The organism is Paraburkholderia fungorum (assembly GCF_003610895.1).
Lineage (GTDB): Bacteria > Pseudomonadota > Gammaproteobacteria > Burkholderiales > Burkholderiaceae > Paraburkholderia > Paraburkholderia fungorum_B.
In genome coordinates, this window is record NZ_MCAS01000045.1 from 1 (window position 1) to 57,671 (window position 57,671).

The 57,671-nt window shown below is 59.6% G+C and carries 48 protein-coding genes, 4 pseudogenes and 1 riboswitch (1 of these 53 running past the window's edge); of the genes and pseudogenes, 35 read left to right on the forward strand and 17 right to left on the reverse strand.

Annotated features, from left to right (window positions below; all coding sequences use genetic code 11):
• Nucleotides 1–54 precede the first annotated feature (54 nt).
• From tnpA to BCY88_RS31135, 4 genes are all read left to right on the forward strand, one after another.
• The gene (gene tnpA, locus BCY88_RS31120) at nucleotides 55–489 is read left to right on the forward strand and encodes an IS66-like element accessory protein TnpA (protein WP_183081312.1); all 435 of its coding nucleotides are present in this window, start codon (nucleotides 55–57) and stop codon (nucleotides 487–489) included.
• A complete protein-coding gene (gene tnpB / locus BCY88_RS31125; RefSeq protein ID WP_120343768.1) occupies nucleotides 486–830 on the forward strand; it encodes an IS66 family insertion sequence element accessory protein TnpB in 345 nt (114 codons plus the stop codon). Before tnpA ends, tnpB begins: the two co-directional genes overlap by 4 nt.
• 30 nt (nucleotides 831–860) lie before the next feature.
• The gene (gene tnpC / locus BCY88_RS31130; RefSeq protein WP_120343769.1) at nucleotides 861–2,429 is read left to right on the forward strand and encodes an IS66 family transposase; all 1,569 of its coding nucleotides are present in this window, start codon (nucleotides 861–863) and stop codon (nucleotides 2,427–2,429) included.
• Nucleotides 2,430–2,892: 463 nt separating this feature from the next.
• A complete protein-coding gene (locus BCY88_RS31135; protein ID WP_120348231.1) occupies nucleotides 2,893–3,210 on the forward strand; it encodes a P-II family nitrogen regulator in 318 nt (105 codons plus the stop codon).
• Nucleotides 3,211–3,283: 73 nt separating this feature from the next.
• Here BCY88_RS31135 and BCY88_RS31140 read toward each other — a convergent pair whose 3' ends face one another.
• The 3 genes from BCY88_RS31140 to pstS form a co-directional block, all read right to left on the reverse strand.
• Entirely contained in the window at nucleotides 3,284–3,493 is a 210-nt protein-coding gene (locus BCY88_RS31140) for a hypothetical protein (RefSeq protein ID WP_120347991.1), read from the reverse strand.
• An 894-nt stretch (nucleotides 3,494–4,387) separates the two neighbouring features.
• Nucleotides 4,388–4,570 (reverse strand): hypothetical protein, encoded by a 183-nt coding sequence (locus BCY88_RS31145; RefSeq protein WP_120347992.1) that lies wholly within the window; start codon nucleotides 4,568–4,570, stop codon nucleotides 4,388–4,390.
• A 597-nt stretch (nucleotides 4,571–5,167) separates the two neighbouring features.
• On the reverse strand, nucleotides 5,168–6,199 hold the full coding sequence (gene pstS / locus BCY88_RS31150; RefSeq protein WP_120347993.1) for a phosphate ABC transporter substrate-binding protein PstS: 1,032 nt from the start codon (nucleotides 6,197–6,199) through the stop codon (nucleotides 5,168–5,170).
• A 308-nt stretch (nucleotides 6,200–6,507) separates the two neighbouring features.
• On the opposite strand from pstS, the gene BCY88_RS39665 reads away from it, so the two are divergent.
• The 16 genes from BCY88_RS39665 (at nucleotide 6,508) to BCY88_RS40740 (ending at nucleotide 26,659) form a co-directional block, all read left to right on the forward strand.
• Nucleotides 6,508–6,828, forward strand: a complete 321-nt coding sequence (locus BCY88_RS39665) for a hypothetical protein (protein ID WP_147408581.1) — start codon at nucleotides 6,508–6,510, stop codon at nucleotides 6,826–6,828.
• Nucleotides 6,829–7,580: 752 nt separating this feature from the next.
• Nucleotides 7,581–9,101, forward strand: coding sequence for a sensor domain-containing diguanylate cyclase (locus BCY88_RS31155; RefSeq protein ID WP_120347994.1), 1,521 nt, complete (start codon nucleotides 7,581–7,583; stop codon nucleotides 9,099–9,101).
• An 822-nt stretch (nucleotides 9,102–9,923) separates the two neighbouring features.
• On the forward strand, nucleotides 9,924–11,378 hold the full coding sequence (locus BCY88_RS31165; RefSeq protein WP_120347996.1) for a trypsin-like peptidase domain-containing protein: 1,455 nt from the start codon (nucleotides 9,924–9,926) through the stop codon (nucleotides 11,376–11,378).
• 52 nt (nucleotides 11,379–11,430) lie between these two features.
• Complete coding sequence (locus BCY88_RS31170; RefSeq protein WP_120347997.1) at nucleotides 11,431–11,862, forward strand: carboxypeptidase regulatory-like domain-containing protein; 432 nt, start codon at nucleotides 11,431–11,433, stop codon at nucleotides 11,860–11,862.
• Between the two features lie 1,058 nt (nucleotides 11,863–12,920).
• On the forward strand, nucleotides 12,921–13,439 hold the full coding sequence (pal, locus tag BCY88_RS31175) for a peptidoglycan-associated lipoprotein Pal (protein ID WP_120347998.1): 519 nt from the start codon (nucleotides 12,921–12,923) through the stop codon (nucleotides 13,437–13,439).
• 445 nt (nucleotides 13,440–13,884) lie between these two features.
• Nucleotides 13,885–15,411, forward strand: coding sequence for a sensor domain-containing diguanylate cyclase (locus BCY88_RS31180; protein ID WP_120347999.1), 1,527 nt, complete (start codon nucleotides 13,885–13,887; stop codon nucleotides 15,409–15,411).
• 1,240 nt (nucleotides 15,412–16,651) lie between these two features.
• The gene (locus tag BCY88_RS31185) at nucleotides 16,652–17,665 is read left to right on the forward strand and encodes an ABC transporter substrate-binding protein (RefSeq protein WP_120348000.1); all 1,014 of its coding nucleotides are present in this window, start codon (nucleotides 16,652–16,654) and stop codon (nucleotides 17,663–17,665) included.
• Nucleotides 17,666–17,765: 100 nt separating this feature from the next.
• Nucleotides 17,766–18,563 carry an ABC transporter ATP-binding protein gene (locus tag BCY88_RS31190; RefSeq protein ID WP_120348001.1) on the forward strand — a complete coding sequence of 266 codons (798 nt, stop codon included), beginning with the start codon at nucleotides 17,766–17,768 and terminating at the stop codon, nucleotides 18,561–18,563.
• Between the two features lie 40 nt (nucleotides 18,564–18,603).
• Nucleotides 18,604–19,464, forward strand: a complete 861-nt coding sequence (locus BCY88_RS31195; RefSeq protein ID WP_120348002.1) for an ABC transporter permease — start codon at nucleotides 18,604–18,606, stop codon at nucleotides 19,462–19,464.
• Nucleotides 19,465–19,874: 410 nt separating this feature from the next.
• A complete protein-coding gene (locus BCY88_RS31200; protein ID WP_120348003.1) occupies nucleotides 19,875–20,549 on the forward strand; it encodes a response regulator in 675 nt (224 codons plus the stop codon).
• Between the two features lie 187 nt (nucleotides 20,550–20,736).
• Nucleotides 20,737–21,873, forward strand: coding sequence for a porin (locus BCY88_RS31205; RefSeq protein WP_120348004.1), 1,137 nt, complete (start codon nucleotides 20,737–20,739; stop codon nucleotides 21,871–21,873).
• 116 nt (nucleotides 21,874–21,989) lie between these two features.
• Complete coding sequence (locus tag BCY88_RS31210; RefSeq protein ID WP_120348005.1) at nucleotides 21,990–23,615, forward strand: methyl-accepting chemotaxis protein; 1,626 nt, start codon at nucleotides 21,990–21,992, stop codon at nucleotides 23,613–23,615.
• Nucleotides 23,612–23,950, forward strand: a complete 339-nt coding sequence (locus BCY88_RS31215; RefSeq protein ID WP_120348006.1) for a DUF3579 domain-containing protein — start codon at nucleotides 23,612–23,614, stop codon at nucleotides 23,948–23,950. The genes BCY88_RS31210 and BCY88_RS31215 overlap by 4 nt, the downstream gene beginning before the upstream one ends.
• Nucleotides 23,951–24,471: 521 nt before the next feature.
• Nucleotides 24,472–24,774, forward strand: coding sequence for a hypothetical protein (locus BCY88_RS31220; protein ID WP_120348007.1), 303 nt, complete (start codon nucleotides 24,472–24,474; stop codon nucleotides 24,772–24,774).
• A gap of 944 nt (nucleotides 24,775–25,718) precedes the next feature.
• Entirely contained in the window at nucleotides 25,719–26,021 is a 303-nt protein-coding gene (locus tag BCY88_RS40520) for a hypothetical protein (RefSeq protein ID WP_259461564.1), read from the forward strand.
• 419 nt (nucleotides 26,022–26,440) lie between these two features.
• The gene (locus tag BCY88_RS40740) at nucleotides 26,441–26,659 is read left to right on the forward strand and encodes a hypothetical protein (protein WP_310796139.1); all 219 of its coding nucleotides are present in this window, start codon (nucleotides 26,441–26,443) and stop codon (nucleotides 26,657–26,659) included.
• A gap of 472 nt (nucleotides 26,660–27,131) precedes the next feature.
• Here BCY88_RS40740 and BCY88_RS40745 read toward each other — a convergent pair.
• From BCY88_RS40745 to BCY88_RS31275, 8 genes and pseudogenes are all read right to left on the reverse strand, one after another.
• A pseudogene (locus BCY88_RS40745) lies at nucleotides 27,132–28,368 on the reverse strand (methyl-accepting chemotaxis protein).
• A gap of 20 nt (nucleotides 28,369–28,388) precedes the next feature.
• A complete protein-coding gene (locus BCY88_RS31245) occupies nucleotides 28,389–28,589 on the reverse strand; it encodes a hypothetical protein (RefSeq protein ID WP_120348008.1) in 201 nt (66 codons plus the stop codon).
• A gap of 216 nt (nucleotides 28,590–28,805) precedes the next feature.
• Complete coding sequence (locus BCY88_RS31250; protein ID WP_259461565.1) at nucleotides 28,806–29,513, reverse strand: substrate-binding domain-containing protein; 708 nt, start codon at nucleotides 29,511–29,513, stop codon at nucleotides 28,806–28,808.
• Nucleotides 29,514–29,526: 13 nt separating this feature from the next.
• Nucleotides 29,527–30,210 (reverse strand): 4-carboxy-4-hydroxy-2-oxoadipate aldolase/oxaloacetate decarboxylase, encoded by a 684-nt coding sequence (gene ligK, locus BCY88_RS31255; protein ID WP_120348009.1) that lies wholly within the window; start codon nucleotides 30,208–30,210, stop codon nucleotides 29,527–29,529.
• A gap of 2 nt (nucleotides 30,211–30,212) precedes the next feature.
• On the reverse strand, nucleotides 30,213–31,238 hold the full coding sequence (locus BCY88_RS31260; protein ID WP_120348010.1) for an amidohydrolase family protein: 1,026 nt from the start codon (nucleotides 31,236–31,238) through the stop codon (nucleotides 30,213–30,215).
• A 102-nt stretch (nucleotides 31,239–31,340) separates the two neighbouring features.
• Nucleotides 31,341–32,435 (reverse strand): porin, encoded by a 1,095-nt coding sequence (locus tag BCY88_RS31265; RefSeq protein ID WP_120348234.1) that lies wholly within the window; start codon nucleotides 32,433–32,435, stop codon nucleotides 31,341–31,343.
• Between the two features lie 115 nt (nucleotides 32,436–32,550).
• Nucleotides 32,551–33,813, reverse strand: a complete 1,263-nt coding sequence (locus BCY88_RS31270; protein ID WP_183081504.1) for a dicarboxylate/amino acid:cation symporter — start codon at nucleotides 33,811–33,813, stop codon at nucleotides 32,551–32,553.
• A gap of 210 nt (nucleotides 33,814–34,023) precedes the next feature.
• Nucleotides 34,024–34,887 (reverse strand): amidohydrolase family protein, encoded by an 864-nt coding sequence (locus BCY88_RS31275; protein WP_120348012.1) that lies wholly within the window; start codon nucleotides 34,885–34,887, stop codon nucleotides 34,024–34,026.
• A 131-nt stretch (nucleotides 34,888–35,018) separates the two neighbouring features.
• Between BCY88_RS31275 and BCY88_RS31280 the strand changes: the two genes are divergently transcribed.
• The 3 genes and pseudogenes from BCY88_RS31280 to BCY88_RS31290 all read left to right on the forward strand — a co-directional run bounded on the left by BCY88_RS31280 (nucleotide 35,019) and on the right by BCY88_RS31290 (nucleotide 38,506).
• The gene (locus BCY88_RS31280; protein WP_120348013.1) at nucleotides 35,019–35,942 is read left to right on the forward strand and encodes a LysR family transcriptional regulator; all 924 of its coding nucleotides are present in this window, start codon (nucleotides 35,019–35,021) and stop codon (nucleotides 35,940–35,942) included.
• Nucleotides 35,939–37,206, forward strand: a pseudogene (locus BCY88_RS31285) (LysR family transcriptional regulator). Before BCY88_RS31280 ends, BCY88_RS31285 begins: the two are co-directional and overlap by 4 nt.
• A 142-nt stretch (nucleotides 37,207–37,348) precedes the next feature.
• Nucleotides 37,349–38,506 (forward strand): PDDEXK nuclease domain-containing protein, encoded by a 1,158-nt coding sequence (locus tag BCY88_RS31290; RefSeq protein WP_120348014.1) that lies wholly within the window; start codon nucleotides 37,349–37,351, stop codon nucleotides 38,504–38,506.
• Nucleotides 38,507–38,658: 152 nt separating this feature from the next.
• On the opposite strand, the gene BCY88_RS31295 is transcribed toward BCY88_RS31290, so the two are convergent.
• Entirely contained in the window at nucleotides 38,659–39,894 is a 1,236-nt protein-coding gene (locus tag BCY88_RS31295) for a sensor histidine kinase (RefSeq protein ID WP_120348015.1), read from the reverse strand.
• A gap of 252 nt (nucleotides 39,895–40,146) precedes the next feature.
• Between BCY88_RS31295 and BCY88_RS31300 the strand changes: the two genes are divergently transcribed.
• From BCY88_RS31300 to BCY88_RS31315, 3 genes are all read left to right on the forward strand, one after another.
• Nucleotides 40,147–40,506 carry a response regulator gene (locus tag BCY88_RS31300; RefSeq protein ID WP_120348016.1) on the forward strand — a complete coding sequence of 120 codons (360 nt, stop codon included), beginning with the start codon at nucleotides 40,147–40,149 and terminating at the stop codon, nucleotides 40,504–40,506.
• Nucleotides 40,507–40,618: 112 nt separating this feature from the next.
• A complete protein-coding gene (locus BCY88_RS31305) occupies nucleotides 40,619–41,209 on the forward strand; it encodes a BPSL1445 family SYLF domain-containing lipoprotein (protein ID WP_120348017.1) in 591 nt (196 codons plus the stop codon).
• 833 nt (nucleotides 41,210–42,042) lie between these two features.
• Nucleotides 42,043–42,105: riboswitch (Fluoride riboswitch) on the forward strand.
• A 257-nt stretch (nucleotides 42,106–42,362) separates the two neighbouring features.
• Complete coding sequence (locus BCY88_RS31315; RefSeq protein WP_120348019.1) at nucleotides 42,363–43,538, forward strand: P-loop NTPase family protein; 1,176 nt, start codon at nucleotides 42,363–42,365, stop codon at nucleotides 43,536–43,538.
• A gap of 363 nt (nucleotides 43,539–43,901) precedes the next feature.
• Here the strand turns inward: BCY88_RS31315 and BCY88_RS31325 are convergent, their stop codons facing one another.
• Nucleotides 43,902–44,405 carry a Y-family DNA polymerase gene (locus BCY88_RS31325; protein WP_259461566.1) on the reverse strand — a complete coding sequence of 168 codons (504 nt, stop codon included), beginning with the start codon at nucleotides 44,403–44,405 and terminating at the stop codon, nucleotides 43,902–43,904.
• 19 nt (nucleotides 44,406–44,424) lie between these two features.
• Nucleotides 44,425–44,970, reverse strand: coding sequence for a translesion DNA synthesis-associated protein ImuA (gene imuA / locus BCY88_RS31330; RefSeq protein WP_259461567.1), 546 nt, complete (start codon nucleotides 44,968–44,970; stop codon nucleotides 44,425–44,427).
• On the opposite strand from imuA, the gene BCY88_RS31335 reads away from it, so the two are divergent.
• From BCY88_RS31335 to BCY88_RS31355, 5 genes are all read left to right on the forward strand, one after another.
• A complete protein-coding gene (locus BCY88_RS31335) occupies nucleotides 44,878–45,402 on the forward strand; it encodes a superoxide dismutase (protein ID WP_259461568.1) in 525 nt (174 codons plus the stop codon). The two genes, imuA and BCY88_RS31335, sit on opposite strands and share 93 nt — an antisense overlap.
• Before the next feature lie 60 nt (nucleotides 45,403–45,462).
• On the forward strand, nucleotides 45,463–45,963 hold the full coding sequence (locus tag BCY88_RS31340) for a hypothetical protein (protein ID WP_120348022.1): 501 nt from the start codon (nucleotides 45,463–45,465) through the stop codon (nucleotides 45,961–45,963).
• A gap of 36 nt (nucleotides 45,964–45,999) precedes the next feature.
• Nucleotides 46,000–46,590 (forward strand): superoxide dismutase, encoded by a 591-nt coding sequence (locus BCY88_RS31345; RefSeq protein WP_259461569.1) that lies wholly within the window; start codon nucleotides 46,000–46,002, stop codon nucleotides 46,588–46,590.
• A 41-nt stretch (nucleotides 46,591–46,631) separates the two neighbouring features.
• Nucleotides 46,632–46,946 carry a hypothetical protein gene (locus tag BCY88_RS31350; RefSeq protein WP_120348023.1) on the forward strand — a complete coding sequence of 105 codons (315 nt, stop codon included), beginning with the start codon at nucleotides 46,632–46,634 and terminating at the stop codon, nucleotides 46,944–46,946.
• Nucleotides 46,947–47,499: 553 nt separating this feature from the next.
• A complete protein-coding gene (locus BCY88_RS31355; RefSeq protein WP_120348024.1) occupies nucleotides 47,500–48,270 on the forward strand; it encodes a DUF3047 domain-containing protein in 771 nt (256 codons plus the stop codon).
• A gap of 398 nt (nucleotides 48,271–48,668) precedes the next feature.
• Here the strand turns inward: BCY88_RS31355 and BCY88_RS31360 are convergent, their stop codons facing one another.
• Together BCY88_RS31360 and BCY88_RS31365 are read right to left on the reverse strand one after the other, a co-directional pair.
• Nucleotides 48,669–50,348: a methyl-accepting chemotaxis protein gene (locus tag BCY88_RS31360; protein WP_120348237.1), complete on the reverse strand. Its 1,680-nt coding sequence runs from the start codon at nucleotides 50,346–50,348 to the stop codon at nucleotides 48,669–48,671.
• Nucleotides 50,349–50,884: 536 nt separating this feature from the next.
• Nucleotides 50,885–51,118, reverse strand: a pseudogene (locus BCY88_RS31365) (transposase domain-containing protein); the annotation flags it as partial.
• A 496-nt stretch (nucleotides 51,119–51,614) separates the two neighbouring features.
• Here BCY88_RS31365 and BCY88_RS31375 point away from each other — a divergent pair.
• From BCY88_RS31375 to BCY88_RS31390, 4 genes and pseudogenes are all read left to right on the forward strand, one after another.
• Nucleotides 51,615–53,696, forward strand: a complete 2,082-nt coding sequence (locus tag BCY88_RS31375) for a recombinase family protein (protein WP_120348026.1) — start codon at nucleotides 51,615–51,617, stop codon at nucleotides 53,694–53,696.
• 13 nt (nucleotides 53,697–53,709) lie between these two features.
• Nucleotides 53,710–53,940, forward strand: a pseudogene (locus BCY88_RS31380) (recombinase family protein); the annotation flags it as partial.
• A gap of 121 nt (nucleotides 53,941–54,061) precedes the next feature.
• Nucleotides 54,062–54,952, forward strand: coding sequence for an IS3 family transposase (locus tag BCY88_RS31385; RefSeq protein WP_120348027.1), 891 nt, complete (start codon nucleotides 54,062–54,064; stop codon nucleotides 54,950–54,952).
• 309 nt (nucleotides 54,953–55,261) lie between these two features.
• Nucleotides 55,262–56,275, forward strand: a complete 1,014-nt coding sequence (locus tag BCY88_RS31390) for an IS110 family RNA-guided transposase (protein ID WP_120348028.1) — start codon at nucleotides 55,262–55,264, stop codon at nucleotides 56,273–56,275.
• 414 nt (nucleotides 56,276–56,689) lie between these two features.
• Here the strand turns inward: BCY88_RS31390 and BCY88_RS31395 are convergent, their stop codons facing one another.
• A protein-coding gene (locus BCY88_RS31395; protein WP_120348029.1) for an MFS transporter crosses the window boundary here: on the reverse strand, nucleotides 56,690–57,671 show its 3' portion. Its footprint extends 389 nt past the window's final position; 982 of the gene's 1,371 nt are visible here — the last part of the coding sequence; the start codon falls outside the window, past its right edge; its stop codon occupies nucleotides 56,690–56,692.

The following is a 57,671-nucleotide window of genomic DNA, read 5'->3' on the forward strand; positions in this document are numbered from 1 at the left end:
GTAAGGGGCTCGTCCCGGCCGTCCTAGGCGGTTACTGCGATACACAGCAAAGTGATGTCCATCATTTTCGATTTGATGGACACCACTTTGTCAGAGTCTCCAGAGAAGAAGCCGGGTAGTCGAGCAGGCCGTCCGAATTACCCACGAGAGCTTCGGGACCGGCTGGCGGCGGCAGCGTGCGAGCCGGGCGTCTCGGTCGCGAGACTGGCCCGCGAGAATGGCATCAACGCGAACATGCTGTACACCTGGCGGCGGCGATATCTTGCCGAGCAGCAAGCTCCGTCTACCAGCCTCCTCCCGGTCGTACTGCTGAGTGACGCGCCGACGCAGGTCGTTGCGTCATCTTCGGGCGTTCCGCAAGCGCCAGAGATGAAGCCGGCGTCTCCTGGGGGTACGATCGAGATCCGCATCGGCCGTGCGGTGGTTAAGGTAGACGGCCTGGTCGACGCTGACATGCTGCGTACCGTGCTGGGCAGTCTGCGATCATGATCTCTCTGCCGGTTGGTACGCGCATCTGGATCGCTGCGGGCGTGACCGACATGCGGTGTGGGTTCCAGGGGCTGGCCGCAAAGGTACAAACGGCGCTTGAAGAGAATCCACTGGGCGGCAACGTCTTCATCTTCCGGGGCCGCCGAGGCGACCTCGTAAAAATCCTCTGGGCAACGGAGGACGGAATCTGGCTTCTCGCGAAGCGGCTTGAGCGGGGCCGTTTTATCTGGCCCCAGGCCGACGGCGGGAAGGTCCATCTGAGTTCAGCACAACTGTCGATGCTTCTCGAGGGCATCGATTGGCGACAACCCCGTCGCACCGCCGCGTTATCGATGTTGTAAACCGCGCGGCAGACCCGTAAACTACGGCGTATGTCGAACGGCGCCGATCTTCCAGACGATGTCGAATTGTTGAAGGCCTTGCTGGTCGAGGCCCGTAGTCTGCTTGCTGAACGCGATGTCGAGATCGAGCAGCTTAAGGCGCAGATCGACAAACTTCGGCGCATGCAGTTCGGCCGCAAGTCCGAACAGTTGCAGCGGCAGATCGAGACCCTCGAGACCCAACTCGAGGATCTGGCCGCCGGCCGGGGCGTTGCAGACGTGGAGCGTGCGCAAGCTCGAGGCGCAAACGCTTCCTCCTCCAATGCAACGACGGACGAAGCGGCTTCGAGACAAGCGCTACCTGCGCACCTCTCGCGCGAGGATCATGTGCTTGAGCCCGAATCGAGTTGCCCGCACTGCGGTCAACAGATGCAGGTGCTCGGCGAGGACGTGTCCGAGCAACTCGCCCGGGTCGCAGCGGCGTTCAAAGTCGTTCGCACGATCCGGCGCAAATTCGTTTGCTCATGCTGCAGCACCATCAGGCAGCCGCCGATGCCCGGCCTTCCGATCGAGCGGAGCATCGCCCATCCAAGCTTGCTGGCGGACATCCTCGTTTCGAAATACGCAGACCATCAGCCGTTATATCGGCAATCGGCGATCGCGGCGCGCGACGGCGTGACACTCGACCGGGCCAGCATGGGTCGCTGGGTCGGCCAATGCGAAGCGTTGTGCGCGCCGCTGATTGAGGCGCTGCGCCGCTATACGGTGTCGGCCGCCAAGCTGCATGCGGACGACACGCCAATCCCGGTGCTCTCGCCGGGCAACAGGAAGACCCGCACCGGTCGGCTATGGGTCTATGTGCGCGACGATCGTCGCTCGGGGTCGACGCAACCCGCTGCGGTATGGTTCGCATACTCGCCGAACAGGCAAGGCATCCACCCTCAGACTCATCTCGCCGGCTTCAGGGGGACCCTGCAGGCGGACGCTTACGCGGGCTTCGATGAGCTGTTCCTGGGTGGCTCCGTACTTGAAGCGGCATGTCATGCTCACGCGAGGAGAAAGTTCTACGACATCCACGTGCGCACGCCGTCCGACACGACGCAAAAGGCACTTGAATACATTGGCGCGCTATACGACATCGAGGCCTCCATTCGCGGCAAGCCTGCGGCCGAACGGCTACGAATACGGCAGGAGAAAGCCAGGCCACTGCTTCAAATCTATGAAGCGTGGCTCAAGGCCAAGCTCGAAACGTTGTCGTCGAAGTCCGACACTGCCAAGGCGATCAACTACTCGCTTAACCAGTGGCGCGCCCTGACGCTATATTGCGAAGACGGTACGCTCGAGATCGACAATAACATCGCGGAAAACGCGTTGCGTTGTGTAAGCCTGGGCCGGAAAAACTTTTTATTCGCCGGCTCCGACAGCGGTGGTGAACGGGCAGCCGCGATGTACGCGCTAATCGGCACCTGCGCACTGAACGACATCGATCCGCGCGCCTATCTGGACCACGTGCTAACTCACATCGCAGATCACAAAATCAATCGCATCGACGAGCTTCTACCGTGGCACGTGGCCGACAAGCTGCAGCCGCCAGCCAGTCCGCCGACACCCGCTATCTGACAGTGCAAGTCCGGATCACCATCATGCCTCACGTGCACGCGCGTGGACGAACGGCATGCGTGAGCCGCTTACGGTCTTTGTGGGAGTCTGTTATCCGGAGGTGCACCCCGACCGCTGGTCGCGGCGTGGGTGGCCATGTGGCTTCGCCGTCGGAGAGAGTTTCCCGTGTTTGCTTCGCGACGGCTTGCAGCAGCAGGACCGCAACCGCCATTGTTTCACCACGGACGCGTCTGCACACCAAAGTGCCGGAGGCCAGAAGCGCGGCGTGCGCCGTTCCATTCTTTACTTTGTAGACCGGATGGCGGTGACATGCACGGTTGCCAGGGTATTGGAGAGATGCCCTACCAAATGAGACAGGGCAGAGTTAAGGATGCCGGCAAGATTCAGGCTGCAGTGGATGCAAAATGGGCACCAAAGGGGTAGGAGACGGCTTCGCTAACAATCGACGTTGCGGGAGGAAGACATGGAACTGAAATGCGTCGTGGCCATTGTCAGGCCTGGTGTAGTGGAAGTGCTGGAAAGGAAACTTGGTGTTATCGACATCCATGGTGTGACCGTTACGCGAGTCAGGGGATTCGGCGCGCACCCGAATCTCTTCGCCGATGACTGGACAAGGGAGCACATCAAAATCGAAATTTTCGTGCAGGCGGAAAGCGTCGATGCGCTAATCAGGACAATCATGGATATTGCTCACTGCGGCACAGCTGGAAACGGGGTCGTTGCAGTCATGCCGGTGGAGAAATTCTTCCGCGTTCGCAGTCAGTCCGAGGCAGTGCCCTGATTCGACGTGCGCAACATAGGTCGGACGAGCAGTGCCAATGTGCCTGCTCGTCCTGGTCCCGGCGACCAGTCTGTCAAGTCCTCGCCAGCCCCAGGCGTCGTAATAGCTCGGTACCCTCCGATGTCACACGGAATTCGGGTTTCTTGGATGTTGTGGGCACGACTTCGACCAATTGTTCCTGTTGAAGGGTCACGGCATCGGGGTCTGCGAGCGCCACCTGTCCCGGCGCGCTAAACAGCACAAACAACATCGCAATCTCATGGTGGCTAAGGAGCTTCTTCATGATGTGCCTCAATAACTGTTACGCACATGGAGTTCGGTCAACACGCGATTTGACGAACGAGGAAGGTGGTTATGCTCCTTGTACGCTATGACGGAATATAGCGAGGCCGCGTGACAACGATTTGATAACGACACCGGCTGGCTGCGACATGTCGGTGGTAGCGGAAAGTAGGTTTTCCATCATGAATGAGTGGATGAGCGGATTATCGCCGTCGCAGACAGCGCCTGGTAGTGGGGAAAAAACGGACCCGGCGGAGCTCCGGGTCCCAAAGTCGACCCTGCAGGACCCGCAGAGGGACGACGAGCCATACCTGACAAAGATGTCTTCGGCCAACTGCGGTGCAGCCAGACCAGTTAGGTTTCAGCATAAATGCAAACGCGGCAATCGCCTTTGCATCGACGAAGCGTTCCATGCTATGTGCTCAGGTCCGCAGCGACATGTGCGGCGATGACACTGGCGCAAGACGTAGCGTCGTTGACCATCGCAGTGCCGACTGAGCGGTAATGCAATCTACGCGATGGCACTTAAGACAAACTTAAATTCGGCGGGAGATGCAATCGCTGGCGATTTGACGCAAAGGAGAGTTCGCAGCCTGGGAAAATATCCCATGGAGGCAGCGCGCGTGACCGCGAACTGACGATAGACGAAGGCCGCACCGGGTAGCTGTCAAGGAGGATTTATACCGACATAGTTATACCGACATAGTAACGGGCCGAGTTCGCCTGGACAAACTCGCGTGCTGTGCTTTGCCGCTCGATTCGGATTACGCTGGCTTGCACATGTTCAGCAGGGGAGCGTTCAACGCGGCGCCATTGCAAGAGCGGCATGCCATCGTTGCGTGTCTGTCCGCCGGTGTATCACGCACTTAGTCGAATTTGTCCGTGAACTTGTCGCCTACGCCTTAAGTGACCACGTACTGGTGAAGAGCGCTCCGGTAATTACTCCGACCGCCGTGAGCGCCAGATAGGCGATATGCAAATGCTGATGCGATGCAAGTCCACGCGTGCCGTACGTCAAGACACCCAGGCTGACAAGGCATGCGAAGGCCCTGACGGAAAACGCAGATGTCGAACGCATTCTTTTGCTCCTCCAGTGACACGGCCGCTCCGCAGGGTCAGTGGAACCAAGGCCATTCATCAATGTTGTTGTACACACGGACCGTCTAGCGTCGCTACGCACTACTGTCTGTGTTCGCACGTGCACGGAAGTACGTCAAGCAAGCGTACACGGAGCGCGATGTCATGCGGGCGCTGCGTAGAATACTAAAGCAGCGGTAGCTCGAATAGTTGCTGAAATCCCTCGGTGGCACAGAGACCAGTGCCTCGTGCGACCTAGAACTCCGCGGCCGGACCTGCTGCGGCGCACCAGTTTCTGGACTAACTGCTATGCCGCGCGGCTTCTACAATCGGAGAATGGGTTTGCGCTGCGATGCAGTGAAGGGTGACAGTGGAGGTTACCGTGGACTTGAGGTTTTCGTGGGGGTGGTACTTTCTGGCGCTGCTTGCAATGATGGCGCTCAGTCTAGGGTTGACGGCACTTCGAGCCGGGGATACGGACAAGGAAAAGCGCGGCGAACACGATGACGAGTGACGCGCGGTTCGTTTGCGAAAATGCACCGCTCGGGAGGCTAGTATCGCGCGCTCCGCAAGGGAGCGCGCTTGATGCCTAGAAGTCTTATTCAGCGATTGGCTTGCCAGCGGCGTCTTTCACCTTCGCGCTCCATTGCGTGCGAATTTCGGTAACCACGGATTTCGGCAGGGAAATGTAATCCAGGTCCTGTGCAGCCTGGTCTCCGTTCTTGAACGCCCAGTCGAAGAACTTCAACGTTTCCTTACCTTCGTCGGGCTTGTCCTGCGCGGTGTGCAGCAGGACAAAGGTTGCGCCGACGACCGGCCACGCATCCTTGCCCGGTTCATTCGTCAGGATTTGGTAGAACGATTTCGACCAGTTGGCGCCGGCAGCGGCGGCCTTGAACGTTTCCGTCTCTGGCTGAACCACGGCACCCGATGCGTTTTTCATTGCCGTGTAGACCATGTGGTTCTGCTTCACGTATGCCCACTCGACATAGCCAAGGGCGCCCGGGATGCGCTGGACGAAAGCGGCCACACCGTCGTTACCCTTACCACCCGTACCCGTCGGCCAACTGACGGTCGTGCCTTCGCCAACCTTGCTCTTCCACTCCGGATTGACTTGCGACAGATAGTGCGTCCAGATGAAGCTTGTGCCTGAGCCGTCGGCACGACGGACAACAGCGATATCTGTGTCGGGGAGCTTAACTTTTGGGTTCAAAGCGGCGATGGCCGGGTCATTCCACTTTTTGATTTTGCCCAGGTACATGTCGCCGAGCACTTCGCCAGATAGAGTCAACTCGCCCGGCTTGATGCCGGGAAGGTTGACGACCGGCACCACGCCACCGACAACGGTCGGAAACTGGAACAGACCATCTTTCGCCAGTTCGTCGTCCTTCAAGGGTGCGTCTGACCCGGCGAAGTCGACCGTCTTGGCGATGATTTGTTTGATGCCGCCCGAGGAGCCGATGCCCTGATAGTTGACCTTGCCGCCGTTTGCCTTCTGAAAGGCGTCGGCCCACTTGGCGTAGATAGGTGCGGCGAACGTGCTGCCTGCACCGGTAATGTCGGTAGCGTGAGCCGCGACGACGAAGAGTGCGCCAGTCAGGCCGGCAATCGCGGTTTGCATGAGTCTCATATGTGCTCCACAGCGTGTGGTTGTTGGAAAAGGTCGCCCGAAAATAGACCTGTTTGATGTCAATACTGTGACGGGGTACCTCCGCTCAAATGCATGGAGCTGCGATACTCTGGTGAACACAGCGCCGGGCCGGTGTCGGACTCTTGTCTTTTAATAAGGGTAACTTCTTGGCGTAGTGCCGGATTCGAACTATTCTGAGGAATCGCTTTGCGTTGCTGCAAATTGCCGGCCTGTACGCAAGGCGATACCGCGAGAGCCTTCGAGCTTTTTTGTCTTTCATTTCGATGACAATGCGCTAGAGGTGTGTGATGGTTACGAGAAAACCCGCTCCCGAAAAGATAAAAATCCCCAGCAGCCATGGAAAGACGAGGATTGGGTCCGTTTATGTCGGAAGCTTTGGTGATGGCGACCTGTGGATTATTTCGCCAACAAAAGGTGGGGGAGTGGTAGTCACGCACGTTCCTCCCCGGGAACCTGTGACCGGGGCGCTAGTAAGCGTTGAAAGCATCATGGTTCAGGCGAAGCAGGTCAGCGCGGCGCAGATTAGTGAGCACTTCAAGACGTCGGCGGCCAGTGGGCAGGATGTGCTGGAGGGAATCGCGATGCTCGGTGGAGAACAGGGCGCTTGAGGCGTGCTCCGCTATGGATAAACACGCCGTTCAGTTGGTCATGCTTCAGTTTGCCGGCGACGCTCAGGCGGCAAGTCGCATGAAATCGACACAGGTTGATGAGGTGGTCCAATGGTGGAAGTCACAGGAACGTTTATGGGCATAGCAGTGCTGGCAATTGCCGCTTTGCTGGTCGCAGGACACTATCGACGTGAGCATGTCCGCAAGCGACTTCTCGGTCGGATGGCCCGTAGCGAATGCTGGGACGCATTTCGTCACAGGCGATAAGGTTTGACCTGCGAGCAATCCTCGGTTCAACACCATCCTGCCATATGTGCGTGTTGATTCAACGGCATCGTGGGTCCTTTTCTGTGGAGGCAGAGCCGAAAGGCTTACGGATGCCGTCTGTCCGGTGGACACATCCGTTAAAGCTCCCGAAAGCCGGTGTACAGCCGTTGCAACAGGAGCCGCGTCTGTCACAACGTGTCGAATTCTGGTGTAAATCGGCGGCGTTCGGTGTAAGCGCTTCCTGTAGCATTTTGCGGAACCACATAATCCATGTCTGTGGTTAAGCCGGGAAAGAAGCACTTGAACTTACTTCTTTTCAATGAATTGTCTCGTGCCCGCAGCGGTTATGCTTCCGTGATTATTGGGGCATCACGGGCGTACCCAGCATGCTCCCGCCATTGACCTGATGTTGGATGGCAACGGCTAAAACGCAGGGAGTGCAGTGCTGACCCCGAAATACCTAGAACCTGTCGAAGAGTGAAAAAATGACGCCCCGGCGGCCGAACCTCCTGATTGGCGTTAGCCTGTTTGTTTCGCTTGCCATATTCCTGATTTCGGCTCTGGTTCTGGTGGAGATGCGCCAGGATGCGCTTCGCCGAGTTCAGGAGGCTGCTACCAACCTGTCGCTCATCGTCGAGCGGGACACATCTCGAAACCTTGAAATCTATGACCTGTCTCTCCAGGCGGTCATTGATGGGCTCCAGGAGCCTGGCGTCAACAAGCTTCCGCCGCTCATGAGACAAAAGGTGCTGTTCGACCGCGCAGCGTCCGCCAAGGATTTGGGCGCTCTCCTGGTTGTGGACGAATCCGGCAACGTTGTAATTGATTCAAGGGCCGTTCCGGCTCGTCGACTCAACGTTGCCGACCGCGACTACTTCAAGGTCCACCGCAAATCCCCAGATGTCGGACTCTACGTGAGCCACCCTTTCCTGCCTCGCCTGGGTGAAGGAGGTGATTCCATTGCGCTCAGCCGCAGACTTTCTCATCCCGATGGAAGCTTTGCCGGTATTGTGGTCGGCACACTTCAACTCAATTACTTCCGCTATTTGTTCGACGGCATGAATCTTGGTTCAGGCGGTTCGATGGCGTTAATGCTTGATGACGGCACGATGCTGATGAGGCGGCCATATGACCAGAAGGTTATCGGCCGGAGTTTGATGGGGACCGCGAACTACACTCGTTTTGCGCAAACTTCGAATGGCGCGTTCTTTGGTACGGCAGCTCTCGATGGAGTAAAGCGCTGGTACACATATCGGCACATCAATGGATTCCCGATAATTCTCGATGTTGCGCTTGCGACCGACGACATTTACGCCGAATGGCGCGGTCGCGCGTGGACGATAGGTTCACTGATGGCCGCACTCGACGTGATGATTATCGGATTTGCCCTTCTGTTTTCGCAGCAATGGAAACGTCGTCTTGCATTCGAAGAGGAGCTTCGGGTGCTCGCGCGAACCGATGGTCTTACGGGATTACACAACCGTCGTACCTTCGAGGAAATGGCGGACATCGAGTGGCGTCGTGCCCAGCGAACCGGGCAGCCACTGTCGATGCTTCTAATCGACGTTGACCACTTCAAGGGTTTCAACGATTTGTACGGGCACTCGGCAGGTGATGACGCGCTGATTGCGGTCGCATATTGCATCAGTCAAAGCATCAGACGCCCAGGAGACATCGCAGGGCGCTACGGTGGCGAGGAATTTACTGTGCTTCTCCCCAACACGGATAGCGGCGGTGCAGCGCATATGGCGGAAAAGATTCTTGCATCGGTAAGAGCGCTGGAACTCCGGCATGTCGCCAGCACGCACCAGTTTCTGAGTGTGAGCATCGGGGTTGCCTGTGCCGTGGACCAGCGGTTTCCGACTTTGAGGTCTCTTGTGAATGCGTCCGATGCGGCGATGTATGAAGCGAAGAACAGCGGCAGGAGTCGAGTTGCCTGTTATCCAGTCGCGACGCAGCAGGACAGCGCTTTAAGTGCTCAGTCATCCGAGGGCTGCGCGAATTGAGCACCGAGACCGCACTGTGCCTTGCCGACGCGTGCTCGTAAATCGAAAGACAAGTTGCCTTAGCCAGGCGGTCAGACTGGTCGCGCAAGCGAACGGCTCAGGAGTCGCCGGCTCCGTACGACGTGTGTCGGGAGCGGGGCGGTCAGCTTGCTGACCGTTCGCCGCCGTAAACCAGCCTGTCGAATGCCTCACGTGCGTCGCGCAACTCCTGCATGGCGGCTGCGAATCGCGCGAGTTGCAAGGTCGATGGTTTCCCACTTCCTTTTTCAGGGAAGCTTGCTTCGAGTGCTACTGACGCTGCGTGTACTTCGCGTGCGGCGTCAACGACACGTTCAAGCGCTATCGCTTCATTTGAACGGGGTTTTCCGTTTGCCATTCTTTCTCGACCCAGTGCGCGCGATTGGACAACGGCGCGCGGCTTAGGTTCGGGTACATTACGTAGACGACTATCCCTGTGCGTCGTCCCGACGAAATCTAAACCGCGTCGTCAAGGACGACCTCGCCACGATAGGTCCTATAGCGCTTCACCGCGCACTCTATCCGCACCAATCGGACGGCTCATCAAGTCGCGTCGGCGAGTTCGTGGCCACTTCTGCGGTCTGGTCGCCTCACATGGGCCGCCGAGCACGGTGGTCGTATGTTCAGGCCGTGCCGCCCCCGCCAATTCTGCACTATCAATCCAGCTTTCATCTCCGCTGGAATTTTAAGAATTCTTTAAGTTTGCCGGTCTACGCTGGAATTGTCGTGGTAGGGAATGGATACGGGGCTCTTGCGTAAACGCGGGGTCACGCGGGTCATTTCCACGTCGCCAGGAGCGATGCTATGCGAACCGGAAATCTGATGCGCGCGCAGGTTGCGGCGTGTCTGGTGGCGGTTTTGTCTGTCGGATGCACGTCCGGGCCGGCGTATTCGTCGGCAGTGCAGGGTTCGACGGTCCCCAGCGCGCTACCGACACCACCGCGCGTCCTCTCGACAGGCATTACGACGGATTTTGCAGACATCGTGCGGCAGAACGGGCCCGCTGTGGTCAATATCAGCGCGGCTCATGGGAGCCATGTCGCCAATCTGACTCAGCTTTGGCCGCCCGCATCGAACGAGCATAACCCGTTCGTCCAGTTCTTCAGACAATTCTCCTCCAGCCGGTCCAGTGAAGGCATATTGCCGTCGGGAAGCCTTGGCTCGGGCTTCATCATCAGCCCGTATGGATACATTCTCACTGACGCCAAAGTGGTCGCAGGTGCAACGCAGATTAGAGTCGAGCTAACCGACCGTCGCGAATTCAAGGCCTCCGTTGTTGGTATTGACGCGCCGAGTGACGTTGCGCTGCTGAAAATCGATGCGCGTGACCTTCCGACTGTGAAAATCGGGAAACCGTCCGAGGCGAGAGTCGGCCAATGGGTCGTCTCCATCAGCTCACCTTATGGGTTTGAGAATACGGCCACTGCCGGCATCATCAGCAGCAAGGGACGACTGATTCCGGACGAAACGTATGTCCCCCTGATTCAGACCGACCTAACTCTGAATGCCGGTGATTCCGGCGGGCCGCTGTTCGATTTGAACGGCGACGTCATCGGCATTGAGGCACCCGTTCACCCAACGTTCCAGGGACTTTCATTCGCGATTCCGATTGATGTCGCGATGAGAATCGAACGGCAATTGCAGCTTCACGGGAAAGTCGAACACGGCCGCCTGGGCTTGAGCGTTCAGGAAGTCACCGCGCCGCTCGCGCGGTCTTTCGGGATGCCAGAACCGGTCGGCGCGCTCATCAGTTCAGTCGACAGGAACGGACCGTCAGCCAAATCGGGCCTGCGTGCCGGAGATATCATCCTGAAACTGAATGGCGTAACAATCCGCGATTCGACGCAATTGCCGATGGCCGTGGCCGACCTGCGTCCCGGTTCCATGGTGCGTGTTCAATTCTGGCGAGACCATGAAACCCTTGAGGCACTGGTTGTGCTGGCTGCCGTGAAGGGCTACCTGCTAGCCTCCGATACGCCTGCCCGGACCGCAGTTGGTCAGATTGGTTTGACGGTGCGCAGTCTGACATCCGAAGAGAAGCGCAAGGTCGGGGTGACTGACGGTGTCCGTGTCGAGCAGAGTGAAGGTCCTGCAGCACTGGCTGGCATTCAACCGGGAGACATTGTCTCGCGGGTCAACAATACACCGGTGTCAAATGCGGCTCAGCTACGTGATGAGCTAAAGAATGCTGGCAACAGTGTCGCGCTGCTGGTTCAGCGTGATGGTCGTCCGATTTTCGTGGCAATCGACTTAGGATAGGAGTACCCGCGCCGGATGCTCCCGTATTTCAAGGCGTTCGACGGAGGTCAACATGAAGCATCATTCGATATTGCGATTAGGTGCCATGGCTCTCGTGCTCGCCGGCACCGCACAACTCGCGTTGGCCATGCCGGAGGGACTTCCACCAGTGCAGCACTCGGGGGGCATAAGCTATTTGTCCGGTGGCGTGGGTAGTGACGAGTCGACAGCAATCAAGGGGGAGATGGGGAACTATCCGCTTGTTCTCGAGTTCGCCGGAAAGACGAATGCAGGGAACGACTATCTCGCGGACATACCAGTCCAGATTTCCGACGCACACGGTACCGTTGTGCTGGATACAAGCTCGCGGGGTCCGTTCATGCTGATTTCGCTACCGAATGGCAGGTACACCGTGACCGCCATCTACAACGGAAAGCAGGTCCGTCGCGCGGTGAGTGTCGTAACTGGCGCACACGCGCATGAAGTGTTCATATGGCCTATGTAGACAACGGAATCGGCCATGCGCGGCGACTGAACTCCAACTATCCGTCTGGCGATAACACAAACCAGCTTGATTGCCATGTCGACACCGACCCAATCAGGCGCTGCCATGGTGAGTCTGCGACATTGGGGGCAACCGATGACGGCCGAGGGTTACGCGGTGACCGCGACGTTTCGTTTCCCGGCGCTGCAGGTACGAAGGGGACCGGAGGGTCGTTTCTGATTGACGGCGCTCGACAAAGCTTAGTCGAGCAGATTCGACAGTGAGGTGCGAGGCGCTAATGAGACATCAAGCCACGACACGGGAAGAACGTCGAAACGGAGACGTTCATGCACAATCAGCCGCCGCGCGGCGAGGTGCGAGAATCGCCCCAACGACAATTCCCGGACCATCGGGGCTTGCTCGTCCGACGAGTTGGGAGTCAGGAGTGTTGAAGAGCCTGTGGGTTATCGTTCTCGTGCTCCCCGTCGTGATTGTTGCACTGGTTGTAGCCATTGGCGTTCTCGGCGTTATGGCGAGACTATTTCCGCATTGAATGCCTGGGACGTACCGACACAGGGACGGCGCATGCGCTCTGTCCCAGAATCGGTGAAGGGAACGGGACTTGATGCGATGCCGGTCGGCACCATTAACGGGTCGGCAGGTTGGAGAAAAAGAAGCCATGAGACACGGTCCAGCCGCTTTGCTAATTGTCGTTTCGACTGCATGCGTGAGCCCAATAGCTAGCGCCCATTCGGAAGCGCGCATCGACATCGGAATGCTCAATCCGGTCGAGGTCAACACGACATCCATTGCGAGCGACATGTCCGTCGTCAAGAATGACTTTCCGCTGGTGGCATATCGACTCCCTCCCGTGGTCCATGGACCAGCGTATTACCCAGCGTGGCGAGGTGGTGAGTCGCATGGCAAAGGGTGGTTTGAGTATTTGCGCGGTGGCCGCTTTTTCCTTCATGAGAGTGACGATGACAGGTGATTGCCGGGGCTGGTGACCGTCGCGGGAGGTTGTCGCCATGATGATTCGTTGTTGCTGGCAGTGTTTAAACCACGTAAGGAGAGACCAAATGACATCAAGAATTCTCAAGTTGCTCGCAGTTCTGCTCGTCGGGACACTGACCGCATGTCACTCGGGCGTCAAGCTGAACGAGGGCGCCAACGCAACTGGTGCCAGTGGCGGTGTTGGCGCACAAACGAACCCGAACGCCGTTACCCAGATAGGGGTCGACCCGCTGAACGACCCGAACAGTCCGCTCGCTAAACGCAGTGTCTACTTCGACTTCGACGACTATACCGTCAAGCCGGAATATGAGCCGCTTCTGAAACTGCACGCGCAATATCTGAAAAGCCATCCACAACGCCACGTGCGCATTCAGGGCAACACTGATGAACGTGGCACGAGCGAATACAACCTGGCGCTCGGTCAAAAGCGTTCCGAGGCCGTCCGCCGTGAGCTGATTTTGTTTGGCGTTCCCGATTCGCAGCTCGAGGCGGTCAGTTTCGGAAAGGAAAAGCCGGTCGCAACCGGACACGATGAAGCATCGTGGGCGCAAAACCGTCGTGCGGATTTGGCCTATCAACAGTAGCCCGTGATGCATGGTGTGTCGGACCGATTCGCGATTTCTACACGATCACGGCGACCGTAGTTTCGCGAACGGCATTCGGACTGCAACTTACAGTGCAGCCCCGCCATCGCTCTAGTGCGTCGTGTCGTGAACGCATGTCGTGCTAGCGACACCAGCAAATATTTCCGCCTGACGCGGCTCGATGCCTGCAGGGCTGGGAACCGCCAATGGCGTGAGGAGCATCAAGAAAATAGATAAATTGCCGATAATGCATCAGCCATCCGGTAAAATGTTCTGCCCTTTTGGCAGGGCGAGTCGGGACGTGCACGGCTAAAAGACACCCGAATAGCGTGGCGGTTCGGTTGTGCGTTTATCGATCGCCCACAGCATCCACTGATCCCCGAGACGCGCGGTCCGCCCCGCAGGGCGCCCGTGCGGCGGATTTTCCTCAAGACAGGAAAGGCATATGCAGACCGACCAGAAAAAGAACAGCGCGCTTTTGTCGCTGGCCGGACGCCTATGGCGCAGCCGCCTGGTGCCCCATGCGATTATCCTGGGTGGAATCTTTACCGCGCTGGTCATGGTCTCCCTATGCGCAACGGTGCTGTATCAGGGGCGCATGGACGCGATGGACCGCGCCCGTGAGACGTCGCGCAACCTTGCACTGATCGCCGAGCGCGATATTGAACGGAATTTCGAGCTGTACGCGCTATCGCTGCAGGCGGTCGTCGACGGCATGCGCGACCCGGCGGTGTTGTCACTACCGCCCGGCCTGCGGCGACAGGTGCTGTTCGACCGGGCTGCGACCGCGAAATACCTGGGTTCGATGCTGGTGCTGAATGCATCCGGCAACATCGTTGTTGACTCGGCCGGCGATGTGCCGCGCCAGGGTAATTTCTCGGACCGGAAGTATTTCACGGTTCAGCGCGATAACCCGAACGTCGGTCTCTATATCAGCGATCCGTTTGCCTCGCGACTGCGCAACGGCACCCTCAGCATTGCGCTGAGCCGGCGCCTTTCGCATCCGGACGGCTCGTTTGCCGGCATTGTGCTGATTGCCATGAACCTCGAGTATTTCCACAACCTGTTCGCCGGGTTGTCACTCGGGCCGCATGGCGCCGTGTCCGTGATCGGCAGCGACGGCATCATGGTCATGCGTCAGCCGTACAACGTCCACACCATTGGGCGAGATATAAGCAAGGCGAGCACGTTCCGGCAGTTCAGGTCGGCGCCGGAAGGCAGCTTCTCCGAAACCGCGTCGATTGACGGCGTGCGCCGCCTGTATTACTTCAGGAATTTTCCGGACCTGCCGCTGATCATCATGGTGGCTGAGGCCGAGCGGGACATCTATACGGCCTGGCGACAGCGCGCGATTACGATCGGATCGCTGATGGCCGCATTCGCGCTGGGGTTCGTCGTGCTCGCGTTCCTGCTGGGCGCTCAGTTGCGGCGCCGCATGCGTGCGGAGTCGGAACTGGAACTGCTCGCGAAAACGGACGGCCTGACCGGCCTCAATAACCGACGCACCCTCGGCGAGATTCTCGACCAGGAGTGGCGCCGCGCCCGCCGCACGCGCAGCATGTTTTCGCTGCTGTTCGTCGATATCGACCGGTTCAAGGCCTACAACGACACATATGGCCATCAGGCAGGGGACGATGCGCTGGCCGCCGTCGCCCGATGCATCGGGGACAATATCCGGCGGCCCGCGGACAGCGCCGCACGCTACGGTGGGGAGGAGTTCGTCGTCGTGCTGCCCGATACGCTGCCTGCGGGCGCCGCGCTGATCGCCGAACAGATCCGCGCGGCAATCAGCGAGCTGGCGATTGAGCATGCCGGCAGCGAATACGGACGCGTGACCGCCAGCATCGGTGCGGCGAGCTGGGCGCCCGAACAGGACGGCGACGTGACCGCAGTGATCAAGGCCGCTGACGAGGCGCTGTACAACGCCAAGGCTACTGGCCGGAACAAGGTTTCGCCGTTCGACCCGGCGTGAACAGGCTCCAGCCAGCTTCCGGGAGCACCGGTCCAGAAAGCGCCGTCGTAAAGGGATAGAATCAGAACAGGCCTTCGGTGGACTGACGTCCCGCGACGGGGCAGTCTTCGGCAGACTGGAAAAACGATTCGCCGGGATGGTGCGCGCCGGTGGGGAAGCCGCCCCTCGCGCGCAAGCTGGAACCCGCCGTTCCGGAGGCCCCAATGGCGCGCGGGGTGGTGGCGCGCGCCAGGGCGCAAGCCATGGGGGATTGTCGTTCGCCTAGGTTCCCCGATCTGCCAATGTCAAGGGATCGCCCCGGACCGATCCGGGTGCCCGAAAGTGCGACCACAGAAACGGCAGCGGAAATCTCTCATATGTTACGCAACGCCCAGATCCTTGGCGTCTCGGCTCTGCTGCCCGGCGCTTCCACATCGCATGGATCGACTTACAGCGTGGTGCTCGCGCTTCGCAGGCCCGCCGAGGCGCTTTCCACCTTGCAATTCGCGAACCGCGCCAGGTGTGAACGGCGGTCGCATTCTGATCGTGAACACAGCTGGATGTCTCAAGCAAGGTCTTCCATCACGCGGGGATACTTATACGAATCAGGGTTTGTTCGCGGTTTTGTCGGCATGGTCTTCGGAGGAGGCTGGGCAAATCGACACGCGGCTCTCCCCAATGTTCGCCGTCCATGCCATTCCGGTTCACTCATCGCGTAACCGGATCTTTTGCGCCGGCTTCTGGCTGGCTTTTTCTTGACGTTTTTCAACCTGCCGACAGCGCATTGCGCCTGTGCAACGTGGTGTCTGCGCGGCGACGCGCTGACTGCAGGTAAGGAGGGGCGGGGCGCAGCACGTGCTCCGCCAACCGTGCATCAGGGTTCGCATTCGATGCGTTCGTCGATAACGCGAATTCATTTCGTAGAACAAAGAGTTAATGCCATTCCGGCGAAATTTCACGATCGCGCGCAACGACAGATCATGCGAAGCGACGACCGAGCCGCTTAAACGATGTCGAGTCAGCGGGCTTCAGGCCTGGTGCGGACAACCATTCCGGCGGAACGCTTCCTGATGCCGCCGCCCTGAACGGCTTTTAGAGCGGAACAGATCAATTGCCAACCCGTGATAACTGCGAATCATGGAAATCCCCTATGAAAAACCCGTCCCGGTGTAAGTCGGAAGAAGGATTTGTTCCCCTAGAATCGCCCCATCGATGCAGACGGGCGGCATTCCGCCGCACCGGACAATAACGGAGACTATCGATGACCCCTAGCTTTCGCACGCTGCGCCAGATCGCTCTTGCTTCCAGCCTGCTGTTCGGCCTCGCGTCGCAGCACGCGAGCGCCGCTGACAGCGGGAAGATCACGATCATGGTGGGCGGCATCACGAAGCTGATCTATCTGCCGGCACGCCTGACCGAGCAGCTCGGCTATTTCAAGGATGAAGGGCTCGACGTCGAACTGCTGTCGCAACCGGCCGGCGTTGACGCTGAAAACGAACTGCTGGCTGGCGCTGTTCAGGCAGTCGTTGGTTTCTACGACCACACCATTGATCTGCAGACCAAAGGAAAGGACGTCAAGGCGATTGTGGTGTTTGGACAGGTGCCTGGCGAGGTCGAAATGGTGTCGGCCAAGGCGGCCGACACGGTCAAATCGATGGCTGACGTCAAGGGCAAGACGCTCGGCGTGACGGGTCTTGGTTCTTCAACCAGCTTCCTGACGCAATACCTGGCCGGCCAGCACGGCATTCAGTCGACCGAATACACGATGCTGCCGGTGGGCGCTGACGCGAGCTTCATCGCGGCGATCAAGCAAGGCCGGATCGACGCGGGCATGACGACCGAGCCCACCGTGTCTGCATTGCAGAAGTCTGGTGACGCCAAGGTACTCGTCGATATGCGCTCGGTCGAGGGCACGAAGGCAGCGTTGGGCGGCACCTACCCGGCGTCGAGCCTCTATGTGCAGGCGGCATGGGCCGATTCGCACAAGGCTGAAGCAGCGAAGCTCGCGCACGCGTTCGTTCGCACTATGCAGTTCATCCACACGCACAGTGCGGAAGAAATCGCCGCGAAGATGCCCGACGACTATCAGAAGGACAAGCCGCTCTACGTGAGCGCGCTGAAGGCTTCGCTGCCGATGTACACGGCGGACGGCAAGATGCCGGCTGATGGACCGACGACGGTGCTCAAGGTGTTGTCGGCGTTCAATCCGTCGGTCAAGGGCAAGCATATCGAGCTGGCGAAAACCTACACCAACGAGTTCGTTAGCGCGAAGTAAGTCCGTGCCTGCCGGTTGCGCCTTTGTGCCTGATGCAACTGGTTTCGTTACGCGGCCGGTGCCGCCTTCGCGGTACCGGCCACTTTCCTGGATTTACCTGATGAACCACGTTGTTTCAAAAGACGCGCCGGTGATCGAGTTCGACTCGGTGTCATGCCGCTTTATTTCTCCGGACGGCAAGGCGACGATTGCGTTGCGTGATTTCAGCATGTCCGTCGCGAAAGGCGAATTCGTCGCGGTGGTCGGGCCGACCGGCTGTGGCAAGTCGACGACGCTCAGCATGATCACCGGGCTGCTGAAGCCGACTACCGGCGAAGTGCGTGTGATGGGCGCGCCTGTGGACGGCATCGATCCGCGCATCGGTTTCGTGTTTCAGGCCGACGCAGTGTTTCCGTGGCGCTCGGTGCTCGACAACGTGGCAGCTGGGCCGCTCTACCGCGGCCGCTCGAAATCGGCCGCGCACGACGAGGCCAATGAGTGGCTGCGCCGCGTCGGACTCGAGAAGTTCGGGAAGCATTATCCCCATCAGCTGTCAGGCGGAATGAGAAAACGCGTCGCGCTCGCGCAGACCTTCATCAACAAGCCGGAAATCCTGCTGATGGACGAGCCATTCTCGGCGCTCGACATGCAGACGCGCACGTTGATGCAGGACGAACTGCTGCAGCTGTGGTCGGCGAATTCGGGGTCGGTGGTGTTTGTCACGCACGATCTTGAAGAAGCAATCGCGCTGGCCGATCGCGTATTCGTGCTGACCGCACGGCCCGCGACACTGAAGAAGGTCTACGAGATCGATCTGCCGCGTCCGCGTGTCACCTCGGAGATCCGCTACGCGCCGCGCTTCATCGAAATCTCGCGCGATATCTGGCATGACCTGCGCGAGGAAGTGCAGATCGCCTGACATGGATCGACTGATACAACCTGACACCGGAACAACACAGATGGCAACTCCTGAATACGCATTGCAGACGGGCTTCGATAGCGCGTCGCTGGCCAATGTTGAAAAGATCGCACAGCGGCGGCTACGCCAGCGGCATACACTGATTATCGGCCTGCGGGTACTGGTGCTGGTGATCGTGCTGGGTGGGTGGGAAATGGGTGGACGATTCAAATGGATTGATCCCTTCTTCTTCTCGATGCCGTCTGCGATTTTCACGCAGATCGTCGACTGGTTTGTCAACGGCACGTCGCAGGGGCCGCTGCTGCAGCAGGTCTGGGTCACGCTCGAAGAAACCTTCCTGGGTTTTCTGATTGGCTCAGTCGGCGGCATCGTGTGCGGTGTGGTGCTGGGTCGCAACAAGCTGCTCTCCGACGTGTTCAGCATTTACATCCAGATCGCCAACTCGATCCCGCGCGTGGTGCTGGGGTCAGTGTTCGTGATCGCGCTTGGTTTGGGCATGGCATCGAAAGTCGCGTTGGCCGTCGTGATGGTGTTCTTCGTCGTGTTCGGCAATGCGTTCCAAGGCGTGCGTGAAGCCGACCGCTACATGATTGCGAATGCTCAGATCCTCGGTGCCTCAAAGCGTCAGTTGACCACGTCAGTGGTGATTCCATCAGCGCTGTCGTGGATTCTGGCCAGCCTGCACGTGAGCTTCGGTTTCGCGCTGGTCGGTGCGGTAGTCGGCGAGTTCCTCGGTTCAAAGCAGGGCATCGGCCTGCTGATCTCGACGGCGCAAGGCGCATTCAATGCGAGCGGCGTGTTCGCCGCGATGATCGTGCTCGCGGTGGTCGCGCTCACGGCCGACTATCTGCTTACCGCGCTGGAGAAGCGACTGCTGAAGTGGCGGCCTGCGGCATTCTGAGCTTCAGGGGGAAGGATGATTGTCGCTGGAGCGAAGGGACAGAGCGGCACGACGTGGCGGACGGATGCTCTGGTGCAACACATCGCCTTGTTGTCGTTGGCGGAACGTCGAGTGACGATGCCGACGCAGAAGAAGATCCGCTGTCCGTGACGAGTTCGCTGCTGTGCTGAAGGCACTCGGGTCGCCGTCGGGCGACCGGGTCGTGAGGTGGGTTGAGCGGTTCGGGTATTTCCGCGGAGGCGCGTATGGGTTCGATCGCTTTCATCGCGGCATAGCCGACGTCGGGCTCACCGGACTCGGGTTGTCAAATGTCCACGGGTTTCCCTGGTCTCAGGCTGGCACGGTGGGCCGGCACAGGAGGTTGAGCATATTGGCCGCCGCTGGGCGCGTCGCGCGATTGAGGAAAAGCAATGAAGCTGCTGCTCGTGGAAGACAACGCGGAACTCGCGCACTGGATTGTCAACCTGCTGCGCAGTGAAAACTTCGCGATCGATTGCGTCGGCGACGGCGAAAGCGCGGATAGGGCGCTGGCGGCTCAATGCTACGACGTGGTGCTACTGGACATCCAACTGCCAGGAATGGACGGCAAGGAAGTGCTGGCACGACTGCGCCGCCGTGGCGACAAGGTGCCCGTACTGATCCTGACGGCGCATGGCTCGACAGACGACAAGGTCGACTGTTTTAGCGCGGGCGCCGACGATTATGTCGTCAAGCCATTCGATGCACGGGAACTGGTGGCGCGGATCAAGGCGCTGATCCGCAGGCAGGCAGGTGCAATGTCGGACTGTCTCGTTTGTGGCAACTTGAAGTACATACCCGACACGCGTGATTTCCGTCTTAACGACCAGCCGCTCGCGTTGCGACCTCGTGAGCACACCGTCCTCGAAGCGCTGATGCTGAGACAGGGGAAAACAGTTTCGAAGGCAACCCTTATGGAAAGCGTGTTCAGTCTCGACGACGAGCCTAGCGCGGATGCTATAGACATCTATATTCACCGTTTGCGCAGGCACCTGGCCTTGTCGAGCGCACAGATCATGACGTTGCGTGGGCTTGGCTACATTTTGCGCAGCAGGGATACGACGTAGCGGATGCTAAATCAGTGGCGTATATAAGTGAATTCACTTAGTTGTGCGAATGATACGGGAAAGCTGCCTGAAGGATTGACGTCACTAGGATAGCGCTCATTGACGGAACGGGACTGTCATCCAGATGTCCGGACCGCAGTTGCAGCAGGCAACCAGAACAAAAATTTCAACGCAGTAATCAGAGGAGATGACCTTGAAGCAAAAGTATATGACCCTGGCCGTCGCAGCAGGCGCTTTGGCGGCGAGCGGCGCGCATGCACAGTCGAGCGTGCAACTCTATGGTCTCATCGATTTGAGCGCGGTCGCCTACACGACGAATGCCGACGCAGCCGGCAAGCACGTGATCGGCATGGGCCACGCGGGCGAGCCGTGGTTCAGCGGCAGCCGTTGGGGCGTGCACGGCGCCGAGGACATCGGTGGTGGCAATAAGATCATTTTCAAGTTGGAAAGCGAATTCGTTGCCGCGAACGGCAACATGGAAGATCCCGGTCAGCTCTTCGACCGTGACTCCTGGGTCGGCGTCGAGAACGCTACGATCGGCCAGGTGACGGCCGGCTTCCAGGATACGGTCGCGAAGGATTTCTCGGGACTTTACGCCGACCCGTACGTCAGCGCGAAGTTCTCGACGAACGAAGGCGCCTACACCAATTCCAATAACTTCAAGCAACTGGTGTTCTACGCGGCTGGCCCGACTGGTACGCGTTCCGAGAACGGCATCCAGTGGCGCAAGCTCTTCAGCAACGGCATTTATGCGGCCGCCGGCTATCAGTTCAGCAACTCGACGCAGTTCGCCAACGGCTCGGGCTACCAGGCCGCGCTCGGCTGGAACGTTGGGCCGGCCTCCATCGGCGGCTTCTACAGCCACACGAACAACGGCGGTTTTACTGATCAAACGTACTCGGTGGGGGGCGACTATCGTTTCGGCATCGGCCGTGTCAACGCCGGCTACTTCCATTACACGGGCAAGCAGGGCTCGCTGCCGGATCGGGAGGACAATGCGTGGACGGTGTCGTTCAAGCTCGCACCAAAGGGTCCGTTCGACTATGAACTCGGCTATCAGCAGATGCATGTGAAGAACGCCGCCTACAACAGCGACGGTGACATCCCGAACGCCAACTCCGGCGCATTCGACACGACGGCCACGACGGTTCACAACGGCTACAAGGAGACGGTCTACGCGTCAGCTTTCTACCACCTCTCGAAGCGCACAGAGGTGTATCTGGCCGCCGACTACATGAAACTGCATGGTGGCTATACGGTCTCGACAACGTTTGGTCACAACAACCAGCTCGAAGTGGCCACGGGTATCCGTACGCGCTTCTGATCTAGGCATCAGCTCCTCGCAGTAGATCTTTCTGATCGATTTCCTACAATTTGCGGCGGCGGATATATCCGCCTGCCGCTTTTTTTCTGTTCAGCGGGTCGGGGAAGAAGACAACCATGTTCAGAGATACCACTATCCGAACAGCTTTGACGATCACCATCGCCGGTTATTCAGCAGCGCTGATGCTCGTAATCGCAACATCGATCGCGGGTCTGAAAGCGGCCAACACGGCGCTCGACAGGATGTACCGCGAGGAAACGGCGTCGCTGCGACACCTGACCGCCAGCAGCGACGCGCTTCTGCAGGTGCGGGTCGATCTCGGTGCGTACGAAACGCTCGTCGCGCAGGGCAAACCGACCGACGCAGTGCTCGCCCGGGTGCATGCCGAGCAGGCCAGCAGCGATCACGAACTGGTTGCCTATGCGGCGCAACCGCCTTCGAACGAGGTCGAGAGGAAGCTGGCCGACGCACTGCACGCGAAGCGCGAGCAATTGATGAAACAGGCGCTTGCGCCTGAAATTACGGCGCTCGACCAGAACGATTTCATGTCGTTTCGCACGACGCAGCGACAGGCGCCTGACACACTGTTCAGTGACTACCGGAGCGCCGCGCTCGCGCTCGAGGATTTTCAGGCAAACCAGCAACAGGCGCGTTTCGCGTCGGCGCAACAGCATTTCCATATGCTGCTCTGGCTCTTTGGCGCGATCGGATCCGCCTCGATCGTGCTGGGCGTGTTCGCTCGTTTCGCGTTGACGGCGTCGATCGTGCGGCCCATTAATCAGGCGATTCAACATTTCGAGCGCATTGCAGCCGGAGATCTGACAGGCGCGATCGATACGCTGCGCGCCAACGAGATGGGCCGGTTGATGGCTGCACTGGCGCGAATGCAGGCGGGGCTTGCTGCCGCCGTGGGGCAGGTGCGGCGCGGGACGGCGGCGATCACCCATGGCGTCCGCGAAATCGCGAGTGGCAATGGCGATCTGTCGACACGTACCGAGCAGCAGGCGGCGACTTTGGAGGAGACCGCATCGAGCATGGAAGAGTTGACTGCGACCGTCCGGCAAAACGCCGACAACGCGCGGCAGGCCAGCACGCTCGCCGAAAACGCGTCGGAAGTCGCGGAACGCGGTGGCGACGTTGTCGGTCAGGTTGTCGATGTGATTGCGGACATGTCGTCGAGTTCAAACCGGATCGTCGACATCATTGGCGCGATCGAGGGCATTGCGTTCCAGACCAACATCCTCGCTCTGAATGCAGCCGTCGAAGCTGCGCGTGCCGGCGAGGAAGGGCGCGGATTCGCGGTGGTCGCGGGCGAAGTCCGCACGCTCGCGCAACGTTCGGCCGCTGCAGCGAAGGAAATCAGAGAGCTGATTGGCGATTCGGTTGCGAAGGTGAAGAACGGTGCCGATTTGGCGGCTCGCGCGGGTAACACAATGACCGAAATCGTCGCGGCGGCCCGCAACGTTACCGGCATCGTCAGCGAAATTAGTGTGGCCTCGGAGGAACAGTCGCGCGGTATCGATCAGATCAATCGCGCCGTGACGCAGATGGATAACGCGACCCAGCAGAACGCCGCACTGGTCGAGCAGGCCGCAGCGGCGGCTGCGTCGCTTGAAGAACAGGCGCGCGCGCTCGACCATGCGGTGGCCGTGTTCCGGCTGGCTGAAACGGACATGCCGTCCGCCGTGGAACCCGGCAGGCAGAACTGGATGGCGTCGGGGCCATCGACCGTAGACGCATGACGGTAGCCGACGGAAGCGAACACTATCTGATCAGTGGCCGCACGCACCACCGGACAGTCTTCCGACCGGGCGACTGGGCCGAGCGTCTGATGGGCGTCATCATCCTGTTCGTCGGGGAGCGTCGGCCCGGGATTCACATCGCCTCGACGCGCCTCGCCATGCCGGTCGTCGATACTGGCGTGAAATGCCTGATTGTGTCCGGTGAACTCCGAAGCGTTTGTCCGGAAGCCTTTGACTTCGTTGTCGGGTTTGCCGAAGACAATGATCTGCCGGTTGCGGTTCGTTTCTCGTGCGGCGACGGGGCTGCCCGGTCGGGTCCGGCCCGGGTCGACTGATTCACACCCTGCCGGTGCGGCGCGGCCCCGCGTGGGACGGGCAATCGGTCGAACCGGCCGCGGCGCGACCTGCCGTGGCAACTGAAGGTTCATCTCAAAGTCGCGCCAGAGGCGAAGAGGTGCGCGGTGAGCCCTCAAGGGCAGTGTGGCGCGTTTGCGCCGGTTGCCTCACGTTCAGTTTTTGCTCGTTCTCGCCAGACACGATGCGGTTGCGGACTCGGTCTATTCGTTACACGTTACGCGCCATCGGCGCGCGGTTCTCGGAGATTGAGCTGATTTGTTCTGACAGTTCTCTTCTCTCTGCTCGTAGTCACCGCGCCACCGTCATTTGGGATCTGATCATTGGCATTGGCTGCGATGTTTCCGGTTAGTTCTGTGCGTCGATATAACCCTGGCGTTTATGACAGAAATTTGCGCTCAGCTTGGTCTACCCCCCTGTAGAACGGCTTTCCTCCAAACGACCCGAACGGTCCGAGGGAGGACGGGTCAAATGATCATGCAGTTTTTTCGGAGAGAGGAAAGTGGATGATCCTGCAAAGCGTATCGTGCTGGTTGCAGTGACTGTTTGCAGCACTGCTTGCCAGGCCGTGCAGCCCGACTACGCGTACGAGACAACCGTACGTCTGCCCGAGGGTAAAACGGCGCATTGTGCCGTGAATGAGCCTGCGGATGCCGGGCGCGTCTCAAGCACTACGCTTGACCTGAGTGATCAGCGCAAGGCCGAGGTGCTAGCCACGCAGCGCCTGCGCGTGTTGAGCGGCCCCAGATCGGACTACCCGTCCCCCTATACGGCGCCCGTCGTGAGGTGCGAGCTTGTCAACTGAGCATCGGGGTTGTCGCACTTCCGTGCGAATTCTGGCAGTTGGTTTCGAAAGATCGATATTGATCAATAGCTTGCGCAATCCCCGGTTGCGTACCAGCCGCACAGCCGTCGAGTCTTGCTGCACGCGTCTCTGCATCTGACTACCGTCAGATTTCGCACCAACCTAACGATTTCCCCCGCCGGACCGCTGTGCGACTATTTGCACGCAGTCCGCAGGTTAACTGACTGCGGAACTTGCGTCACCGCCCTTCACCCCGCAGACACGTCGCCTGTCCTGTCGACCCGCAAAGGGATGGCCATTTAGATCAGTTGATCCCGCCGAATCACCATCCGTAAAACCGGGACCACGTTCCGACCGTCCCTGCCAACCCGACTGTTCCCGGGTCAGTCCGCGTGGCACCTGCCTCTGGCTACCGACGCAGCACTTGTGAAAACGTGCCCCCTTCCGTGACTGAAGCAACCGGCTGCCCGCCTTATGGTCTGGGCTTGGCGGCCGCTTTGGCGCATCTCATCTAACGAGGTTTTTAACAGTTCACATATCTTGCGCCTACGGAACTGGGCTCGCATCTCATACCGCGCGGCGCGCCGGCAGTGTCGATTTCCTCCGCGTCGCCGGGTGAACCCCAGGTCAATCACAGCCGCCTCGTGCCGGTTACGCATGTCTGAATAGGCAACCGCCGGTCGTACAGCAGGTCGCCGCACTTGTGACCGTTCGCGCAAACGCAGAGCGCAGCGAAACAGAAACGAGCCTTACCGTCTACTACGTACCGCTTGACGCGCGCGGCTGACGGCGACACGTGTCGCATCACGAAAGGGACGAATACCTTGGGTTCGCGTCTCCGTACAACAAAGCGCATATCCTGAAAAAGAGAGTTTCAGGATATGCCATATCTCAAAAGCGTCGGCCGATGTCAAATGACGAGGACGATTAACAAGGAACACATCATGATGATTCGACACTTCACCTGCGCGCTGCTCGGCGTCGTCACTTTCTGGTCGACCGACGGCATGGCTGCGCAACCCGATTACGTCTATCAAACGACCGTACAGCTCGCCGACGGCAAGATGCTGACATGCGGCGTCAACGAACCGCTACCGCACGGCGCCACGCCCGCTAATCTCACCCGCCGCGAGCAAACGCAAGCTGACGTCCTCGCGACCCAGCGCCTGCGCGTCCTGAGCGGCCCGGATTCCGACTATCCGTCGCCCTACACCGCGCCGACCATCATTTGCTCGAGCGCAGGCTAAGGCTGGCCGCTTCGCACCGTCCGGTGCCTGAGGCGACTACCAGGTGCGATGCGGGACATCGCCCGGAAAAGGATACGGGGTCAAGCCAAGATACGGCGCGGGCAGGCCCATTCGAGGTTGGCGGCCCGCACAACGCGTCGCATCTCGCGCAGTTCAGAACTGCCGAGGCACAATGACCTGCGAAGCCAGCCGATGATCGATAGTTTGTCCGTCGCGTGCCTCCTTCTCGCGAAGCCAATCGAATGGTCTGGCCTGCCCGGCTTCGACGACCCGCTGGATCGCGCCTCGACCGGCAGGTCGTTATCGCGTGCAAAGCGAACAACGAAAACGCAGCTTCGACCCGGCAGACAAGCATCGGCTGATCACTGCCTGCTTGCAAGCGGACGCATCACTGTCGGGCCTGGCCCCTGAAGGCTGGGGTGAATGCTAACCAGTTGCACAAATGGGTTCGGCTGCGCGAACAGTCAAATGCGCCCGTGAGGGAGGACATGGCGGTCGCGTCGTCAGCCTTCTTCCCGGTCATCGCGATCGATGATGCGGCGGGTGCTGGTTTCATCACCCGCTGCGCGGCCCGTATCAGTCCCGGAGCCAACGCGTTTGTCGCCGCGATCAGGGACGCTGGCACGGCTGTCGGCTGATTTGCCAAACGGCGTAAAGCTTGAGCTCGCGTGCTCGGGACACGATGCCGCACTCGTTACCGCGATGATCGGCACATGGGGCGCACGATGACGAGGCGAGCAGCCTCACCGAGCACAAGCCCCGAGATATTCAGGACAAGCTCGCCGATCTCGGGTGCTTGGAAGCGGTCCTCACCCAGTTCGTGTGCGCGTGCCGTTTGCGCAGGGGTAATGTGTCGTGTCCGTTGATTGCATCATTGCAGCGAGGCGAAGAGCTACGCGAGACTGATGTCCGCTGATGGCTGGTCGGCCTAAGCGAACGAAAAAGCGCGTTTCTTGACGGCCCTCCTGGTCGGGCCAAGATCTGCTCGCGGTCTCAGCCAGCGATATGAAATCGGCCAAACGTGGTTTAAATTCCGCTTTCTAAAGTCGCCCCTCATATTCTGACAATTTAAATGCCGCAACGGTCGCCTTCAGGTCGCGCCCCTGTTCCTCAAGTGACTGCGCGGCCGTATGCCGCCTCTTCGACGAGCGCGGCGTTCTGCTGGGTCACTTCGTCCATCTGCGTGACCGCCAGTGCAACCTGTTCAATACCGGTTTGTTGCTCGGCTGAAGCGGCGGATATCTCACCCATGATATCTGTCACGCGCCGCACGCTCGTATCGATCTCATTCATCCGTTGGCCGGCCTCCCCAACCAGCAGACTTCCGGCTTGTACACGTTCTGCGGACTTTTCAATCAAATCCTTGATTTCCTTTGCGGCAGACAACGAGCGTTGTGCGAGCGTGCGCACTTCGCCCGCGACCCTGTTCTCCGGCCCGGGCAGCTTCGACCGCCGCATTGAGCGCGAGGATGTTGGTCTGGAATGCAATGCCTTCGATAATCCCGATGATGTCGCTGATCTTTGCCGAACTCTGACTGATTTCGGCCATCGTGGCGACAACGCGGCTCACGACCGCGTTGCCCCGCTCGGCCGTGCCGGCGGCGCTCAACGCAAGCATGCCGGCCTGCTGCGCATTGTCGGTGTTCTGCCTCACCGTGCCAGTCAACTCTTCCATACTGGCCGCCGTCTCTTCGAGCGACGCTGCCTGCTGCTCCGTGCGCTGCGAAAGGTCGAGATTGCCATGTGCAATCGGGCTCGATGCGGTACCGATACTCTCTGCCGCGGCACGAATGCGCTGAACGATGCCCTCGAGCGAGCGGCTCATTGCGAGGGTGGACTTCATCAGATCGCCGAATTCGTCGACCCGGGTCACCGTCAACTCCGCGTTCAGATCACCTTGCGCAATTCTCGCCGCCAGGTGATTGACTTCGAGCAAAGGCCTGCGGATTGACCGGATCAGTACGGCAGCACCGGTCAGCACGTCCAGCGCGAGAGTTACCAGAAGCATCGCTGTCGTCACAACCATGACGTAACGCTGACGTTCGATACCTGCCTGGGCCATAGCCAGCTGCTGCTCCTGCAGTGCGACGAATGTCCTTATCGCCTCACCGTAAGCAGCCTGATCTGGCATGTATTTCTCGTTCAACATGTCCAGTGCCGCTAGCTTCCTGGCCTCGTTGGACCGCATTGCCACGATCTTGTCACGAGTTGCCAGCACCTGCTTGCGCAACCCGGCGATAGTGTCGAGCTGCTTCTGATCAGCGGGGGTGTGTGCGAGGGCGGCTATCGTACTCTGCACCCGGGGCGATCTGGGCAATCGTCGCGCCATTGTCCTTGCTGAAGACATCCGATAACACGGGATCGGCACTAATAACCATTACCTGCGTGCGCAATGTCCGCAAGTTTCGACCAGACGCAGGCAGCAGTCACTTTCTCTGACAGCATCTTTGGCGAGCTGTCACGTTGCGCTTCCATGCTCGCGAAGCGCCACATCGACAAGCCAACGATGCCGAAAATCAGCACAAGCAGCAACGCAGTTGAAATCCAGAGTTTGGTGGCGAGTTTCATGCAATCTTGATCTATGAGTTATCGCGATAGGGGCGGCAGCGTTTAAACAAACCTGCTCGACAGGTCTCGGCTGGGTTGCAGGGAGAACTCACCGTCCGGAACGGGCAAATAAATGCAATCGATATGCCGCTCCAGGCCGACGCATAGATGGCTTGCGATACGCCGAACGGGTGTCAGTTGCCCGTTCGACGAAATGAATCATCCGAGGACACCCTGTCATGCCGGCTCCATGCCGTGACGAAGCTTGGCGGAGGCGGCCGCGGGGGAGGCCAGAAATGAGAGCAATGCCCTCGGGGCATCTCTTTGTCGGGATGCCGTGCATATGGCCGCCGAAAAGGTAGTGATGATCTGCACTTCGGGGGGCAAAGGACCGATGACATCGATGCCCGGCAGGTGCATTAACTCACTCAATTGCTGGAAACCGAGCTCGACATCCCCGCGCGCGACGAGTGTGCCGACCGGAACACCAGGGGGCGCCTGCACGATGCGCGGTGCAATGGTCTCGGCGATGCCCCAGCGTTCGAACAGGCGGCCCAGGTGTGAACCGCTTGGGCCCGTCGAGTAGCCGATACTACGCGCGGCCAGAATGGCGTCGCGCAACGCGGCTTCAGTGGCGATCTCGGGCCGCGGCGCGCCAGTTGCTACCGCAATCGCCACGCCCGAACGGACCAGGTCGATCCGACTGGCCGGATCGATCCGGCCGGCTGCGGCAAGCCGGTCGAGCGCGTCGGTCGCAAGCACGACGATATCGAACGGCTCACCTTCCTGGACGCGCCGGGCAGCGACAACCCCGCCGACCGAGTCGATGACAACTCGCCGCCCCGATAGGCGCCCGTATTCTTCGACCAACTCGGCCAGCACCTGGCGCGTGGCCATCGAGGAGATGCCGGTGATCTGCTCACTCATGGTTTGACCGATGGCCATGTTCTTCGCCTTTTCAGTCGATATAGCGCAGTCCAGCCTGTTGCAACGGCTCGCGCATCTTGTACATATCCAGGCCGAGTACGCCGGCGGCCAGCTTCGCGCGCTTCTCGCCTTCGCTGGCTTCACGCGCGGCTGCCTTTTCGAGCACCTGCGTCGCCAATGCTGCGGGCACCACGACCACACCATCGTCATCGGCGACGACGACGTCTCCAGGATTCACCAGCGCCCCGGCGCACACGACGGGAATGTTCACGGATCCGAGCGTTGCCTTGACCGTCCCCCTGGACGAAATCGCCTTGCTCCATACAGGAAAGTTCATCTCCGCCAGCACGCGCACGTCGCGCACGCCCCCATCGATGATGAGCCCTTGCGCACCGCGCGCCTTGAAGCTCGTCGCCAGCAGGTCGCCGAAAAAACCGTCGGTGGAGTCGGTCGTCACCGCGGCAACGACGATGTCGCCCGGCTGGAGCTGCTCCGCCGCGATGTGCAGCATCCAGTTGTCGCCCGGCTGGAGCAGGACCGTGACGGCCGTGCCGCTCGCCTGCGTGCCGCTATAGATCGGACGCATATAGGGTTTCATCAGTCCAGTACGCCCCATTGCCTCGTGTACCGTGGCAGTTCCGAGAGCACCGAGCTTCGCGGCGACGCCGCCGTCTGCCCGCTGAATGTTGCGATACACAACGCCAAGTTCGTACATGATCAATGTCCCTTCGCTTTCAATGCTGCATCCAGACGCGGGTAGACACGTCGCGCGTTACCCTCGTAAATCTTGTACCGTTCATCTGCATCGATGTGCGCCGCCTCGATATACCGCTTCGTGTCGTCGAAATAGTTGCCGGTCTCCGGGTCAATGCCACGCACCGCGCCAATCATCTCGCTCGCAAACAGAATGTTGTCCACGGGAATCACGCGCGTAAGAAGGTCTATGCCCGGCTGGTGATAGACGCAGGTATCGAAGAAGACGTTGTTGAGCAGATGCTCGGCCAGTAGCGGCTTCTTCAGCTCCTGGGCGAGCCCGCGAAAGCGACCCCAGTGGTACGGCACAGCGCCGCCGCCATGCGGGATCACAAAGCGCAAGGTTGGGAAGTCGCGGAACAGGGCCGACGTCAGGCACTGCATGAAGGCAGTCGTGTCCGCGTTCAGATAATGTGCGCCGGTGGTGTGGAAACACGCGTTGCAGCTCGTGCTCACATGAATCATCGCGGGAATGCCATACTCGACCATCTTCTCGTAGATCGGGTACCAGTAGCGGTCGGACAGTGGCGGGCTGGTCCAGTGGCCGCCGGACGGGTCCGGATTCAGGTTGATCGCTACGTTGCCGTACTGCTCGACACACTTCACCAGTTCAGGAATGCATGTAGCGACGTCCACGCCCGGGCTCTGCGGAAGCATCGCAGCCGGAATAAAGTGCTCCGGAAAGAGCTGGCTCACCCGGTAGCAGAGTTCGTTACAGATGGCGGCCCAGGTGCTCGATACTTCGAAGTTGCCAATGTGATGTGCCATGAAGCTCGCACGCGGGCTGAAAATGGTCAGATCGAGGCCGCGCTCGCGCATCAACCGCAACTGGTTGCTTTCGATCGATTCGCGCAACTCGTCGTCCCCAATCTCCAACTCGGAAACCCTGGGCATCTCAGAAGGACTCTTGATGCCCGCAATCTGGCGATTGCGCCACGTCTCCAACGTCTTCGGCGCGGTGGTGTAGTGGCCGTGAATGTCGATGATCATCGTCGCTCCAAAAAAACTGGTTGAGTTATCGGCGCGATGATGCGAATGCCATGCGCGCCGACTTTGTTAGCGAGCCTTTTTTGGCTGCAGAGTCGCCGCGCCCTAAAACGTATGCTGCATGCCGACACCGTATGTACTGCCCGATGGATTGGCCGTCAGCTTGTCATAGGAATAGACCACATACACATAGGTGCGCTTGGACAGAATGTAGTCGTATGCAATAGAGCCGGTGTTGCGTACGTTGCTATGGTTCAACGGTGCGCTGTGCTTCGTGCGCGCCCATTCGGCAAGGATCACGTTTGACGGTGACAACGGTACGGAAACCCCTAGCTCATATGTATGCGAGCCGGTCTCGACATCGTTGTTGCTTGTCATCTGCGCAGCCCCATAGAGCTTGACGAGCTTTGCATCGTACGCAGCGCCTGCGAGATAAAGATACTGACCGCTCGACGGCGCGACCGCCGCCGTTCGTACACGCTGCGCCGAGAACACCGCGGTGAGCGGCCCATTCACGTACGTCAGATGCAAACCGATGTTGTCCTTCCCCTGTTGGCCCGTGGTGCTGCTGACGCCATAGATCGCAGTGCCCGTGAGGCCGCCGTAGCTGGGCGAAACATACTCGATGGCGTTGTCCCAAACGGTGTCACCGATCTGCGTATTGCTGTAGCTCGCCGTGTATGACTGCACGATCAAGGGCGAAAACACCACCGATCCACCGAAGGGATTGACGAGGATCTGATTGAGGTAAGTTGGATTGGTCTGCTCGCCGAACTTGAACGTGCCATATGCGCCGGTCAGGCCGACATACGCATTGCGGGAAAACAGGCCATCCGTCGTGTTGCGTCCCATCTGCCCCGTGTTAGGCCTGAAAAAACTTTCGAGAGCGAAAAACACCGCATTGCCGCCGCCAATGTCCTCCCGGCCACGCATGCCCCAGAACGACGTTGTCATCCCGCCGCCGCCAAGCTGTACCGTGCTTGCTCGCGTCGTGCTCAGTTTTGAACTGTCGAGATACATACCGACTAGTCCGTACAACTGAACTGCGGAGCCTGACATCGTCGCTGCGCCGGCGGCTGCCTGCGAATCGTCGGCGTACGCGGTACTTGCGACGAACCCGCTGGCCGCGAGCAATGCCGTGCCCAGACATGCAGCGTTGAGTTTCAGGAGCAGGCGGTTGCCGCCGTTTTTTAGTGACATCATGTTTTATCTCCAAACCAGTTTGTAGTTTTATGTACGAGTGTTCCCGGCTGCGTGCACCGGTAGCGCGCGCAGACAGCGAAACACACGAGAATTTTTCTCGCCGGCTAGCCAGTCATTCGGTGTGACGGCACGACATTTCGGCGTTCATTTTCGAACGGTCAAGCTCATGCTCCCAGGCGGACACCACCAGCGTGGCGACGCCGTTGCCGATGGTATTGGCAACCGCGAGTCCCGTTCCCATGAAGCGGTGAATCCCGAGAATCAGCACCATGCCGGACACGGGAATAATCGGGAACACCATCAATGTCGATGTCAGCATCACAAACGCCGCGCCAGCCACACCGCTGGCACCTTTTGATGTCAGCATCGCCACGCCCACGAGCGTCAGCTGCTGCGTCAGGGTGAGTTCGATGTTGAAGGCCTGCGCGATGAACAGCACGGCCATCGTCAGATAGATGTTGGTGCCATCGAGGTTGAACGAATAGCCGGCTGGAATCACCAGTCCCACCACCGATTTCGAGCACCCCAGCCGTTCGAGTTTTTCGAGCATCCGCGGCAGCGCGGCCTCGGACGAACTTGTGCCGAGCACGATCAGGATTTCCTCGCGGATATAGCTCAGGAAGCGCAGGATGCTGAAGCCGAGTAACCGGGAAATAATGCCGAGCACCACCAGCACAAAGAAGGCGAGCGTCAGGTAGAACGTCCCGATCAGCTTGAGCAACGGCAATACGGCGCCGATCCCAAAGGTGCCGACCGTGAACGCGATCGATCCAAACGCGCCGATCGCCGCGACCTTCATGATGATATGAACGATGCCGAAAAAGGTCTGGGCAAACCGGTCGATCATGCGAACCAGTGGCCGGCCATATTCACCCGTAGCCGCAAGCGCGGCGCCAAACAGTACCGAGATCAGCAGAATCTGCAGCACGTTACCAGTCGAGAACGCACTGACGACCGTGTCGGGAATGATGTGCATCAGAAACTCGACCGTGTTCTGTTCGTGCGCGGCAGTCGTGAATCCGGCGAGCGCTTTGGTATCGATCGTCGCGGGATTCAGATTGAAGCCGGTGCCGGGATGAAACAGGTGTCCGGCCACTAGTCCGATCACGAGCGACAGGGTCGATACAATTTCGAAATAGAGCAGCGCTTTGCCGCCGACACGTCCGACCTTCTTGATGTCGCCCATGCCGGCCATGCCGGTGACGACGGTGCAGAAGATGATCGGGCCGATCACCATCTTGACCAGCTTGATGAACGCGTCGCCGAGCGGCTTCATCTGCACGGCGAGCGACGGCGCGAAATGACCGAGCAGCACGCCGAGCAGAATAGCGAGTAAGACATGGAAATACAGCGTGCGATAGAAAGGTTTCCTCACGCTCCGCGCGGGGGGCGTCATCACGGCACTGTCGTTCATGACGATGTTCCCTGATCAGCCAAAGGGGCTGCTTTGGCCACGTGACGATGCATATTGGTCATCGTTGTCTCCTGATTCGAATGGTGAGCGGAAGGCCGGTTGATTCCGGATTTCCGCCTGACTGCCATTCTTGGTGTGGCAGTTCAAAAGTGAGTGAAGGGAGTGGTTCGCTCAGAATCCGTAAAGCCGCGCCGGGTTCGTTACGAGCAATTGTTCGCGCAGCGCCGCGTCAGGGCAAAAGCGGAACAGCAGATCGACCAGTTCGCCGTCGTTCGGCATATCCTTGCTGATGTTCGGATGCGGCCAGTCGGTGCCCCACAGCACACGGCCGGGAGCGGCTTCGATGAGCGTGCGCGCGAACGGAATCGCATCGTCGAATGGACGGCGCCCTGCGGAGACCCGCTCCGCTCCGCACACCTTGACCCATGCGAGCGGATTGCGCATCAGTTCCAGAAGCTGGCGGAACGGCTGCTGGTCGACTCCGGCTTCGGCGCGCACGCGTCCCATGTGATCGATCACGAATGGCACCTTGATGCGTGCGATCCGCTCGGCGTATTGCAAAATGTCCTGTGCGTCGAGGTGCAGTACGACGTGCCAGCCGAGCCGCTCGATACGTTCTAGCACGCGGTCGAAAACGTCCAGATCGGGCGCACCGCCCAGATGCGCGACGAAATTGAAGCGCACGCCGCGCACGCCGCGCGCGTCGAGGTCCGCCAGTTGTTTGTCGGTGACGTCGCCGTCGACGATCGCAACGCCGCGATAGCGTCCGTTGCCGCGCTCAATCGCATCCAGCATCGCGGTGTTGTCGGTGCCGTGGCAACTTGCCTGCACGATTACGCCGCGGCTCGCACCGAGAAAATCATGCAGAGCAACAAGACGCTCGAACGGAGCGTCGGGTGGCGTGTAGCTACGGTCGGACGCGTAGGGAAAGACGTCCGCGGGGCCGAACACGTGGCAGTGCGCATCGCAGGCGCTGGCAGGCAGACGCTGAGCTGGTTGAACGGGGTGAGGATCGGGCGGCAGGCAGGATTTCATGAGCGTCGTCTCGATGTCATTGCCGCGGAGCGCGGCTATCTGTGGCTGTACGTATTGTGGCGGCGAGTATGACTCGCTACAATCGCAATACCCGCCTACCTGATATGTGAATTTCACATGAGCCGCGAAATATGGACCTGAAGCAGCTCGAGGCCTTTGTTCACGTCGCTGAACTTGGCAGCTTCACGCGCGCTGCGACTACGCTCGACACTAACCAGCCTGCCTTAAGCCGGCTGGTGCGGCATCTGGAGGTGGAATTGCGGCATACGCTGCTTGAGCGGACCGGCCGCGGAGTGACGTTGACGCCGGCGGGCCAGCGAATGCTCGCGCATGCCAAAGGTATCCTGCAACAGGTGCAGCGCGCCTCGCAGGACTTGGACGAGCTGCACGGTGCGCTCGGCGGCCATTTCGCCATTGGCATTACCCCGAGCTTCGCCAGGGTCGCTACGCATGAACTCGTGCGTGGCTTTCGCTCCTCGTTTCCCGGCGCGACCATCTCGGTGGCTCAGGGCTTGTCCACTTATCTGATCGAATGGCTGATGATGGGCCGCATCGACGTCGCCGTCCTGTACGACACATGCGATACGCCGTTGATCGACAAGCGAACGATCTTTACTGAAGAACTGTTTCTGATCGGCTCGGACAACGGCGATACACCCACAGAGGCAGTAGGCGAGTCCACAACAACGATCACGCTGCGGGAAATCGTGCGCTACCCGCTCATCATCCCCGGCCGCATGCACGCGATCAGACGGATGGTTGAGGCGGCCGCCGCAGAACAGGGCGTAAGATTGCGGATCGAACTGGAGGTCGATGCAGTGACCTCCATTCTCGACCTCGTAAGCGAAGGCATCGGCTATGCGGTGTTATCGCTTAATGCGACTACGAGCGATGCGCTCAAGCGGCGCTTCCAGGTAATCCGCATTACCGAGCCGACGCTCTTCAGCCGTCTTGCAATCGCAACCAGTAGCAAGCACACGCTGTCGCAACTTGCCATTCAGGCGATCGCCATGCTCGAATTGAAAATATTGCCGCTCTACGGCACCGCTGCCTGACCCGGCGTTTACTTCGCACGTCCGCTCTCTTGGCCAACTCGACGTCGCCGACCGCCGAACTGCTCAATCTCGCCCAACTGCGAGTGTTCACCATTGTCGTCGAACACGGCAGTGCAAGCCGGGCAGCGGCGCTGCTCTTTCGCGCGCAATCGGCCGTGACGCGCTCCGTGCGGGAACTCGAGGAAACGCTCGGCGAACGGCTGCTGGAACGTCGGCCATCGGGCATGCTGCTACCTCGGTCGGCCATGCCGTCGACGAGCGCAGCCGGCGCATCTTCGCGGAATTGCATGCACTCGCGCAATGGTGCGCGACGCGCCAGACGCGCGTACGAACCTTCACTTCAGGCTCGATACCTTCCTACTTGCTGAACACGCGGCGCCTGCAGTTATTCGTGGCTCTCGTGCGCCATCAGCATATGCCGAGTGCGGCGCAGGCCCTCGGGGTCAGCCAGCTGGCCGTCAGCAGCGCAGTGCGGATTCTTGAGAACGGTGCTGATATTTCTCTGTTTCATCGTACGGCACGAGGCGTGCAGCTCACCCGCGAGGGCGAAATTTTCGCACCGCACGTGCGGCGCGCGCTTAACGAACTGCGCCACATCCCGGACGACATCGCCGCCGTGCGCGGCGTTATCCGTGGTCACGCTGCGGTCGGCGCGTTACCGCGCAGCCGCACGTTGATCGTTCCGGAGGCGGTGGCGCGTGTCAGGCGTGACTATCCGGGTGTGCGCATTACCACCGACGAAAGCGCCTACGAGACGCTCGTGGCGAGGCTGCGCGCCGGCGACATCGACTTTATTCTCGGCGCGCTGCGTCCCACCGATGCCGCGAGCGGGCTGCATGGCGAACCGCTGATGTCGGACGACATGGTCGTGCTCGCCCGGGCTGATCATCCGCTCGCCGGCAGGCGGGGACTCAAGTTACGGCAGTTGGCTGACGCAGAGTGGGTTTTACCGCGCAACCACACGCCGGCGCGTTCGATTCTCGATACGCTGTTCGTGCGTATGACGCTGGGGGCGCCGGTGGCCGCGATCGAAACAGCGGATCTCGCGATGTTTCGCGGTCTCCTGTTGCGTACGGACATGCTTGCCGTTCTGTCAGCGCAGCAGGTCTATTACGAAATTGAGACCGGACAACTGGTGATTCTGGACGTTGCACTGCCCGACACCGAGCGCGCAATCGGTCTGACAACGCGAGCAGCGGCCGAACCGTCGCCGGCCGCCCGCAAGCTGATCGAAGCGGTTCGCGAAGTCACGCAGCGAACCTGAGCAAACCTGAGCCGATCCTGCGCGATTTGCCGCGACCGACATACCGCCCACGGCACATTTCCATCTATTCCATCGGTATAAACGCGGACATCGGACCTTCCCCGCTGGCACCGATAAACGAAACAGGTGCCGTCAACGCGTCATGACGAAGGTGGCAATCGCGGCCGGCGACTACGCCGGCCTGCACAAGGAAGTAGTCAGCGTCGTCGAGTCGGCGCGGCGCACGGCGGCACGAAACGTCAATGCCGTGATGACCGCCGCCTACTGGGAGATCGGGCGACGGATCGTCGCCAGTGAGCAGGGCGGGCAGGCGCGCGCCGGCTACGGACAGGCGCTGATCGCCCGGCTCGCGGACGACCTGGCGCGCCGTTTCGGACGTGGCTTCGGCCGGGCCAATCTGGCCAGCATGCGCGCCTTTTATGTCGCCTGGCCGGCGGCGGAGATTTTCCAGACAGTGTCTGGAAAATCTGCAGATCCTGAAAATGTCCAGACGCCGTCTGGAAAATCGCTGCCAGCGAAAGGCGTCGTTGACTGCATGGCAACGACGCCCGATTACATGGCGCTAGCCACCCGTTTTACGTTGCAGCGGTCCGCCTATGTGCGCCTGCTTTCAGTGAAGACGGCGGCCGCTCGCGCTTTCTATGAAGCAGAGGCGTTGCGCGAAGGCTGGTCGGTGCGCCAACTCGACCGCCAGATCGGTAGTCAGCTTTACGAGCGTCTGGCGTTGTCGCACAACAAGGCGGCCCTGCTCAGGAAAGCCGCTGATGTCCAGCCGGGTGATCTCCCCACGGCAGAGGAGGCGATTCGCGACCCGTTCGTCCTCGAGTTTCTCGACATCAGGGACGAGTACTCGGAGTCGGATCTTGAGGAGGCGCTGATTCTGCATCTGGCGGATTTCCTGCTGGAACTCGGCGACGACTTCGCTTTCGTCGGCCGGCAGCGCCGCCTGAGAATCGACGACAGGTGGTTCAGGGTCGATCTGGTGTTTTTCCATCGACGGTTGAGATGCCTGGTCATCATCGATCTCAAGGTTGGTCGCTTCAGCTATGCGGACGCCGGGCAGATGCATCTCTATCTGAACTACGCGCGTGAGCACTGGATGAAGCCTGGGGAGAATCCACCCGTCGGTCTGATCCTTTGCGCCGAAAAAGGTGCGGCCGAAGCACACTACGCGCTGGACAATCTGCCGAACAAGATTCTCGCGGCGGAATACCAGACGGTGTTGCCCGATGAGGCGATGATCGTGCAGGAGCTGGAGCGCACAACAGCGGAACTGGACCTGCGCACCGGGGCTTCGTAAGGTTTGTCCCCGATGCCCGAGAGATCCCCGATCATCTGAAGGCGAGGCCGCGAATCGGTACCGCGTCGCCATTTGGAAAGGGTGACGTGCTTTCATATCTGCCAGTTCAGGCAGAAAACTGGCGCCTCAAGATACGATGGTTATCTTAACGATTACGTCGGAGATGCGCCCTGGCTTTTGTGGCGTGTCTCGACAGGGAACCGGATTTCAAAGGTCGTGCCGTGTCCCTCGCGGGACTCGAAATGGATGCGGCCTTCAAGAGCCCGGCAAAGCTCCCTGACAATAGCCAGCCCGAGGCCCACCCCCGGTATGTCGTCGCCAGCGACCCGTTGGAACTCCTCAAATACGCGTCGCTGGTCGGGCACGGCAATGCCGACACCGGAGTCGGTGACACGTAGATACCAGCTACCCTCTGCGGAGTTGCCCATCGCCATTTGAATTTCACCAGCCTTCGTGTACTTGGTCGCATTGGACAGCAGGTTGAGAGCCACCTGTTTCACCTTGAGGCGGTTCGACAGCACCGTTATCTCGCCAGCGTCGCAGTAAGCCGACAGACGCAACCCTTTTGCCTCAATACCTGGCCGGCAAGCCGCGACCAGCTCTTCGAAGAGCTCGTGCAGGCCGAACTGCTCGACGGCGAGCGGTGCGTTGTCGCCTAGAACGACCGAGTACTCCACCATGTCGTCCACCAGTTGTTTCATGTCGGCAGCCTGCCGGGTGGCGAGCGCAATTCCGGCATCCGCCTTTGATGGGGCGCGGGATATCAGCTGCAGCGCGACCGAGAACGCGTTCAGGAAGTTGCGCAGGTCGTGCACCACGCTGCGGGTGATCTGCATGCGCGACTCGTAGAGATCGCTCACCAGCCGCTGTTTCAGCGTCAGTTCATGGTTAGCCCGCTCAAGACTGCCGGTGTATTCGTCGATCTTCCGGTCGCGCTCGGTGACGACTTCCCGGATGGATGCCACGGTGACAAAAGCGAGTGCCTCATCAATCAGCCGCCGCGCACGCCCTTCGTGACGCCTCGTAAACGCGTCATCCGACTCCGCAAACGCCTCGACCGCGTCCGCCAGCACCTGCCGGAACAGTTCCAGCTCGTGAACGAGTTCGTCAATGCGATAGCCCTGTCGCCACCGGACCCGTGCATGCATCCGGGCGTCGTGCTCAATCGCCCGTTCCACCGGCTCCAGGTCCTGCGCTTCGAGTGCGGTGCAGATCCCGCCGAGGATTTCCGGAAGATGATCGGCGAGCTGCTCGTAGGTCAGCTTGTCGGCCTCGACGAGGTCAGCATCGGCCGCCACCGCGTGCATCCATTTTTCCGTCAGGCTTGTCCGCTGCTGGCGCAGGAGTCCGGCAAAGCCGCGCAGGGGTGCTACTCGCGAGTCAGTCATGATCGTTGTTCGCAGAATGATGTTTCGACAGCCGCGGGTGAGCGCTCCGCGCTACTTCGAATGTGCGGGCGTCCCCGCAACCTGCACTCGCGTCACGATGACGGGAACAGGTTAGTCGGGGAAAACCGGTCCGGTAACGTTGCCTGACGGGACGTACACCATTTTCATTTAGTCGCATGCCAGGAACAAGTTTTGCGCCGTCGTGATAGATGGGAGAAGTTAAAGAAAGCATAACCCGAAGGTAGGGCCGGTATGTATTCAATCCTGCTCGTCGATGATGACCCTGACCTCCTCGCGGTGTGGCATTTCATACTAAGCGGGGAAGGATATGACGTACGTTGCGCAGGCAACGGCGCCGAGGCGCTGGAGTGTCTCAGGCAGCGCGTGCCTGATCTCGTCATCACCGACTGGATGATGCCCCTGTTGGACGGGGCGGAGCTGTGTCGCCGGATGCGGGCTCACCCGGAGTTGGCGCGTGTGCCGATTTTTGTCCATACCTCCGCGCCGCTCTCACAGAAAACCGGCAACGCATGGGACGTCTGTCTGCAAAAACCTGTCCCTATGCAGGTTTTTCTCACAACCGTGGGACGGTTGTGTGCGGCGCGCCGATAGCCTGCCACGCGCGCCAGGTCGATTGACCGTGGCCTGGCAGGTCTGTTAACGAAGTACGAAAAGGTGCTGGTTGGACCTCGCACCTCGCTTTTGAAATCACAGGAGAATAATCATGCGCAGGAGACAGTTCATTATGGCCACGAGTGCGGTGCTGGCGACCGGCAGCCTCGGGCTCGCCGGCTGTACGACCACTTCGCCGAAGTCTGCGTCGGGCACGGCGGGCAACGCCGGGAAACGACAGTCGATCAATGCTGATGTCGATTCGACGTTGGCGCGCCTGTATTCAACTGCCAACGGGTCGCGCGAACTGGTCGCGAAAGCCCGCGGCGTGCTGGTCTTCCCGTCGGTGATCCAGGCCGGCTTCTGGATCGGCGGCCAGTACGGCGAAGGTGCGTTGCGAATCAGCGGCCAGACGGCTGGTTATTACAGCACGGCCGGCGGCTCGTTTGGCCTGCAGATCGGCGCGCAGTCCAAGGCGATCATTTTCCTGTTCATGACGCAGGATGCGCTGGACCGGTTCCGCAACAGCGAAGGCTGGGCCGCCGGCGTTGACGCGACGGTCGCCGTGATGAAGGTCGGCGCGAACGGCAATATAGACACATCGACGGCGACCGCGCCGGTCGAGGCCTTCGTGCTGACCAATGCCGGCCTGATGGCCGGTGTCTCACTGGAAGGCACCAAGGTCACGCGTCTGAAGATCTGAGCGCCTTAGGTGCGGCGTGACCCGGATCGCGTGCACATCAGGTCATCGGGGTCCGCCGTAAGCTTAGTCGGCCTCGGGGAGCGCGCCATTCTGGGGGATGGCTTCACCAGCCGGTTTCTCGACTGTCAGGCGCGCGTTACCGTGGAAATGCTCCCGCAGGGTGCTCGGCCGCCTCCTGGTGGATCATTCCTTGCCCGATCAGGGAAGGGACAAGCACTCGTTCACGAGGCGCGGTGTCGCGTTGGGTCGGCCGAGGCGCTTGCCTCAGGCGCGCGCATTGCGCCGGGTCCGAGCGGATTCGTTCCCGAATAAGCTCCTTTCGAATTCCGCGACCGCCGAGAGCACATGCGCCCGCATCCGGCCCACTGGTGTGCTCATGTCGGTCTGGCATCCTTGTGATTTCCATAGTTATCCACTTTTTCTGCGTATAACCCTGTGTGAAAAATGCGCCCAGTACTGCAGCGCACTGTTCCAGCGCGCGCTGAAGGCCTACGGTATGCGCTCGCCGATGAGCCGTCGTGACGATAGTTGCCCGCGTTGCCTGAGGGAGCACATACGCTATCAAGTTCGGGGGCAGACGACCGAGTCTGCCATCAAGCGAGGGTCACGGTCGGGCAGCTGATAGACACAGTCTGTGATGCTGAAATGGACGTCCGCCAACATCAGGCAACGCTGCGGTACGGACATTGAAATGTGACTGAAACGAATGCCCTGTTGGCCTGTCAAGAGCACTTCTTACGAGACAAACCTGCTTGTCGCTTTCCTGCAGGTCTGCGTGGCGTGGCCGACTTCGCCAGCGGCTTGTATCCACGTAATGCACGGCGTTGACTGAGAATCGAATTGGAGATGGCATTCCTCCATAACCGCCCGCAGGGGCTAACGATGCCTACAGGTCTGGGTTAGGGCACTGTGGGCACGCTCGACTTGCTTCGTTTGTCTGAAGCGCGCGCCATCGTCAAACTGGCGTCCCCTCCCAGTTTTCATCACCGTACCGATCACGTCTGTCCGCCTCACCGATTGCAGTCGCGCGCGTAATCGGATGTCGGAATCTCTGCCAGGCTCCATCCCACCGTGTGGAACCATTGTTTCACGCGGTCGACGGAATCTGGTGGCAGGCGCGCGTGTGCGGCTGTCAGGCAGGAAGGGGGTACGCATGGTCTTCCACAGCATCCTGTTCAAAAAACCAGAGGACGGACCAAAGCGCGATGACGTGCCGGAGCCAGGTTTCTTTGGTGATCTCAATCTCGACCAGATAATCTCCGCAATCACGATCGGATGGAGCGACTACAACCTGAAGCCGTTCTTTTATACCGAGCTGTCGCGTGAGGAAGCGATTACGTATCGGCACGAGGTCATGCAGGATCTCGACGATACCGGTGTGTTCGACAGCATCAGTGTTTTCTCGCACGGCATGCGCAAAATGCGCGAGCACCTGGCACAGGCGGAAAAACTCCGCTACCGGCTCCAGAAGGAGTGGTGGTTCCTCGAAGCGATCGTGGTCTATTGCGAGACACTTGCGGCCTTTGCCCGGGATCTGCCGCTGGCAGCGCCCAAGTCAAAAGGACTCAGGGCGTTTCATCGATACCTGACCGGATATGTTGCATCGGAGCATTTTCAGTCGCTCACACATGACGCGGACCATCTCAGGAGGCGCCTATCGGCGATTCGATATTGCGTGCTCATCAAGGGAAACGCCGTCACGGTACGCAACTACGACGCGGAAATTGACTACAGTGCCAACGTTCTGCGGATCTTCGAAAAATTCAAGCAGGGGGCGGTCAAGGATCATCGCGTCGAGTTGCGCGACTGGCTGGACATGAATCACGTCGAAGCCCATGTCCTGGATTTCGTCGCGCAACTGTACCCGCAAAAGTTTATGGCGCTCGCCACATACCGCGCGAACAACGCGAGCTATCTCGATGTCACGATCCAGACGTTCGACCGCGAAGTCCAGTTCTACTTCGCGTACCGCAGTTACATCAATATCTGCAAAGGTCCGGGCCTGTGTTTTTGCTACCCGCGCATGTCATCCAGCAACAAAGCCGTGCGCTGCGACGAGACGTTCGATCTGACGCTCGCGCACAAGCTCACAAGCGAAAACGCGTGCGTCGTCAAAAATGATTCCCACCTCAATGGCGAAGAACGTCTGATCGTTGTATCGGGTCCCAACAACGGAGGGAAAATGACTTTTGCCCGCACCTTTGGCCAACTGCACTATCTGGCGAAGATCGGCTACAAACCGAGCGGGCGTGCCCCGCTGACAATCTTCCAGCAAGACGTTCAGCCGAAGCTGACGTTGCCGCCGGAAACATCGGCGAGCGTGCCATGAGCATGATCCGCATAGCAGAGGTGACAAGGAGACCGGGATGCTCGCGAACCCAGCTATACAAGCTTTCTTGATGTTTCTGGCTGGCACGGCATTGACGCTTGGTGATGTGCATAGCCGGGTGTGGGCATGGGTCTGCTGGTGCGTGGCAGGAGCGCTTCTCTTTGTCGCGTTTCTCAGGTGGCTACGTTGGCCGGGCCGCTACGGTCGCAAGCTGGAGAGTATCTGGTATCTAAGCTGGGGTGGGCGTGTTCCGCTGCGAAAAGCCGCCGAAATCATTTACAGCGAGGCGCGTGCGCAAAATTCGGTCTGGGCACACGCAGCCGAGCGCATGAGCCTGGACAAGTCGCCTGATGGCATCCTTTGCTACATCGCAGAGGTGATCAAGCAGGACACGCATCCCAGTCCACTGAACCAGTCCGCGTAGCGGCGCATCTCCGTGACGACCTCGAAAGGTAGTGTGTCCAGGATGCGTCCGAGCGAGCGCATTTTGAGCACGCGCGTCTTGCCCCGCTTCGACAACAGCCACGCACCTTGTCCCGTCGGCGCAACGCCTACGCGGCCCGTGACGCCAATGGTCTCAACGATTTGTCTGATTGCGCGGCAGATGCGTGGAACACCGCCGAAAAGCCGGATGCTCGCAGTGACATCCATGAGGACCGTGTCTTCTGCACACTGCGCGACCATTGGCGAAAAACGCATGACCGCATACGCGACTTCCAGCAGCACGGCGTGCTCGCGAGCAGGGTCACGGTCATACACCAGTGCGTCCTGCGCGAGCGTGATGACCCCGCCACGCCGCATGCCGACGGCGACACCCGCCTCCCGCGCGATCGCATCGGCGATGAGGACTGTTTCCCGCTCGAGCACGACGCATCCACGCTCCGCCCTAGTCGACCACCTCGGACGGAACACCTCCAGCGATAGCCGGGGTAAGTGAATGGCGACGAACACGGCCATAGGGGCTCAGCAGAATCGGTGAAGGTTGGAGGGTGACAGACAGCGTCTCGTTTCGGACTGGACCTTTTCGTTTCAGTATGTCGACGATCAGTCCTCCTTCAGCAGGACGCACGCCCAGCCGCAAGCCGGCGGGTGACGCATCCACTGCGCTGGCCAGGGGGCGGACAAGCACGAAGAGTGTCTCCGTAGCCTGAGCTGCAAGGTGCAGCCGTCGCAGCGCATCCGTCCGGATGTGTTGCTGCCAGAAGAGAAGTGCGCCGCAACTGCCAGTTCGCAATATCTGCTCGGCGCTCCAGAGCGCATCAGCGGTCCTCGGCGCGAGAAGCCGCATCAGCTTCTCGATGGGCAGTCCCAAATACGCGAAGGCTAGCGCGTTGGGCACATGCGGTGGCTGTATCAAGGCAACCGATCGCTTGCTGACCGTGTTGAGCGCTGGCTGGAGCAGCCGTATTTCGCCGACGCCGGGCTGCTGCACCAGCAGCTCTACGAGAAAGAACTGGCCTTCCAGCTATCGAGCCACATCCTGCACACCATTTACTGGACCAGCATCTCGGGCAAAGGCGGTGAAACGAAGGGCGAGCTGGCCAAAGCAATCGACAGGAGTTTCGGCTCGTACGCGAAGTTCAAGGCCCAACTGGTTGCCGCAACGATTGCAGTGGAAGCATCCGGCTGGGGTGTCGTTGGCTACCATCCTGCGACGGGCAAGCTCATGATCCTGCAGTGCGAGAACCATCAAAAGCTGACTGCCTGGGGCATCCAGCTCATCCTCGACGTTTTTGAGCACGCGTATTACCTGAAGTACCAGAACAGGCGTAACGAATACGTCAATCAGCTTTTTAGCCTCGTCAACTGGGACAACGCGGCCCTCAGAATGCAGGCAGCGTCGCTGGTGCGGAGGCTGACATGAAACGGTCTACGCGCGAGCGGCCAGAAGCCGACTGATTCGCTACGGACGACGGACACAATCATGCGGTTTCTGACCAGATCAGGATGGCTCACCGCGGTCAGCACGGAAGGGCCGCAGTGGGCGGTGCCGACCCGGTTTGCTGTAGGCGTGCTGCTGCTTTGCCTGATCGATGGCAGCCTCCAGCAACTGTTCACGTTCTATCACGTTGACCAATCCGCGTTGTCTTCCGGTGCGGTTGCCGTCGGCATGATCCTTCGCGCCGTCGAGATCCTCGCTGGAATGAGCTTCGTTGCTGGACTGGGAATCAGGCTGGCGGGGTATCCAGCGGTGGCCATTTTCGCCGTGCGAGCAGTGGCCAATTCTGCGAACTCAATCGCCTGGCTGCGGGATGTCGTGAACAGCGTAATCGTGCCTCAAGGCGACTGGGGCTACGGCGCAATGTATCTCGGCGTCGCACTGCTCCTTGGCGAGTTGCTGGGTGCCGGCAGCGGCAGGTTGTCGCTCGATCGCTGGCTGTCAGGGAAATTCGGGGCAGTCGCGAAGTCCGATCCCAGGCGTTGAGACGGCACAACACGTTTGATGCAACAGGAGACGTCCGTGACCTTTCAGATGAAACCCTTGGCCTGCAATCCAGCCAGACTCGCCGGTCTGTCTGAGAAGCTGATCGTCAGCCACTACGAGAACAACTACGGCGGCGCCGTCAAACGCCTGAACGCGATCACCGGGGAGCTCGCCGCGATCGACGTGACCAGCGCGCCTGTGTTCGTGCTTAACGGACTCAAGCGCGAAGAACTGATCGCTGCGAATTCGATGATCCTGCACGAGACGTACTTCGACAGCCTGGGTGCCGACGGCGCGGTGAACGGCGATTTCGAGGCGGCGCTCACGCGGGACTTCGGCAGCGTCGAGCGGTGGGCGGCCGAATTCACAGCCATGGGCAAAGCGCTGGGCGGCGGCTCCGGCTGGATGCTGTTGAGCTACTCACCACGCCTCGGTCGCCTCACAAACCAGTGGGCGTCCGACCATGCTCACACGCTAGCTGACGGCACGCCGATTCTCGCGCTGGACATGTACGAGCATTCGTACCACATCGATTTCGGCGCGAAGGCTGCAGCCTATGTGGATGCCTTCATGCGAAACATCAACTGGACTCAGGTGGCGACACGATTCGAGGCACTACGCCTTTGATCAGGGTGGACTGCGCATTGCTGTACAACCGGGAGAATGTCATGTCGATTCGTATTCATCCGCTGGCTCTTGCCAGCCTCGTCATGGCCGCAGCCCTCGCGGCGCCCGGGTGCAAGGAGAGGCCGTCCGAAGCGCGCTATGAGGAAGCTATCGCCCTGTCGCAGGTTCCGGCGCCCGTCAAGGCAACGATCGAGCAACAGGCACAAGGCCGCAGCGTTGGCGAAATCGAATGGCAGTCCGCCAGGGGTACCACCCGCTATGCCGTCGCGCTGGGTTCTGGTAACCAGAAGCAGGAGCTACTCATCGACGAAGACGGAAAGGTGATCGCCACCAACGTTGATGAAGACGACGACTGAACGAGCGTCACTCGCGGACCTTTGTTGCATGGTGACACACGGATGAAACTCGCGCCATGAATGCCCGTTGGACTCGAACTGCTGCTGGTTGGCTGCGTCCCGCGGTGTCCGTTATCGCGGTTGCGCTTATGTCGCTGACTTCATGTGCGAAGGACGGTTCTGACATGGGCGGCTTACCGTTGAAACTGGTGCGAGCTTGTCAACTGAGCATCGGGGTTGTCGTACTTTCCGTGCGAATTCTGGCGGTTGGTTTCGAAAGATCCGTATTGATCAATAGCTTGCGCAACCTCCGGCTGCGTACAAGCCGCACAGCCGCCGAGCCTTGCTGCAAGCGGCTCTGCATCGGGCTATCCCCAGATTTCGCACCAACCTGACGATTGCCCCAGTAGTTGCGCCATTGCTCGCGGGTAGGCGGGAGTCGGTCCTATGCTTGAGATTGACGGCCCGGGGTTCCGATTCACAGAATGTAAGCGTCAGTGTAAGAGCTCGCCCTAAATGCCGTCAGCTGAGCCGACTACAATGGTTGCTAGCTAAACGACCAATACGACCAGCCATGCATCGTCCCTCGATCCATCGCGCGCGGAAGCGAGCAGCCCGGCCAGTCTGGAGCGCCGTATGCATCACGCTCCTTCTGTTGCCGCCATCCCTCCGCGCTCAGGACGAAAAACCGGGTATCGCCTTTTCCGCGATCGAGCCCGGCGCACCACTGCCCCCTGGCTGGAAGAACCTGCCGGTCGTGCACGGCAAGCCCATGACGCAATACACGCTCGTTCCCGACGGTCACACCACCGTCCTGCAGGCGGACGCGAACCGCTCTGCGTCTGCGCTGATGCACAAGGGCAACATCGACCTCGCCCGCACACCTGTCGTGGCATGGCGCTGGAAAGCAGAAGGACCGATCGAGGGGGCCGACAACCGCGTCGGATCAAAGGAAGACGCGCCAGTGCGACTGGTGTTCTTATTTGACGGCGACAAAAGCAAGCTATCGTTTTTCGACCGGGCCAAGATGGATCTGGCAAGGCGCCTGGGTGGCGAAGAGCTGCCCTATGCCACGCTGATGTATATCTGGTCAACCACCGCCGCGCCAGGCACCGTTATAGCCAACCCTCACACCGATCGCGTGCAGATGATCGTGGTCTCCGGTCTGCCCGGCGACGCGGGTCAGTGGCAAAGCCTGCGCCGCAATATCGTGCGAGACTACGGACGGGTCTTTCACGAACCGCCAGGACAAATCAACGGCTACGGGCTGTTGACCGATACCGACAATACCGCTACTACGACGCGCGCCTGGTATGGAGACGTCGAGTTCCTGCCCGGGCCTTGATAACGCAACGGCGGCGAACTAACTGAGTCCATCAGTACGATACGAGTAGCTGTCTTTCAATCCTCGCGCCGTACGCAAGCATTCTCCCTGCGGCAACGACAGCTTTGCGACGGCATCGCTCAGCGAGTGCAATCGGGCAGTTTCGGCCAGTCACATCGCGTAGGTGACGGGCCGGTTCGGCGGCGACATGAGACACCCATCGCAATAACATGCGTTCGAGGCACGCCACTTCGGCGCGAACGTGTCCCGCAAATCGAGGATCGTGGTTGATGGGATGCCCAGCGTGCATCGGGAATGTGGCCGTACGCGATCGCCGACATTCTTTCGGATATCGTGAATCCCATAGCTGAGCAGTTAGGCCGCGCGGTCAATTCCTGATTGCACTGCACGGAAACCTCTCAGTTCTGGCCCTGGATTGCCGGGGCCATCAGATTCTCACCCCGATTCGTATCGCGAAGTACTTTGGCGGCGATTCTGACCGGTGCTGTCAAGCCACCAATCGCAGACGCGGCACCGTCCGACAGTTTGAACACCGCCACGGCTTGCACCAATTGCTGGGCTTGAGACTTCAGGCTTTCCGCCGCCGCGGCACTTTCTTCTACCAACGCAGCGTTCTGTTGCGTGACCTGATCCATCTGGTTCACAGCTTCACCCACTTGTCCCACACCGACGCTCTGCTCGTTGCTGGCCACGCTGATTTCACCGACGACATCGGTCACACGTTTGATTGCGCTGACAATCTCGGTCATTGTCGCGCCCGCCTGATTTACCAAGGCAGTTCCCTGATTTACACGTTCGACGCTGGTTGAGATCAGGGTCTTGATTTCTTTTGCCGCAGCGGCGCTACGTTGTGCCAGGTTGCGCACCTCCCCAGCAACCACGGCGAAGCCACGCCCCTGGTCACCGGCACGCGCCGCTTCCACTGCAGCGTTCAGCGCCAGAATATTGGTCTGGAAGGCTATACCATCGATCACGCTGATAATCTCGGCAATCTTCTTCGAGCTGTCGTTGATCCCAGTCATCGTCTCCACGACCTCATCGACAACCTTTCCGCCTTTAACGGCGATCGTGCTCGCGCTGCGCGACAGTTCATTGGCCACCTGGGCATTTTCTGCATTCTGTTTGACGGTAGCCGTGAGTTGCTCCATTGACGCAGCGGTTTCTTCCAGCGCGCTCGCCTGCTCCTCGGTGCGACTCGACAGATCCAGATTACCCTGAGCAATCTGCGCACTCGCGGTAGCCACGCCGTCGGCGTTCTGCCGAACATCCGACACGACCCGTAACAGACTGTCGCGCATGTTCTTCAGCGAGGCCATCAGGCTGCTCGTGTCGCCAGGCCGGAGGATGATGTTTACGCTGAGATCTCCTTCCGCGACACTTTTCGCAAGATCTGCCGCTATCGCTGGCTCCGTCCCAAGTTGCCGCGTCAGGCTACGCGTGAGCCACATGCCGATTCCGATTCCTGCCAGGGTGGAGAAGATCACCAGGGCGATCATCAGATTGCGACTTTCCACATACAGATTCTGGTTGGATTCGGCAGCTGCCTTCGCGTCTTCCTGCTTCCTGCTCACCAGAGTGTTCATCAGTTCATCAACCTTGTTGGCCTTCTCACGGAAATCGCCAAAAAGGTGTTCGGCGAGCTCGCTGTGATCCTGTAACCGGGCAGCGGCGGTCTTTGTCTTCATTTCCTGGAAGGCCTCGGTGTAGTCATGCCAGCTGCGATTGAGATCAGCAAAGACGGCCTTACCTTGTTCGCTCCAGAATAGCGGTCTGGCCTTGTCGAGCGATTCGCGCGCCCGCGCCAGATTTTGCTCGCTTCTGCCCAGGAAGCCGGCTCGCTGTTCGGCGGTAGAGGACAGAATGGCGTTGCTCAGCGACCGTCCAGCCTCCAGCAGATCGACGTTCGCCTTTTGGGTGAGGGATAGTCCGATCAGGTCAAACTGGTAGACCTTGTCGCCCTCATCGTTGATCGTGGCCATATTGCGGATACCGATTCCGCTCACAACTGCGCCGACCAGGCACACCAGAATAAAAGCGCTGATCAGCTTGGTGCCAAGTTTCATCTTGCTGAATTTCATGCTGCCATCCCTTGAAATCGAAGGACCTTTTCCGTCGCGAATCATCGCATTGGGCATGCACAAAAACTCGCACGCGGTTCCAGGTAAAAAACCAGCGCCTCACCACTCAGTTTCGTCTGAAGATAGAAGCGGACTGCCACATACATTCGTAATGCACTTAGGAATGCGCTGCATAGTTGATGTGCGACCTAACAATTCAGGTTCAGATCAAGCTAACACAGGTGCTCTAGCACTATTTCGGCGCCGGCGCGCCGAACTTGAGATGCTCTGTGCGTAGATTTACCCTCACTGATCGTAGGCAGAAGATCGGGGCAGAAATGCCGGACAATCGATCACCCGACGGGGATCCTGGCAATTGGATTCGATTGCAGATTGATGACGATTTGGGCGGCTACGTCGAACGTCCCAAATTGGCTGAACTGCGCCTTATCCCTCGGTACCAGATGCCTGCTTTGACCACAGGTGGTCGAACAGCGTTGACTCGTAAGCGCGAATTAACACGCACCATGAAGAGCCAGCGATTGCCCTTTGCTCGATCAGGTTGATGCGGATACGTCGTTCCGCTTCACGCTGTTGAATGGGAGCAGGTCACTGATATCGGCATCCGCCGCGCGCTGCGGCAGCTCGGTCAGCACGCGCAGCAGATAGGCATACGGCTCGACTCCGCATGCACGGCACGTCAACATCAGGCTGAAAATGATCGCGCTGGCCTTTGCGCCGGCGACCGTGTCGCTGAACAGCCATGCCTTTCTTCCGGTCGCAAGTTCGCGATCATTCTGCCCATATCGGGCAGGAAGTTGAAGTCCATTACCGTTGGCATCCCTTGCATGGGCGTCGCGTCAAGGTACGAGACGTCGAGGAACGAAGCGGTGGTCGCGTGGTGCACGTCGAGGCCAGCCCAGGCGTAGTGAGGGTCGTGTCGGCATGGATGCTGGATCGAGTCATGTGTTTTGGCATGGCGTTGGGCGAGCCGCGCGTCACAGTTGCGGTGCTGAGCGAACTCGACCGGCTGCTGGTTGACTGGAGCTTGCGTGCACACTCGCCGGACGGTTCCACTACCGTCCGGGAGAAACGCAATGGACAAGCTGCCAAGGGGCGTATTCCTACGCCCACAACCGCCTGCACTAACGCTGTCTCAGATGAGTCTGAGGTTCGACACCGCCGAGCTTCGGGGAATGAGCGCGGCGCAGCGCGCAAGGGCAATCACACACCTTGCGAACCTGCTGCTCCAGGCCGCAGGCGTCGCCATCGGCAAGGAGTCTGACGATGACGAACGTTGATCGTCTGCCGGCGCCCCTTCTCAAGCGCAAGGCAGTAGTTTATGTCCGGCAGTCGACGCAGGCCCAGGTGCAGATGAACCTCGAGAGCAAGCGTCGCCAGTACGGGCTCGTGGACGAAGCAAAGCGTCGCGGATTTCGCGACATCGAGGTCATCGACGACGATCTGGGCCGATCGGCGGGCGGAGCGGTGGCGCGACCCGGCTTTGAGCGCCTCGTGGCATTGCTTTGTGCCGGTGAAGTCGGGGCTGTCCTTTGCCTGGATGCATCACGTCTTGCCCGTAACGGGCGCGACTGGCACCATCTGCTCGAACTTTGCGGTCTCGTCGAGGCGAGGGTCATCGACCTTGATGGCGTGTATGATCCCTGCCGGCCGAACGACCGGCTATTGCTAGGCATGAAGGGCAGCATCAGCGAGTTCGAGCTCAACATACTTCGAACGCGTATGCTCGATGCCGCACGTGCCAAGGCTCAGCGCGGTGAATTGCGCATCAGCGTGCCGATTGGCTACCTCTGGCATCGTGACATCGGGCTGGGTCTCGATCCAAACCAGCGACTGCAGGAAGTGATACGCCTGATCTTTACTCGATTTCGTGAACGGGGTAGTGCGCGACAGACCTTCCCGTCGTTGCGATCCGAGCAGGTCCACTTCCCACGCCCGACTGATCGCACGAGCCTGACGCACTTCGACTGGACGCTGATACGTTACCGTAACGTGATCTCGGTGCTCAGGAATCCGTTCTATGCCGGGGCCTATGCTTATGGTAAGAGCGGGAAGCAGACAACCATCGTCGATGGCCGTGCACACAAGAGCTACAAGCACCCCAAGCCGTTGGAGGAGTGGGAGGTTCTGCTCAAGGAGCATCACGAAGGCTACGTCGACTGGGCAGAATTCGAGCGCAACCAGAAGCTGCTCGCTGCCAACGCCTACGGCAAAGCCGGCGACGTAAAATCGGGGCGTGGTGGGCGAGCCTTGCTGGCAGGTCTGCTCGGTTGCGCCCGCTGCGGACGCCGCTTGTCGGTAGCCTATACTGGACGCACACCGCGACCGGTCTACCGATGCTATCGCTTTGACCTGCCACCGAAGTGCATGAGCTTCGGTGGCTCGCGCATAGACGCCGCGATTGCGAGAGAACTGATGCAAGTCGTGGAGCCAATAGCGATTGAGGCGGCCTTGCAGGCCGAGCAAATGCATATGGACAGCCTGAATGAGCAGCGGCGGATCATCGAGCTCGACCTGCAGCAGGCTCAATACGAAGCCACACTGGCAGAACGACGCTACGCCGCCTGCGACCCTGATAACCGTTTGATTGCCGCGCAGTTAGAGAAGAACTGGGAAGCGGCGTTGCGTCGCGTACAGGCCTGCCAGGCACGTCTGGAGACTGCGCGCACACCAGCGCCAGCCAGCCCTGCTCCTGACTTCACCCAGCTTGCCGAGGACCTCAACGTCGCCTGGAATGCTCCGGGTGTCACCATGCGCATGCGCCAGCAACTGGCTCGGGCGCTGATCGTCGATATCGTTGCGGACGTGGATGAGACGACGCGTGAAGTTAATCTCACGATTCACTGGCAAGGAGGCCAGCATTCACAGTTGCGCATCCGCAAGCCCAAGACAGGCGAACACGGATGCAGCACGTCTGACGAAGCGCTCGTAGTCATCCGCAGCATGGTTACCCGATGGTCTGATCAGGACATCGCCGCATCGCTAAACAGGATGGGCATACGGACGGGCCAAGGCAAGACCTGGACTGCGCATCGGGTTAGATCCGTACGGCATGTGCGAGACATTCACGCCTATAAGTCGGCTGAGAAGGAAGGTGAGTGGTTGACGATGTCCGAGGCAGCGGAAGTGCTTGGCGTCACCAATCATGTCATCCGCCGCCTGATCAAGGACCGGATCCTGCCCGCCGAGCAAGTGATGGCCGACGCTCCATGGCAAATCCGTGCAAGCGACTTGCATACCGAGGCGGTGGGCGTTGCGCTGACCACCCGGAAGCTTCGCCCGTGTCGCGGCGCCATCGAAGGGCAACTCTCAATGTTTATCGAGGATTCAGCAGGAGGTGCACAATGAACGCCCCGTCGTCATGGGCCTGGAGGTGTCGCGGCTAGCCCGAAACAATGCTGACTGGCATCGGCTTCTGGAAATCTGCGCGCTCGCTGATACGCTGATTCTCGATGAGGACGGGATATATGATCCAGCAAGCTTCAATGACCGGCTCCTGCTTGGGCTCAAAGGAACAATGAGTGAAGCGGAGCTTCATGTTCTCAAAGCGCGTCTACGAGGCGGCATTCTTAACAAGGTGAATCGAGGCGAGTATCGGTGCCAGCAAAGAAAAAGACCTCGAACCAGTCGTTGGAATCTCCGCGATCTGAGGAGTCAGACCAACTGCTTCGTGAGAATCAGCAGTTACGCGCGGAGGTCGCGTACCTAAAAAAATTCAATGCCTTGGTTCTAGCAAAGAAGTTGGCGCGGCAGAAATAGCCAAAATAGTGCTTGAACTGAGGCAGGAATTCCCCTTGACCGATCTTCTCCAGGCTGCAGGGTTGCCACGCAGTACGTACTACTATCGGGTCAAAACGTTAGCCGCCTCAGACCGGCATGGTGGGCTCAAGGCGAAGATTCAGGCTGTCTATGCTGCACATCGCGGCTTGTATGGCTATCGTCGCATCACCTTGACTATCCGCAGTGATGGCGAGCTAGTCAATCACAAGAAGGTGCAGCGCCTCATGAACGAATTGGGATTCAGGTCGAGGGTGCGCCGGAAGAAGTTCCGGTCGTACCAGGGCGAGGTCGGCGAGGCCGCTCCGAACCTGCTCAATCGTGAATTCACCGCGTCGGGCCCAAACGAGAAGTGGGTTACCGATGTGACCGAGTTCCGGGTCGCGGGGAAGAAGCTGTACCTTTCTCCGGTCATGGACCTCTACAATGGGGAAATTGTTGCCTACGAGTCGAGCCATCGCCCCGACTTCCCGATGGTCATGGGCATGCTCAAGAAAGCTGTCAAGAAACGCGGAAATGCGGCTACACCGATGCTTCATTCAGACCACGGTTGGCACTATCGCATGCAACCGTACCGAGCGGCACTGGCGCGCTACGGAATGAAGCAAAGTATGTCGAGAAAAGGAAATTGCTTCGATAACGCGGCCATGGAAAGCTTCTTTGGCACTCTGAAGGCCGAGTACTTCCATCTCACGGACTTCGAAGACGTCGACGCATTACGGGTAGGCCCGAAGGGCTACATCGACTACTACAACCGGCACCGCATCAAATCGAAACTTGGTGGACTGAGTCCCGTGGAATATCGAATGCGAGCGGGAAAAAATTAACGCTTCAACGTCCAACTCTCGGGGGTCAGTTCAAATCCGGGGCGGTTCATTGCGCAAAGCGTGAAACAGGAGGGCTGGATGCCCTCGCAGACAAATGCGAATCACACGGCCGAATCAAAACATGCGCTCAAGGTTGCGGCATGTTTGCAGTGTGAATACGGGGTGCACTACAAACAACCGACTCACGGGAAAACGGGTTATGCAGATGGTATGGACGCCTCCCCCCGGAAGCGGGTTGTCGCGATCGCGTTCCCCCGAAATGTGCGATGGTAATCATGCTCGTCAACCGTTCTTCAAGGAGAATCCGAAATGAAGCTCACGATCATCGGGATGGACATTGCGAAGCAAGTGTTTCAACTTCACGCATTCGATCCGCAAAACGGCCAAGTCGAACGGTTCAAACTCAAGCGTGCACAAGTGCTCGAGTTCTTCGCGAAACGAGCGCCGTCAACTGTCGTGATGGAAGCCTGCGGAAGTGCTCACGACTGGGCGAGGCGATTGCAAGCACTCGGACATGAGGTGAAGCTCATATCTGCTCGCTCGGTACGCCCGTTTGTACTTCGGAACAAGACTGATGCGGCCGACGCGCGGGCGATCTGCACCGCTGCTCAACAGCCAGAGGCACGTTTTGTCGCGATCAAGAGCGAAGCTCAGCAGACCGTTCTCGCGATACATCGGGTGCGAGCTCAGCTGATGAAGTTTCGCATTATGCAAACTAACGCGTTACGCGGCTTGCTCTATCAATTCGGTGAGGTTTTGCCTGAAGGCTATCGGGCCTTCAGCAAAGTGTTTCCAGCGGCGCTGGCACGCGCCGCTGAACGTCTGCCAGCCATGCTCATCGACAGTTTAAGGGAACAATGGGCGCGTGCCCAGGATACTGATCGAGAAATGGCCGTACTAGAGCGGCGCCTCAATCACTTATTTCGCCACAACCTGGATTGTCAAAAAATTGCCGATATTCCCGGCGTAGGACTTCTGACTGCAACAGCAACGGTCGCGGCAATAGGCGACGTGCGCACCTTCAAATCGGGACGCGAATTCGCGGCTTGGCTGGGGCTCGTGCCGCGGCAGTCTGGAACCGGTGGCCGGGTGCGGCAGATGGGTCTGAGTAAGCGGGGCGACACTTATTTACGCACCCTACTAATGCACGGCGCCCGCTCGGTGATCATTCAAGGCAAACGATCCGATTGGGTTGACGGGTTGCTCAAACGTAGACCATTCAACGTAGCGGTTGCCGCTGTCGCAAACAAGTTGGCAAGAACCATCTGGGCGGTGCTGGCGCGACCGGAAAAATATCAGACTTCGCCGACTGCAAGGGCTTAGACGCGACGATCCACAACATCCACAACTTCTTCAAGGAGCGCAAGCAAGTGCTGCATGATGGCTAACAGGTTGGACCGGGGCGAGGAAAACCCGATAGGGAAGATGAACCATTGTGTTCGATATGCAGATGAGGACCTCGCCAGCGAATTCCATTAGGGCCAGCAGGCAGCTACCAGCCTGCACGAACGGGCCGGACATAAGCGTGCTGCCTTAACCTGCCAGTCAAAATCGTGGAACTGTTTGCAATCCGGGAGGCGTCCACATAAGACCTTCCCTAGCTCCGATCTCTTCGGGAGCGTGCACAACACGGCCATGGTTGTGGGCCGTCGCGTCAACGCCACCACGCGGGCGTGTTGAACCCTGCCTCACTCACTTACCTCGACGTATAGAGGTGCGCCGAGGCAAACGGGGCGATCATGCGGCCGGCCTCGCGTTTCCCCTATCGCCGATGGCCCGAGCATCGTCGTATTCGCGCGAGATGTCCTTGTTCGTGTAATCACCAAGCATCGATGCGGCGATAAGGCTGAGTGCCGCACACGCCAGAATATAGACCGCGATTGCATAGCCCGAATGGTAGTAAGCAAAGAGCGCGGTCGCAATCAGCGGTGCAGGGCCGCCGGCAATGACCGAAGCCAACTGGTAACCCATTGATGCACCGCTGTAACGCAGCCGTCCCGTGAAGGATTCAGCGATCAAAGCGGCTTGGGGACCGTACAACATCGAATGCGGTACCAGCGAGAGCACGATGGCGGCGAAGACCCACATCGGATCCTTCGTGTCGACCATTGCAAAATAGAGGAAGCCGAATACGCCCACGACGGCCGCGCCGATCATATACATTCGCCGCCGCCCGATCAGATCGGACACATGGCCAAAGAACGGGATGGTGAAGAATTCCAGCACGGAAGCCGCCAGCACCGCCATCAGCAACAGGTTGCGTGACGCGCCCAGGGTCGTGACGCCATAGGTGAAGACGAACGCCGTGAAAATATAGAACGGTGCCTGTTCGGCCATGCGTGAAAAGGCCGAGAGAAGGATATCTTTCGGCTGGCGGCGCAACACCTCGAGCATCGGCGTCTTCTCGATTTTGTGCTCAGCCAGGAGCCGTGCGAAGATCGGCGTCTCGAGAATATTCAGGCGGATGTAGAGGCCAATCGCGACCAGTATGATGCTGAGGAAGAACGGTACGCGCCAGCCCCACGTGAGGAAGCCGCTGCCGGAGATCTGACTCATGGCCAGCACGGCGAGGTTGGCCAGGAACAGTCCCGCTGGCACCCCGAACTGCGGCCAGGAGGCGACGAAGCCGCGATGCGCGTTGGTACGTGCCCATTCCATCGACATCAGGACCGAGCCACCCCATTCGCCGCCGACACCCACCCCCTGGATGAAGCGCAGC

Coding starts and splice junctions, on each gene's coding strand:
- BCY88_RS31155 (WP_120347994.1), top strand. CDS start 7,581: ATGACGCCCCGGCGGCCGAACCTCCTGATTGGCGTTAGCCTGTTTGTT.
- BCY88_RS31275 (WP_120348012.1), bottom strand. CDS start 34,887: ATGAAATCCTGCCTGCCGCCCGATCCTCACCCCGTTCAACCAGCTCAG.
- BCY88_RS31305 (WP_120348017.1), top strand. CDS start 40,619: ATGCGCAGGAGACAGTTCATTATGGCCACGAGTGCGGTGCTGGCGACC.
- ligK (WP_120348009.1), bottom strand. CDS start 30,210: ATGTACGAACTTGGCGTTGTGTATCGCAACATTCAGCGGGCAGACGGC.
- pstS (WP_120347993.1), bottom strand. CDS start 6,199: ATGAGACTCATGCAAACCGCGATTGCCGGCCTGACTGGCGCACTCTTC.
- pal (WP_120347998.1), top strand. CDS start 12,921: ATGACATCAAGAATTCTCAAGTTGCTCGCAGTTCTGCTCGTCGGGACA.
- BCY88_RS31210 (WP_120348005.1), top strand. CDS start 21,990: ATGTTCAGAGATACCACTATCCGAACAGCTTTGACGATCACCATCGCC.
- BCY88_RS31280 (WP_120348013.1), top strand. CDS start 35,019: ATGGACCTGAAGCAGCTCGAGGCCTTTGTTCACGTCGCTGAACTTGGC.
- BCY88_RS31260 (WP_120348010.1), bottom strand. CDS start 31,238: ATGATCATCGACATTCACGGCCACTACACCACCGCGCCGAAGACGTTG.
- BCY88_RS31185 (WP_120348000.1), top strand. CDS start 16,652: ATGACCCCTAGCTTTCGCACGCTGCGCCAGATCGCTCTTGCTTCCAGC.
- BCY88_RS31180 (WP_120347999.1), top strand. CDS start 13,885: ATGCAGACCGACCAGAAAAAGAACAGCGCGCTTTTGTCGCTGGCCGGA.
- BCY88_RS31265 (WP_120348234.1), bottom strand. CDS start 32,435: ATGTCACTAAAAAACGGCGGCAACCGCCTGCTCCTGAAACTCAACGCT.
- BCY88_RS39665 (WP_147408581.1), top strand. CDS start 6,508: ATGGTTACGAGAAAACCCGCTCCCGAAAAGATAAAAATCCCCAGCAGC.
- BCY88_RS31140 (WP_120347991.1), bottom strand. CDS start 3,493: ATGAAGAAGCTCCTTAGCCACCATGAGATTGCGATGTTGTTTGTGCTG.
- BCY88_RS31165 (WP_120347996.1), top strand. CDS start 9,924: ATGCGAACCGGAAATCTGATGCGCGCGCAGGTTGCGGCGTGTCTGGTG.
- BCY88_RS40520 (WP_259461564.1), top strand. CDS start 25,719: ATGATGATTCGACACTTCACCTGCGCGCTGCTCGGCGTCGTCACTTTC.
- BCY88_RS31145 (WP_120347992.1), bottom strand. CDS start 4,570: ATGCGTTCGACATCTGCGTTTTCCGTCAGGGCCTTCGCATGCCTTGTC.
- BCY88_RS31215 (WP_120348006.1), top strand. CDS start 23,612: ATGACGGTAGCCGACGGAAGCGAACACTATCTGATCAGTGGCCGCACG.
- tnpC (WP_120343769.1), top strand. CDS start 861: ATGTCGAACGGCGCCGATCTTCCAGACGATGTCGAATTGTTGAAGGCC.
- BCY88_RS31355 (WP_120348024.1), top strand. CDS start 47,500: ATGCATCGTCCCTCGATCCATCGCGCGCGGAAGCGAGCAGCCCGGCCA.
- BCY88_RS31190 (WP_120348001.1), top strand. CDS start 17,766: ATGAACCACGTTGTTTCAAAAGACGCGCCGGTGATCGAGTTCGACTCG.
- BCY88_RS31340 (WP_120348022.1), top strand. CDS start 45,463: ATGCGGTTTCTGACCAGATCAGGATGGCTCACCGCGGTCAGCACGGAA.
- BCY88_RS31315 (WP_120348019.1), top strand. CDS start 42,363: ATGGTCTTCCACAGCATCCTGTTCAAAAAACCAGAGGACGGACCAAAG.
- BCY88_RS31245 (WP_120348008.1), bottom strand. CDS start 28,589: ATGAAACTCGCCACCAAACTCTGGATTTCAACTGCGTTGCTGCTTGTG.
- BCY88_RS31335 (WP_259461568.1), top strand. CDS start 44,878: ATGCGGTGGCTGTATCAAGGCAACCGATCGCTTGCTGACCGTGTTGAG.
- BCY88_RS31295 (WP_120348015.1), bottom strand. CDS start 39,894: ATGACTGACTCGCGAGTAGCACCCCTGCGCGGCTTTGCCGGACTCCTG.
- BCY88_RS31350 (WP_120348023.1), top strand. CDS start 46,632: ATGTCGATTCGTATTCATCCGCTGGCTCTTGCCAGCCTCGTCATGGCC.
- tnpA (WP_183081312.1), top strand. CDS start 55: ATGTCCATCATTTTCGATTTGATGGACACCACTTTGTCAGAGTCTCCA.
- BCY88_RS31390 (WP_120348028.1), top strand. CDS start 55,262: ATGAAGCTCACGATCATCGGGATGGACATTGCGAAGCAAGTGTTTCAA.
- BCY88_RS31170 (WP_120347997.1), top strand. CDS start 11,431: ATGAAGCATCATTCGATATTGCGATTAGGTGCCATGGCTCTCGTGCTC.
- BCY88_RS31205 (WP_120348004.1), top strand. CDS start 20,737: ATGACCTTGAAGCAAAAGTATATGACCCTGGCCGTCGCAGCAGGCGCT.
- tnpB (WP_120343768.1), top strand. CDS start 486: ATGATCTCTCTGCCGGTTGGTACGCGCATCTGGATCGCTGCGGGCGTG.
- BCY88_RS31300 (WP_120348016.1), top strand. CDS start 40,147: ATGTATTCAATCCTGCTCGTCGATGATGACCCTGACCTCCTCGCGGTG.
- BCY88_RS31200 (WP_120348003.1), top strand. CDS start 19,875: ATGAAGCTGCTGCTCGTGGAAGACAACGCGGAACTCGCGCACTGGATT.
- BCY88_RS31250 (WP_259461565.1), bottom strand. CDS start 29,513: ATGGCCATCGGTCAAACCATGAGTGAGCAGATCACCGGCATCTCCTCG.
- BCY88_RS31195 (WP_120348002.1), top strand. CDS start 18,604: ATGGCAACTCCTGAATACGCATTGCAGACGGGCTTCGATAGCGCGTCG.
- BCY88_RS31360 (WP_120348237.1), bottom strand. CDS start 50,348: ATGAAATTCAGCAAGATGAAACTTGGCACCAAGCTGATCAGCGCTTTT.
- BCY88_RS31135 (WP_120348231.1), top strand. CDS start 2,893: ATGGAACTGAAATGCGTCGTGGCCATTGTCAGGCCTGGTGTAGTGGAA.
- BCY88_RS31375 (WP_120348026.1), top strand. CDS start 51,615: ATGACGAACGTTGATCGTCTGCCGGCGCCCCTTCTCAAGCGCAAGGCA.
- BCY88_RS31290 (WP_120348014.1), top strand. CDS start 37,349: ATGACGAAGGTGGCAATCGCGGCCGGCGACTACGCCGGCCTGCACAAG.